At 56.7% G+C, this 57,671-nt stretch carries 49 protein-coding genes and 1 tRNA gene (2 of these 50 only partly in view); 26 read left to right on the plus strand and 24 right to left on the minus strand.

Annotated elements, in window-relative coordinates; genetic code table 11:
* Window positions 1-322 carry the 5' portion of a hypothetical protein gene (locus GGR91_RS03290; RefSeq protein ID WP_183940013.1) on the minus strand. The gene continues 254 nt to the left of window position 1, outside the view, so 322 of the gene's 576 nt are visible here — the first part of the coding sequence; its start codon is at window positions 320-322; the stop codon falls past the left edge of the window.
* Window positions 322-1,257, minus strand: coding sequence for a sterol desaturase family protein (locus GGR91_RS03295; protein WP_221204210.1), 936 nt, complete (start codon window positions 1,255-1,257; stop codon window positions 322-324). The genes GGR91_RS03290 and GGR91_RS03295 overlap by 1 nt, the downstream gene beginning before the upstream one ends.
* Window positions 1,258-1,347: 90 nt before the next feature.
* Here GGR91_RS03295 and GGR91_RS03300 point away from each other — a divergent pair, with 90 nt between their 5' ends.
* Window positions 1,348-2,250, plus strand: coding sequence for a LysR family transcriptional regulator (locus GGR91_RS03300; protein ID WP_183940015.1), 903 nt, complete (start codon window positions 1,348-1,350; stop codon window positions 2,248-2,250).
* Between the two features lie 24 nt (window positions 2,251-2,274).
* Here GGR91_RS03300 and GGR91_RS03305 read toward each other — a convergent pair whose 3' ends face one another.
* Genes GGR91_RS03305 through GGR91_RS03320 form a run of 4 tightly spaced genes read right to left on the minus strand, consistent with a single transcriptional unit; the run spans window position 2,275 to window position 5,242 of the window.
* Window positions 2,275-3,903, minus strand: coding sequence for a sulfatase-like hydrolase/transferase (locus tag GGR91_RS03305; protein ID WP_183940017.1), 1,629 nt, complete (start codon window positions 3,901-3,903; stop codon window positions 2,275-2,277).
* Entirely contained in the window at window positions 3,900-4,358 is a 459-nt protein-coding gene (locus tag GGR91_RS03310) for a hypothetical protein (protein WP_183940019.1), read from the minus strand. Before GGR91_RS03310 ends, GGR91_RS03305 begins: the two co-directional genes overlap by 4 nt.
* Entirely contained in the window at window positions 4,355-4,987 is a 633-nt protein-coding gene (locus tag GGR91_RS03315; protein WP_183940021.1) for a hypothetical protein, read from the minus strand. Before GGR91_RS03315 ends, GGR91_RS03310 begins: the two co-directional genes overlap by 4 nt.
* Window positions 4,988-4,990: 3 nt before the next feature.
* A complete protein-coding gene (locus GGR91_RS03320) occupies window positions 4,991-5,242 on the minus strand; it encodes a hypothetical protein (protein WP_183940023.1) in 252 nt (83 codons plus the stop codon).
* 141 nt (window positions 5,243-5,383) lie between these two features.
* Here GGR91_RS03320 and GGR91_RS03325 point away from each other — a divergent pair, with 141 nt between their 5' ends.
* From GGR91_RS03325 to GGR91_RS03340, 4 genes are read left to right on the plus strand one after another with little or no spacing between them, the layout of a single operon-like run.
* Entirely contained in the window at window positions 5,384-6,004 is a 621-nt protein-coding gene (locus tag GGR91_RS03325) for a TetR/AcrR family transcriptional regulator (RefSeq protein ID WP_246337034.1), read from the plus strand.
* Entirely contained in the window at window positions 6,001-6,918 is a 918-nt protein-coding gene (locus tag GGR91_RS03330) for a formylglycine-generating enzyme family protein (protein WP_221204211.1), read from the plus strand. Before GGR91_RS03325 ends, GGR91_RS03330 begins: the two co-directional genes overlap by 4 nt.
* Before the next feature lie 59 nt (window positions 6,919-6,977).
* Window positions 6,978-7,868: a haloalkane dehalogenase gene (locus GGR91_RS03335; protein WP_183940025.1), complete on the plus strand. Its 891-nt coding sequence runs from the start codon at window positions 6,978-6,980 to the stop codon at window positions 7,866-7,868.
* 2 nt (window positions 7,869-7,870) lie between these two features.
* Window positions 7,871-8,767 (plus strand): haloalkane dehalogenase, encoded by an 897-nt coding sequence (locus GGR91_RS03340; RefSeq protein WP_183940027.1) that lies wholly within the window; start codon window positions 7,871-7,873, stop codon window positions 8,765-8,767.
* 15 nt (window positions 8,768-8,782) lie between these two features.
* On the opposite strand, the gene GGR91_RS03345 is transcribed toward GGR91_RS03340, so the two are convergent.
* From GGR91_RS03345 to GGR91_RS03365, 5 genes are all read right to left on the minus strand, one after another.
* Window positions 8,783-10,576: an arylsulfatase gene (locus tag GGR91_RS03345; RefSeq protein WP_183940029.1), complete on the minus strand. Its 1,794-nt coding sequence runs from the start codon at window positions 10,574-10,576 to the stop codon at window positions 8,783-8,785.
* Window positions 10,573-11,568, minus strand: a complete 996-nt coding sequence (locus GGR91_RS03350) for a glutathione S-transferase N-terminal domain-containing protein (RefSeq protein WP_183940031.1) — start codon at window positions 11,566-11,568, stop codon at window positions 10,573-10,575. The genes GGR91_RS03345 and GGR91_RS03350 overlap by 4 nt, the downstream gene beginning before the upstream one ends.
* A 167-nt stretch (window positions 11,569-11,735) precedes the next feature.
* Window positions 11,736-12,449: a sulfotransferase-like domain-containing protein gene (locus GGR91_RS03355; RefSeq protein WP_183940033.1), complete on the minus strand. Its 714-nt coding sequence runs from the start codon at window positions 12,447-12,449 to the stop codon at window positions 11,736-11,738.
* Window positions 12,450-12,463: 14 nt separating this feature from the next.
* On the minus strand, window positions 12,464-13,384 hold the full coding sequence (locus tag GGR91_RS03360) for an aminotransferase class IV (protein WP_183940035.1): 921 nt from the start codon (window positions 13,382-13,384) through the stop codon (window positions 12,464-12,466).
* 154 nt (window positions 13,385-13,538) lie between these two features.
* A tRNA-Gln gene (locus GGR91_RS03365) sits at window positions 13,539-13,612 on the minus strand.
* Window positions 13,613-13,780: 168 nt separating this feature from the next.
* On the opposite strand from GGR91_RS03365, the gene GGR91_RS03370 reads away from it, so the two are divergent.
* Both GGR91_RS03370 and GGR91_RS03375 read left to right on the plus strand, forming a co-directional pair.
* Window positions 13,781-14,965: a Ppx/GppA phosphatase family protein gene (locus GGR91_RS03370; protein ID WP_183940037.1), complete on the plus strand. Its 1,185-nt coding sequence runs from the start codon at window positions 13,781-13,783 to the stop codon at window positions 14,963-14,965.
* Between the two features lie 2 nt (window positions 14,966-14,967).
* Entirely contained in the window at window positions 14,968-15,654 is a 687-nt protein-coding gene (locus GGR91_RS03375) for an RlmE family RNA methyltransferase (protein ID WP_183940039.1), read from the plus strand.
* On the opposite strand, the gene GGR91_RS03380 is transcribed toward GGR91_RS03375, so the two are convergent.
* From GGR91_RS03380 to GGR91_RS03390, 3 genes are all read right to left on the minus strand, one after another.
* Entirely contained in the window at window positions 15,651-16,460 is an 810-nt protein-coding gene (locus GGR91_RS03380) for a DsbA family protein (RefSeq protein ID WP_183940041.1), read from the minus strand. The genes GGR91_RS03375 and GGR91_RS03380 overlap by 4 nt on opposite strands.
* Before the next feature lie 42 nt (window positions 16,461-16,502).
* Window positions 16,503-17,870 carry a M48 family metalloprotease gene (locus GGR91_RS03385; RefSeq protein WP_183940043.1) on the minus strand — a complete coding sequence of 456 codons (1,368 nt, stop codon included), beginning with the start codon at window positions 17,868-17,870 and terminating at the stop codon, window positions 16,503-16,505.
* Window positions 17,871-17,977: 107 nt separating this feature from the next.
* Complete coding sequence (locus GGR91_RS03390) at window positions 17,978-20,617, minus strand: Rne/Rng family ribonuclease (RefSeq protein WP_183940045.1); 2,640 nt, start codon at window positions 20,615-20,617, stop codon at window positions 17,978-17,980.
* Between the two features lie 483 nt (window positions 20,618-21,100).
* On the opposite strand from GGR91_RS03390, the gene GGR91_RS03395 reads away from it, so the two are divergent.
* The 3 genes from GGR91_RS03395 (at window position 21,101) to prfB (ending at window position 25,951) form a co-directional block, all read left to right on the plus strand.
* Window positions 21,101-22,075: an N-acetylmuramoyl-L-alanine amidase family protein gene (locus GGR91_RS03395; protein ID WP_407698386.1), complete on the plus strand. Its 975-nt coding sequence runs from the start codon at window positions 21,101-21,103 to the stop codon at window positions 22,073-22,075.
* Window positions 22,076-22,157: 82 nt separating this feature from the next.
* The gene (locus tag GGR91_RS03400) at window positions 22,158-24,674 is read left to right on the plus strand and encodes a penicillin-binding protein 1A (protein ID WP_183940047.1); all 2,517 of its coding nucleotides are present in this window, start codon (window positions 22,158-22,160) and stop codon (window positions 24,672-24,674) included.
* A gap of 149 nt (window positions 24,675-24,823) precedes the next feature.
* Entirely contained in the window at window positions 24,824-25,951 is a 1,128-nt protein-coding gene (gene prfB / locus GGR91_RS03405) for a peptide chain release factor 2 (RefSeq protein ID WP_183940049.1), read from the plus strand.
* Between the two features lie 3 nt (window positions 25,952-25,954).
* Here prfB and GGR91_RS03410 read toward each other — a convergent pair whose 3' ends face one another.
* Window positions 25,955-26,737 carry an SDR family oxidoreductase gene (locus GGR91_RS03410; protein ID WP_183940051.1) on the minus strand — a complete coding sequence of 261 codons (783 nt, stop codon included), beginning with the start codon at window positions 26,735-26,737 and terminating at the stop codon, window positions 25,955-25,957.
* Between the two features lie 157 nt (window positions 26,738-26,894).
* On the opposite strand from GGR91_RS03410, the gene acs reads away from it, so the two are divergent.
* From acs to GGR91_RS03430, 4 genes are all read left to right on the plus strand, one after another.
* Window positions 26,895-28,847 carry an acetate--CoA ligase gene (acs, locus tag GGR91_RS03415; protein WP_183940053.1) on the plus strand — a complete coding sequence of 651 codons (1,953 nt, stop codon included), beginning with the start codon at window positions 26,895-26,897 and terminating at the stop codon, window positions 28,845-28,847.
* A 121-nt stretch (window positions 28,848-28,968) separates the two neighbouring features.
* Complete coding sequence (locus tag GGR91_RS03420) at window positions 28,969-30,126, plus strand: CaiB/BaiF CoA transferase family protein (protein WP_183940055.1); 1,158 nt, start codon at window positions 28,969-28,971, stop codon at window positions 30,124-30,126.
* A 2-nt stretch (window positions 30,127-30,128) separates the two neighbouring features.
* Window positions 30,129-31,343, plus strand: coding sequence for an acetyl-CoA C-acetyltransferase (locus GGR91_RS03425; protein ID WP_183940057.1), 1,215 nt, complete (start codon window positions 30,129-30,131; stop codon window positions 31,341-31,343).
* A gap of 14 nt (window positions 31,344-31,357) precedes the next feature.
* Window positions 31,358-33,553, plus strand: coding sequence for a 3-hydroxyacyl-CoA dehydrogenase NAD-binding domain-containing protein (locus GGR91_RS03430; protein ID WP_183940059.1), 2,196 nt, complete (start codon window positions 31,358-31,360; stop codon window positions 33,551-33,553).
* Window positions 33,554-33,621: 68 nt separating this feature from the next.
* Here GGR91_RS03430 and GGR91_RS03435 read toward each other — a convergent pair whose 3' ends face one another.
* The gene (locus GGR91_RS03435) at window positions 33,622-36,231 is read right to left on the minus strand and encodes a TonB-dependent receptor (RefSeq protein ID WP_183940061.1); all 2,610 of its coding nucleotides are present in this window, start codon (window positions 36,229-36,231) and stop codon (window positions 33,622-33,624) included.
* 221 nt (window positions 36,232-36,452) lie between these two features.
* Here GGR91_RS03435 and GGR91_RS03440 point away from each other — a divergent pair, with 221 nt between their 5' ends.
* The 7 genes from GGR91_RS03440 (at window position 36,453) to pgl (ending at window position 45,357) form a co-directional block, all read left to right on the plus strand.
* Window positions 36,453-38,645, plus strand: a complete 2,193-nt coding sequence (locus GGR91_RS03440; RefSeq protein WP_183940063.1) for a thiamine pyrophosphate-dependent enzyme — start codon at window positions 36,453-36,455, stop codon at window positions 38,643-38,645.
* Complete coding sequence (locus tag GGR91_RS03445; RefSeq protein ID WP_183940065.1) at window positions 38,642-39,676, plus strand: ACP S-malonyltransferase; 1,035 nt, start codon at window positions 38,642-38,644, stop codon at window positions 39,674-39,676. Before GGR91_RS03440 ends, GGR91_RS03445 begins: the two co-directional genes overlap by 4 nt.
* Before the next feature lie 100 nt (window positions 39,677-39,776).
* Entirely contained in the window at window positions 39,777-41,222 is a 1,446-nt protein-coding gene (gene zwf, locus GGR91_RS03450) for a glucose-6-phosphate dehydrogenase (protein ID WP_183940068.1), read from the plus strand.
* Window positions 41,215-43,038: a phosphogluconate dehydratase gene (edd, locus tag GGR91_RS03455; protein WP_183940070.1), complete on the plus strand. Its 1,824-nt coding sequence runs from the start codon at window positions 41,215-41,217 to the stop codon at window positions 43,036-43,038. Before zwf ends, edd begins: the two co-directional genes overlap by 8 nt.
* Window positions 43,035-44,015 (plus strand): glucokinase, encoded by a 981-nt coding sequence (gene glk / locus GGR91_RS03460; RefSeq protein WP_183940072.1) that lies wholly within the window; start codon window positions 43,035-43,037, stop codon window positions 44,013-44,015. Before edd ends, glk begins: the two co-directional genes overlap by 4 nt.
* A gap of 3 nt (window positions 44,016-44,018) precedes the next feature.
* The gene (eda, locus tag GGR91_RS03465) at window positions 44,019-44,633 is read left to right on the plus strand and encodes a bifunctional 4-hydroxy-2-oxoglutarate aldolase/2-dehydro-3-deoxy-phosphogluconate aldolase (RefSeq protein ID WP_183940074.1); all 615 of its coding nucleotides are present in this window, start codon (window positions 44,019-44,021) and stop codon (window positions 44,631-44,633) included.
* Between the two features lie 16 nt (window positions 44,634-44,649).
* The gene (gene pgl / locus GGR91_RS03470; protein WP_183940076.1) at window positions 44,650-45,357 is read left to right on the plus strand and encodes a 6-phosphogluconolactonase; all 708 of its coding nucleotides are present in this window, start codon (window positions 44,650-44,652) and stop codon (window positions 45,355-45,357) included.
* A gap of 1 nt (window position 45,358) precedes the next feature.
* Here pgl and GGR91_RS03475 read toward each other — a convergent pair whose 3' ends face one another.
* Together GGR91_RS03475 and dksA are read right to left on the minus strand one after the other, a co-directional pair.
* On the minus strand, window positions 45,359-45,748 hold the full coding sequence (locus tag GGR91_RS03475) for a PilZ domain-containing protein (RefSeq protein ID WP_183940078.1): 390 nt from the start codon (window positions 45,746-45,748) through the stop codon (window positions 45,359-45,361).
* Window positions 45,749-45,886: 138 nt separating this feature from the next.
* Window positions 45,887-46,351 carry an RNA polymerase-binding protein DksA gene (dksA, locus tag GGR91_RS03480; RefSeq protein WP_183940080.1) on the minus strand — a complete coding sequence of 155 codons (465 nt, stop codon included), beginning with the start codon at window positions 46,349-46,351 and terminating at the stop codon, window positions 45,887-45,889.
* Window positions 46,352-46,642: 291 nt separating this feature from the next.
* On the opposite strand from dksA, the gene serS reads away from it, so the two are divergent.
* Both serS and surE read left to right on the plus strand, forming a co-directional pair.
* Complete coding sequence (gene serS / locus GGR91_RS03485) at window positions 46,643-47,923, plus strand: serine--tRNA ligase (protein WP_183940082.1); 1,281 nt, start codon at window positions 46,643-46,645, stop codon at window positions 47,921-47,923.
* On the plus strand, window positions 47,923-48,690 hold the full coding sequence (surE, locus tag GGR91_RS03490) for a 5'/3'-nucleotidase SurE (protein WP_183940085.1): 768 nt from the start codon (window positions 47,923-47,925) through the stop codon (window positions 48,688-48,690). The genes serS and surE overlap by 1 nt, the downstream gene beginning before the upstream one ends.
* Before the next feature lie 53 nt (window positions 48,691-48,743).
* On the opposite strand, the gene GGR91_RS03495 is transcribed toward surE, so the two are convergent.
* Window positions 48,744-49,250 (minus strand): type 2 periplasmic-binding domain-containing protein, encoded by a 507-nt coding sequence (locus GGR91_RS03495; RefSeq protein WP_183940087.1) that lies wholly within the window; start codon window positions 49,248-49,250, stop codon window positions 48,744-48,746.
* 83 nt (window positions 49,251-49,333) lie between these two features.
* Here GGR91_RS03495 and rimO point away from each other — a divergent pair, with 83 nt between their 5' ends.
* Complete coding sequence (gene rimO, locus GGR91_RS03500) at window positions 49,334-50,698, plus strand: 30S ribosomal protein S12 methylthiotransferase RimO (RefSeq protein ID WP_183940089.1); 1,365 nt, start codon at window positions 49,334-49,336, stop codon at window positions 50,696-50,698.
* 45 nt (window positions 50,699-50,743) lie between these two features.
* Here rimO and GGR91_RS03505 read toward each other — a convergent pair whose 3' ends face one another.
* Entirely contained in the window at window positions 50,744-51,553 is an 810-nt protein-coding gene (locus GGR91_RS03505) for a DUF1295 domain-containing protein (RefSeq protein ID WP_183940091.1), read from the minus strand.
* Entirely contained in the window at window positions 51,550-52,155 is a 606-nt protein-coding gene (locus GGR91_RS03510) for a lysophospholipid acyltransferase family protein (protein ID WP_183940093.1), read from the minus strand. The genes GGR91_RS03505 and GGR91_RS03510 overlap by 4 nt, the downstream gene beginning before the upstream one ends.
* A gap of 121 nt (window positions 52,156-52,276) precedes the next feature.
* Here GGR91_RS03510 and GGR91_RS03515 point away from each other — a divergent pair, with 121 nt between their 5' ends.
* A complete protein-coding gene (locus GGR91_RS03515) occupies window positions 52,277-53,416 on the plus strand; it encodes a beta-ketoacyl-ACP synthase III (RefSeq protein WP_183940095.1) in 1,140 nt (379 codons plus the stop codon).
* Window positions 53,417-53,456: 40 nt separating this feature from the next.
* On the opposite strand, the gene GGR91_RS03520 is transcribed toward GGR91_RS03515, so the two are convergent.
* Both GGR91_RS03520 and GGR91_RS03525 read right to left on the minus strand, forming a co-directional pair.
* Window positions 53,457-53,789, minus strand: a complete 333-nt coding sequence (locus GGR91_RS03520) for a PilZ domain-containing protein (protein WP_183940097.1) — start codon at window positions 53,787-53,789, stop codon at window positions 53,457-53,459.
* Between the two features lie 53 nt (window positions 53,790-53,842).
* Window positions 53,843-54,019 (minus strand): PspC domain-containing protein, encoded by a 177-nt coding sequence (locus tag GGR91_RS03525; RefSeq protein ID WP_183940099.1) that lies wholly within the window; start codon window positions 54,017-54,019, stop codon window positions 53,843-53,845.
* 380 nt (window positions 54,020-54,399) lie between these two features.
* Between GGR91_RS03525 and recF the strand changes: the two genes are divergently transcribed.
* A complete protein-coding gene (gene recF / locus GGR91_RS03530; protein WP_183940101.1) occupies window positions 54,400-55,458 on the plus strand; it encodes a DNA replication/repair protein RecF in 1,059 nt (352 codons plus the stop codon).
* 5 nt (window positions 55,459-55,463) lie between these two features.
* On the opposite strand, the gene clpA is transcribed toward recF, so the two are convergent.
* Window positions 55,464-57,671, minus strand: the 3' portion of a protein-coding gene (gene clpA, locus GGR91_RS03535; RefSeq protein WP_183940103.1) for an ATP-dependent Clp protease ATP-binding subunit ClpA. 135 nt of this gene lie beyond the right edge of the window; 2,208 of the gene's 2,343 nt are visible here — the last part of the coding sequence; its start codon lies off the right edge, out of view — the gene reads right to left on this strand; it ends in the stop codon at window positions 55,464-55,466.

Raw genomic sequence — 57,671 nt, forward strand, 5'->3', positions numbered from 1 at the left:
GCGCGAACAAAAAGATCGCGGTCGCGGCGCACAGGATGAGTGCGATTATCCATATCGTGTGTCTATCCGCGGGGCGTAACAGATAACCGGATAATATGGCCACGGCGCCAGCAAGGCCAAACAATTGAGACGCACCGGCATGTACAGCCGCGAGCTGATCTTGCAAACCAGCCCCAAAACGCACCACGCCGATGAAGGCTGCTACGCCAAAACAGGCCATCGCAAATGCCGGCAAATGCCGACCGCTTCGCCAAAGCGCATTTCCGGCAATAATCGTGACCAACACAATGGCGGCGTCGGATAAAGCGTAATGGGCGGGCATCAGGCGTTCGTAAGCGTTATTGCCGCGGTGGTTTCAGGGAGCAAACCAGCCTCCCGTTTAATGTCTTCGGACGTCAACCGTGACCCATCATGACTCCAGCCTGGCGGCGCAAAAATGTAACAAAAGCGCTGCCACAGGCTCAGCCCGCGCTGCGACGCATCTTGCACTATCCCGACATATTCGTGCGTTAAGATCGTGAATGGATTAAACGTCTCAAGGTTTTTGACCAAGCCATAGTCAACCGGCACGGCGCGGTCTTCCTCGACGAATGTGCCAAACATGCGATCCCAGATGATCAAAGTACCGGCAAAATTGGCATCCAGATATTCTGGGTTGCGGCCATGGTGCACCCGGTGATGGCTCGGCGTGTTGAAAATATATTCAAACCACCGTGGCAAACGGTCGATCGTTTCGGTGTGGAGGAAAAATTGGTAGGTTGCGTTAAGGATCCCGCAAAAAACAACCAATGCCGGATCAAAGCCGATTAAAATCAGCGGAATTTTGAGCATCATCGTTCCGGTAAAGTGCTTCATCCAACTTTGGCGGAGCGCAATGGGCATGTTGAAATTGGTGGATGAATGATGGACCACATGCATGGCCCAGCCCCAACGGACGCGGTGGCATATGCGATGGTGCACGTAAAATCGCAGATCATCGAGCACGAAGCACAATAAGAACGATCCCCATGTGATCGGTATTTCACCAAGCGCAAAGGGCGCTGTCGCAAATAAAGCGGCGGTGGTGATGAACGCAAATATTGCATTTACAGGATCACTTGCAAGCCCAAGAAATATGGACAGCAACGAGTCTTTTGCCGGGACGTTGCCCTTCCGTTTGAGGAAGCGAATGGCACCCAGTTCAAACAAAATGCCCAGCCCAAAAGCAGCAAGCGATATGACGACCCAATTTTGGTTGATGAGCTGCGTAACTGTCACAAAATTCTCCCCCGCGATTAATACAAGGAATAGTCTGGTTGGCGATATAAAAAATTGAATAATAAATGCATATTATGTAATTATTGGAACATGAATATTAATCTGAACAGACTGTCCCGGTTCGTCGCGGTTTATCGGCACAAGAGTTTCAGTCGCGCCGCCAGCGAGCTTGGCATGACGCATTCGGCACTGACAAAATCGGTGCAGCTGCTTGAACAAGAACTGGGCGCAGAATTGTTCAACCGGACCACGCGCAGTGTCGTCCCCACCGATGCCGGCAACCGTCTTGCGCAAAGGGCGGAGGAGCTTTTGGCTCTGGCTGATCAAATCGGCGATGAGGTCTTAACGGGTAGCCGGCATCTGCGGCTGATTGCGGGCCCTGCGGTCATCGAAGCATCATTGGCGCCAGCACTTGCTGCATTTTACAAGTCGCATCCGAACATCCGCGTGACGGCGGAAACCCTGCCTCTCGACATAGCCGCAGCACGGTTGCGCCAGCGGGAAGCGGACTTAATACTTTTCCACTCAACGACCGTCAGCGCCATTCCCGAAAAGCGGTTGTTTCAGATAAGTCGGATAATCGATGAGGCCTATGTCGCGGTTATGCGTCAGGACCATCCCGCGTTGCACCGCGACTTCAGCATTGATGAGATGCTGCGATATAAATGGGCCATTCCCGGCTATGGGAAAATCTACCGCTCTGCCATTCCAACCGACATAGAAGAAAAATATCGCAACGCAGGTTTCCCGCATTACCGCGTTCTCAGTCTTGTCTCGTGCTTGGCCTTGGTCGCCGACAGCGACATGATTACATTATTGCCAGCCTCGTTCGCCCATAGGGACGCGCGTGCGCTCGGCCTGACGGTCGTGCCGATGCACCCAAGCTATGCTGCACGCTATGACGTAAGTGCAATCACGCTCAAAAATGGCGGGGCTGACCCTGTGTTGGATGCATTGAAAAACGCTTTTGCGACACAGGCTGGCATAGGCTGAATTTCTGCAAACATCGCCGTGCGATCAGTTGGCCCAATAGACATATTCCTGATCTTTTTTCCATGCCGCGTTGAGCGGAACATCGATCCGGATCGGGGCTTCGAGCAAGCCGGGCCAAAGGGGCTTGGGCAAACCGGCGTTTTGCGCTTCAATCAACTTGCGCAGTTCCGCAACGCGCGCCGGATCCTTGGCCGCCAAGTTGACTTGCTCGGTGGGATCGGTGGCGAGGTTGAACAGCCACACCTTGTTGGGACGTTCGGAAACCTGCAATTTCCAGTCGCCTGCGCGCACAACGCGGTAATGCCCCGAACGCCAGAAGGTCACTTCGCGTTTCGGTCCGGCGCCAAACAGGTTGAAGCTGTCCATCTTGCGATCGGTAGGGATGCGCGCACCGGTTGCCGCGGCAATGGTTGCAAACATATCAAGATGCTGCGCGACATCGCTGCGAACCGTCCCCGGCGCAATCTTGCCGGGCCAGCGCATCATCATCGGCACATGAATGCCACCTTCGAAGAAGGTGCCTTTATACCCACGATAGGGCGTGTTGTGATCCTTGATACCGGTATACCAAGCCCCGCCATTGTCGCTGGTAAAAATAACAAGCGTATTGTTGTCGAGCCCGGTGTCCTTCAATTTTTGCAGCACGTCGCCAATCCGCCGGTCAAGCTGACGTATCATTGCGCCATAGACGCGCTGGGTATGGTCCTTAATCTGCGGTAACGCGTCATAGTCCGATTTCAGCGCCTGCAGCGGGGTATGGGGCGCATTATAGGCCAGATACATGAAGAAGGGCCGGTTCTTGTTCGCGTCAATTGCGGCCAGCGCATTGTCGGTGAAATAGTCGGTCAGGTGGCCTTTGGGGCGGAAGCGCGCACTGTCCCCCCAATAGACGGCATGCGGCAGGTTTGCCCATAAAAAGCGGTCGATCGGGTCCCATGGCAGCTTTGCATTGACGACCTGCGGGTCATCTTCGGCCATAAACAAATCGCCGCCCGCGCGCATGCCCAGGCTTTCGTCAAAGCCCTGTGACGTTGGCCGCAATGGCTTTGCTTCACCCAGATGCCATTTGCCGATGTGGATATTGTGATAGCCTCTTGCTTTCAATATCTCGGGCAACATGATTTCCGCATTGGGCACACCCATATCGGCATAAGCCGGCAGGTCGCGGTTTAGCTCTTCATGATAGATGGTCGGATAGGGTGAATTCCCATCATTGTGCGCCAGATTTGAGGCAAATGCGGCTGGAATAGACGTAAATTCAAAACCGAACCGTGTCGGATAACGCCCCGTCATCAATGCTGCGCGCGAAGGGGAGCAGGTGGCATTGGCGGCATAGCCATTGGCAAAGCTGACGCCCTGTTTGGCAATGGAATCGATATTGGGCGTCGGCACCGCGCCACCGGCAACCCCGCCACCGTACAGAGAAATGTCGTTCATGCCCAAATCGTCGGCAACAATCAGGATGACGTTGGGCGGACGTTTGCCAGAGGGCGCGACCGCAGGGCCCTGCGCCCATGCAATGGGACGGTTTTCGCCAATCGGTTCGCGCCATTCGCTGATGATACCGGGAATATAGATTTTATATTGTTGAAAACCCAAATAGCCCGCGCCGATCAACAGCGCCAATGCTCCGATCCATGTCCATTTTTTCATTCTGGGCTCTCCGGTTGGGTTTGACGTGATCGCCGCACAGATAGCCACAGAAACAGCAGAATTACGGGCAGCGAAATCAGGCTGGCATAATGTTCGGGCGGGTGATGGCCGCTGACGGGCACATGCTTTACCCAGCCCGACCAGCTCAGCAACAGGCGCTCGATCAGAGACACCAAAAGGAACAGCGGCACGAGCGCGCGGTAGCGTAATGCGACCAAGAGGGTGACGATGCCGTGCGCAATCTGCGTCGCGCCCGCCCAGGCAAACATGCCGAAAATCATCGTTGGATTATGGCTGAGATCAAGCCCTGCAATGACGCCTGCGCCACCATCAGGCAGGAAACTGTGGATCATCCCCGGCACGATCCAGCCAATGCCATAAAATGCCAAAAACCACGCAGAGTAACGGGATCCACGATAGTGGATATTCGTACTGGGTGGAACGAAAGCGTTCATCCGGTAACTGTCAGGACGGCCAGATGCGCAAGTGCCGCCGCAAGCGCCAAGATGAGCGCAACCGTCACGCGCGGGCTGGCGTAGAACGACACGACCCGCTGTGTCGGGAATGAAAATGTCGCAAGCGTACCCAGCAGCTTGTCGGGATGGCCCTCCATAAAAGCGGGGTCCTTAACCAGCTTTATCATGTCGCGGCGGCTTCGGTAACGCATAAGGCCAAAGATCGTCCAGTCGGGGTCCGCCTCGGTGTTCCAAGCATCAATATATCCGCCAACCTTGCGTCCGACCATGCCGGGATGGCCGCCATTGCGGAACAGAACTGGCATGAAGCGTTTCGAATAGCGTTTGAGCAGATCGAAGCCTTGGACCATTTGCCCGGTTTTGGGGTCCTCAACTTGCTCCATCTGCGCCTTCACCAGATTGAGCATGACAAACTCGCGGCCGTCATCAGCTTCAAGGAATGCGCGCATTACCTGTTGGCTATTTCCAGTGCCCTCGAAACGCCCCGCCATTTGCGCAAGAAACGCATCAATTTCCACAGGTTTCAGCGGGCCTGACCAATTGTCATACCAGAGCCGAAATAGCCCATAGGCAATCAACGCCGTTCCCCAGATTATCCATGCTGTCATGGCCTAATTACCCTTTTTCTTGGCGCGCTCGGCATCGCGCCGCGCTTTTGCGGCCTCTTGACAGGCGGGTGATGTTTTCTTGATATTCTTGATAAGGCAGGCGCGGACATTGTCGCGGCTGAAAGTCGCCAATTCTGCAGAGCAGTATTTACGGATATCGGGCATGCACGCTTGGCGCACATTGTCTTGCGCCGCCAGCGGTGCAGTTGACAGCAGCAGGGCCGACGCCGCCAAAATGAAAACGGTTTTTGACATCTTTGCCTTCTTCCTCACCCAGCGATATTTTTCGTCGCCCAACAAAGCGGCGGAATATTATTGGCATTAATTGTGCCAAAATACATTTGCAATCGCTTTTGTCGCTTGCGCCAGCGGCCGTTTGCCGCAAAACATGCTCGCATGACCAACGCATCGCACAAAATGACATCACGCGCAGAAGCGCCACTGGCCGATGGTCGGCGGGAACGCAGCCGGTCGAGCCGCTCAAAGATCGTTGCAGCCATGCTTGATCTGGTCGGTGAGGGCGATGTCGCACCTAGCGCCGCGCGTGTTGCGGAGGTCGCGGGCGTCGGGCTCCGCTCGGTTTTCCGACATTTTGACGATATGGACGAGCTGTATCGCGAAATGGGGGAGGTGATTGCGGCGCAGGTGATGCCGATCATCCTCGAACCGCCCAGCGGCGCAAGCTGGAAAGAAAAGCTGTTCGACATTGCGGACCGGCGGGCAGTGGTTTTCGAAACCATCCTGCCTTACCGGATTTCGGCCAGTCTCAAACGCTTCCAATCGCCCTATTTGATGCAGGATTATCGCCGGATGCTGCGGCTCGAATCCGACACGACCGAGGCGCATTTGCCGGTGTCGGTGAAGGCCGATGTGGCGGGTACCCGCAGCCTCAATGTGATATTGAGTTTCCAGACATGGCGACTGTTAAGGCATGATCAGGAATTGCCTATTGAGGACGCCAAGGCCGTTGTGCGGCGTTTGCTCAGCGATGCCATGTCGGGCATGCCGGAGGAATGATGCAACGCGTCGCGTTCGCTCTCGGTATAGCGCTGCTGCTGTCTGGCTGCGGCGATGCATCTGGGCCGCCCGAAACAATGTGCACCGGCTTGCCAGACAATGAAATGGTCTGGGTTCCGGGCGGTAGCTTTGTGATGGGGGACGATCCGCATTACGCCGAGGAAGGTCCGCCGCAGACTGTGGCTGTTGAGGGGTTCTGGATTGACGCTTATGAAGTGACCAACGCCCAATTCGCGGCCTTTGTAAAAGCGACCGGCTACAAGACCATGTCCGAGCGCGATCCGCCCAAGCTGCCCGGTGCGCCGCCCGAAATGCTGGTCCCGGGTTCTGCTGTGTTCAATATCCCGTCGGACGACGACCCGCGTTGGTGGCGCTGGGTTGTGGGGGCGCAATGGCGCCATCCTTCCGGCCCGAAAGAGACCATCGTTGGTCGCGACAATGAACCCGTTGTCCAGATCGCCTATCAAGATGCAGAGGCCTATGCACAATGGGCGGGCAAGGAATTGCCGAGCGAGGCGCAGTGGGAATATGCTGCGCGCGGCGGTGCGGTGGCCTTGCCGGAGCCGGTCGATGCAAAGGGCCAGCCGCAAGCGAATTATTATCAAGGCGTCTTCCCGGTCAAAAACCTGAATACCGACGGCTATATCGGTCGCGCGCCGGTGGGCTGTTTCAAACCGAACGGATACGGTCTGTATGATATGATCGGCAATGTTTGGGAATGGACGCGCAGCAGCGGTTCGCGCGCCGATGCCAGCGAACCTGTTAACATCATAAAAGGCGGATCCTATCTCTGCGCCGCCAATTATTGCGCGCGCTATCGCCCTGCGGCGCGTCAGTTTCAGGAACGCGGATTAGGCACCGACCATATCGGGTTTCGGCTGGTTGATACGAAGAAGGCTGGGCCAGCGTCTTGACCCGCCATTGATAATATGACACTTTAAGTGCCAATATCACCAATTTTAGGGATTAATGCATGAAAGTCCTACGCACACCCGACAGCGCCTTTGCCGCAATCGACGATTTCCCTTTTGCGCCAAATTATGTGGAGATTGCCGATCCCTCGGACGGCACGCCATTGCGTGTGCATTATGTCGACGAAGGCCCCCGCGATGCGCCGGTGGTGCTGATGATGCATGGTGAACCAAGCTGGAGCTATCTGTACCGTCACATGATCGGTCCGGTCGTCGCGGCCGGCTTTCGCGTTGTCGCGCCTGATCTGATTGGCTTTGGTAAATCGGACAAGCCCACGAAAAAAACCGACTATAGCTATGCACGCCATGTTGGCTGGATGCGCCAGTGGATTGAGGCGGTTGGTCTGAGCAATATGACGCTCGTCTGTCAGGATTGGGGATCGCTGATCGGGCTACGCCTTGTCGCGGAAATGCCGGATCGCTTTGCCAGCGTCGTGCTGTCGAATGGCGGCTTGCCCGAAGGCGGCCCGCCACCGCGCGCTTTTGCTATCTGGCGCGCTTTTTCCAAATGGAGTCCGTTTTTCCCCATCGGCAGAATCGTCAACGCCGGGGCAAAGCGTGCGCTCAGCGCGGCTGAGATCGCCGCTTATGACGCGCCGTTCCCCGACAGCAGCTACAAGGCCGGCGCGCGGATATTCCCGAGCTTCGTTCCGTTCGAGAATAATGTCGCGATCCCCGATCAGAAACGTGCGTGGGCAGTGTTTGAGAAATGGGACAAGCCATTCCTGTGCTGTTTCAGCGACGGCGATCCCGTCACGCGCGGTGGCGAGAGCCGGTTCATCGGCCGCGTTCCCGGTACAGCGGGTCAGCCGCATTGCACGTTGAAGGGCGGTCATTTCATTCAGGAAAATGACCCGCAGGGCTTCGTCGACTGCATCCTAAAAGTGCGATAGTCATGCAGGTCTTGCGCACCCCTGACAACGCTTTCGCCGACCTTCGGGACTATCCCTTCGCGGCACATTATGTTGAGGTTGAAACGCAGGGCACGCCAGCCTTGCGGTTGCATTATGTCGATGAAGGCCCCCGCGACGCTGCGCCGATCCTGCTGCTGCATGGAGAGCCGACCTGGTCCTATCTCTACCGCAAATTTATACCACCGCTCGCCGCCGCCGGGCACCGCGTGCTGGCACCCGATTTGATTGGCTTTGGCAAGTCTGACAAGCCGGCCAGCCGCGACGATTATAGCTATGAACGCCATGTTGCGTGGATGAGCGACTGGCTGACGCAGCTTGATCTCAACAACATCACGTTGTTCTGTCAGGATTGGGGCGGGTTGATCGGACTGCGGCTGGTTGCGGCTTTTCCGGATCGTTTTGCGCGGCTGGTGATTTCAAACACTTATTTGCCCGTTGGCGAGAATATTGGTCCCGGTTTCGATGGCTGGCGCGCCTTCAGCCAGGCCACGCCCGAATTCAAAAGCGGCCGGATCGTTGATGGCGGCTGTAACCGCGCACTGACGAGCGCCGAGATCGCCGCATATGATGCGCCGTTCCCTGATGAGAATTTCAAGGCCGGCGCGCGCCAGTTTCCTGTGCTCGTGCCTGTGACCCCTGACCATCTGTCGGTTGCGGAAAATTCTGCCGCTTGGGCACAGCTGGAACGTTTCGACAAACCGGTGCTCACCTGCTTTGGTCATCAGGACAAGGTGCTCGGTCATCTCGATACGGAAATTCAGCGCCGTATTCCGGGTGCGAAGGGGCAACCGCATTGCCGGATCGACGCCAGCCATTTCTGTCAGGAAGATCAGCCGGAACAGCTGGTCGCGTTGATCCGCAATTTCATCCCGGCCTAGGCGAAGGTCCGGCGGTTAAGCTGCCCTTCGCCGCCGTCTGCGCCACCAGACTAAAGTCGCTGTTGCTATCAATAGTAGCGCACCCACCGGCCACAACGCGATAAGCCGCGGTATCAGCAAGGTGCGGAGCGCATTTGCGAATATCTGTTTGGGCGCGGTGTAACCATCCGGCATGGGCAGCACGTTGTTTGCCTTGGCAAAGGCGGCGTAATCGGATTGCATATCCGCAAAACGTTGCGGGTCTGAACCGGACATATCGTTGGTCTCACCGGGGTCGGTGGTAATGTTGTAAAGCCGCCAGCGGCCATCGCCATAAGGCGGCAGGTTTTTGACGAGCTTGTAATCGCCTTTGAACAGCACCGCATTGCCCGACAATTCATAGCCCAAAGGCGTGTCCGCCGAATGCACGGACGATGCAGCCCCTGTGAGCATGGGTGTCAGGTCCATCCCAATCATGGGCTCGACGCGGCGTCCCGAAAAACTGCCTTGCTGCGGCGCGACGCCTGCGAGCTTCAGCAACGTCAGCGGCATGTCAGTCACGTGCGCAAAACCGGACGTAATGGTGCCGCCCTTAATCGCCCGGTTGCCGGGCCAGGCGATGATCATCGGAACACGCAAGCCTCCTTCGTTCGCGGTAAACTTGTAACCACGCAGCGGCGATACCGATGCGCTGGCAAATCCCGCACCTTGTGCGGTCAGCGAACCCGGGCGCCCTTGTTGGGCGATGCTTTGATCATAAAGGTGATTGGCGTTCCAGCGCGTAAATGCGCCCATGGTCATTGGGTCAGTCGCTTCCGCGCCATTGTCCGACAGAAACACGAAGATGGTGTTTTCATATGCACCGATGGCCTTCAGATGCGCAACTAATCGGCCGATTTCGCGGTCCATCGCCGTGCCCATGGCAGCATAAGCGGCCATTGCACCCGCACGTTGCCGCTTTTGCTCTGCCGATAATTTCGACCAATCACCACTGGTGTCCATGGTCACCATCGCAACGTCCGCGGGCATCACGCCTTTGGCAATCGCTGCGGCGCGGCGCTCTTTGCGTAGCGTGGTCCAGCCAGCATTATAGCGCCCGGCATAAGCCGCAATGTCCGCATCGCGTGCCTGCACCGGAATATGGTTCGCGATAAAATTGACGGATGCCAGAAACGGTTTTCCGCTCGCCCTGCCGCGGTCGATATAGCCGATCATTCTGTCGACAATCAGCGTTGAGGAGTAAAAGCGTTTCGGCAGTTTGGCCGGCTTTCCATCGTCGCTCCACTCGGTCTTGTCATAAATCAGCAGATTGGGCTTATCTTCAAAATTGTCGGCGCCCGATTGCGCCAGCGCGAGCGCGTGGTCATAGCCGCGTGCCGTCGGCAAAGTATCGGGCGTGTGGCCCAGATGCCATTTTCCGGTCAGATAGGTGCGATAGCCCCCCGCGCGCAGCTGGTCCGCAATGGTCACGACGCGGTTGTTCAGATGCGCCTCATAACCCGGTTTGCCGAGATGTTCCGGCGGAATTGTCTCTGGCATATTGCCCAGACCCGCGCGGTGGTTGATCACGCCGGTTTGCAGCATCGCGCGCGTTGGGGAGCAGGACCCTGCCACATGGAAGTTCGAAAAACGCACGCCCTTGGCGGCAAGCGCGTCGATATTGGGCGTCGCAATCTCTCCGCCGAAGGCCCCGACATCACTAAAGCCCCAATCATCGGCTAATAGGATGACGATATTGGGGGCTTTTGCGGGCGCAGACTGTGCGCCAAGCGTGGCCGGGCTAAGCAACGCCAGCGCCGTCAATAGGGTTGCCGGTCCTTTCAGCTTCATTGGCTTAGCAAAGCCTCAAGGCAGCCCGTCTGCGCGAGCAGCGGATCAATGCGCGCCCGCGCATGTGCATCCAACGCGGCATAACGCGCGCGCAAATCGGCGAGGCACTTCACCTGATATTTGAAAACACCCTGCGTATAGGGCAGGCCCATTGCGGTGATGTGGAAACTATCTTCGCCTGCCGCAATTGCCGCGGCGTTGGCGAGCAGGAAGGGCATGTAGATTTCGCCCACCTGTTGCAACCAAGCGGTGATAATTGGCGCAAAGGGCGCATCCGCCGTATCCCATTTGCCCGTTATTCCCGACATATCGTCAATATGGAGCAGCCAGCGGAAGCTGTAAGGGAAATCTTTGCGCATCATCGCCTGCGCCGTGGGGTCAACGCCAAGCTGTGACAATTGGCCGTACATCCCGAACTCCGCCATGCTTGGACGCGTACCGAACAGGCAATGTTGATCCACCACATGCGTTTCCAGCGCACCCAGAATCGCGCGGGTTGACGCCTCGATCAACGGGAAGTTTTCGGCGGCGCAGCCGACAATCGCCATGCGGCCGACCTGGCGCGCGCGGAACTGTTCGGCATAGCCCTGACTCGTCGCCAGCCCGCCGCCCTTCATCGCGTCAAACGCGAGCCAGCGGCTCATCTGGATCTGGTCGACCTCCTCCAGCCAGCGATACCCGAACATCGCCTTTGTTACCCACTCATCGGCGAAATCCTCAATCAAATGCGCGATAAAGGCGTGCGCTGGATCGGGCGGGATGACCGAACGTTCGGAATGCCGCGCCTCCAGATCATAGATCAACGGCGTTGAATCATTGTGAAATGTCCCATCGGGATATTCCATCACGGGAATGACAGGGGCCTTGACCTTGCTGAGTGCATCGCGCGAATCTGCGCCGTGTACCCACAGATGCGGGATGCGCCGATACCGCATAAGCGCGCGCATCTTCATCGAATAGGGCGACCCGAGTGCGCCGTTGATTATATACATGGCAGTCGTTCCTTCCGTCATCGTCCGGCATTATGTGTAATGGGCTATATTGACATTATCAATGTCAATATATGGGCCGAGACGCTGACAGCATGTGGATGAATGATCAGATTGTTCCGCCGCTGCGTGCGCTGCTGTTGCCGTTGCAAGACGCGCGCGGTCAAAAATCAAGGTGCAACAATGCGGTGTTGGGCCAGATGTTCATAGTCGGCCATGCAGGCATCCGCGACGGCGCGGGCTTCATCATCGAGGTTGAGCGGCCGTATATCTGGTTTTTGGAATCCCGTGCTGGCCGCAACCGCGTCATACCAATGGCTTGCCCAAATGCCGTCATCTGGATGGATACCAGCGGGCCATGACAACATGGCGGGATCCCATGCGATGTTGAGCGCATCACATAGCAAAGCTAGCGTCTTTGCGGGATTTTTAAGAATGTCCGCGCTGTCGACGACCGGTGGGGCATGGCCGGTCCGGTCGGCGATACGATCAAAGAACGCACGCTGGGTTGCGTAACCAAGATCTTCGACGTTCACGCTTTCTCGCTTAACGCGGTAGCTGGCCACCATATACGCAGGCTCGCGAACCAGAAAGGCGTGGCGGCAGTTGGTCAAATCATCGGGTTGGATTGGGCCGACCATATGGTGGGTCATCTGCTTTTGATACCATAAGGGCGCACCCCCCGGTGCGGGGCCGGAAAGGCGGGCGGCTACGCTGGACCAGTCGCAATCCATATCTGCGATGACTTCTGCTGCCATGGGGTGCGGCTCCCCGCTATGTGCAAGGAAACAGCCGTAAAAGGGTTCGTCACTGACCGCGCAATCCGCGCGCGACGAAAAGCTGCGCATCATCGCCGTCGAGATATTTCGTGGTCCCGACCACATGCATATCCGCTGCGTCAAGGTCGGCTCTGGCCCGCAATATCGCGTTCGATGAAGGCGCGGTAGAGATTTTGCAGACGCTCAACGACTGGCCCCTTTCCATCGGTCAAGACACGCCCATCGATGGTGTGCGCGGGAACAACCCCGGCAAAGGTTCCGGTGACAAAAGCTTCATCGGCACCATAGACATCGGTCATTGAGAAGTTGCGTTCGAACACAGGAATATCATTCTCCCGGCACAGGCGAATGACGTTGGCGCGCGTGATTCCGGCGAGGCAATAATCACCGGTTGAGGTCCACACCTCGCCCTTTCGGACGATAAAGAAATGCGTGGAATTGCATGTGGCGACAAAGCCGTGCGGGTCGAGCATCAAGGCTTCATCTGCGCCCGCTTGCGCCGCCTGAATACACGCGGTGATGCAATTGAGCTTGCTATGCGAATTAAGCTTGGGATCCTGCACCGCCGGATCACCGCGACGGACGTGGACGGTAAACAGTGACAGGCCGCGATCAACCGTTGCGGGAAGCGGGTCTTTATATTCGGCAATAATGACAATGGTCGCGGGTGAGACGACCACACGTGGATCTTGGTACGGCGTTGAACGGATGCCACGTGTGACCATCAGCCGGATATGGCATTTGTCCATCTGGTTCGCGTCGATGGTCGCATAGAGGCGTTCCTTCATTTCCGCGCGGGAAATACCGATGTCCATGGCAATTGCCTTTGCGCCTTCCCACAAACGGTCAAGATGCTGGTCCAAAAAGGCCATGCGCCCTGCGTGAACGCGGATTCCCTCCCACACCCCGTCACCCAGCATGAAGCCGCTGTCAAAGACAGAGACCATAGCCTGCGCACGGGGCGTAAGCTGACCATTAACGTTGATGAGGATCGCGTCATTGCGCGAATCAGAGACGAAATCATGAGTTCCAAGTGCCATGTTGTTGACCGTAACGTTGGCCGGGCGCGCGCGTCAAATAGGAACGCGCAACGTCCATCTCGTAAAGCTTCGCAGAGAACCGCAGCTTCAACATGCGTTTGACATTTGGCGGAAACGAAACGGAACCAAGGGACATCTTGATTACGCGTGCGGTTGGTTCCCCGGTAAGGATTCGAACCTCAATAGACGGAGTCAGAGTCCGTAGTCTTACCGTTAGACGACCGGGGAACAGAAGGCGCGCCTATATGCTGGTGCCCGAGCAGGGTCAAGCCGCTGAATTTCGCCGGTTGCGCCGATATTCAAAAATGTTGAATTTTTAACGTGCAGCGCCTATCGAGGCGTCAGGTACCGGCAGCACATCTGCCCGGATAGAAAATAAGAAGTGAGTGTACGGCTATGGGCGAGAATGTCGCGCCATCGCCGCAACAGGGACGCGGGCGTAAACGTAAAAAACCGCCCCGTCGCAAGAATGCGGCACCCAAGGCTGCAAAACTGCAGCAAGCTTCGGCTGAGGGCGCAGCGCGTGCACACACATCCAGCCCGTCTCCGAAACCCGCTAAGGGCTTTGTTCCTGCCGATAACGCGGCTTTGCGGCGTAACTGGCTTGATCGGACAGCATATGCTGCGCTTGATCTTGGAACAAACAACTGTCGTTTGTTAATCGCGCGGGCTGGCGGAGATGATTTCACCGTCGTCGATGCATTTTCGCGGGTCGTCCGGCTGGGCGAGGGGCTTACTGCGACGGGCCGGATGAGCGATGAGGCCATGGACCGCGCGGTTGAGGCACTTTCGGTATGCGCCGAGAAGTTGAAAAAACGTAATGTCGTTCTGGCGAGGTCGGTTGCGACCGAGGCATGCCGTCAGGCCGTCAATGGCGCGCAGTTCATTGAGCGCGTCAAGCGCGAGACAGGTATTCATCTCGACATCATCAGCCCAAAGGAAGAGGCGCGCCTTGCCGTCATGGGATGCCATGCCTTGCTTGAACAGGGGGACGGCCCAGCGCTGATATTCGATATTGGCGGCGGATCAACTGAGCTTGTGCTGGTGTCGACAAGTGGCCTTGTGCCCGAAATATTGGACTGGGTGAGCGTTCCATGGGGCGTGGTTTCGTTGACGGAAAGTGAACGGGCCGAGGCGGAGACGCCTGAGCAGCTAAACGCTATTTACGCATCGATGCGCGCAAAGGTGATGGCAAGCTTTGCCGAGTTCGCGGCACGTTTGCCGGAGGATGGCGGGGACCGCAGGCTTTTAGGGACGTCGGGAACAGTGACCACGCTTGCCAGCGTCTATCTGAAACTGAACAGCTATGACCGCCGCGCTGTCGATGGGCTGCATTTGCCGACCGCCGCGATGCGCGAGATTAGCCGCGAGCTTGCCGGCCGCACTATAGAGGGGCGTGCTGAATTCCCGACCATTGGGCATGAGCGCGCTGACTTGGTCGTTGCCGGCTGCGCCATCCTTGAGGCTATTTTTGATATATGGCCCGGTGAGCGGCTGGGCGTTGCGGATCGCGGAATTCGCGAGGGCATTTTGCGTGCGCTGATGGCCAGCGACGCCAAGCGTAGAAATCGACGGAACTGAAAATGGCAGACAATTTATTTGGTGGTAAAGATTCCGGCCGGACACTGGCTGGTAAACAGAAGGTCAAGACGGCCAAGCGGCGCACCGCTGGCTCAACCCGCTGGCTTGAGCGGCAGTTGAACGACCCATATGTAAAGCGCGCGCATGGCGAGGGCTATCGCAGCCGCGCGGCGTATAAGCTGGTCGAGTTGGACGAGAAGTTTCACATATTGCGCGGCAAGAAAGCCGTGGTGGATTTGGGCGTCGCGCCGGGCGGTTGGGCACAAGTGGTGCGCAGGCAACAGCCAAAGGCAGCCATTGTGGGTATCGATCTGTTGCCGGTCGACCCGCTCGAAGGCGTGGTGCTGCTCGAAATGGATTTCATGCACGACAGCGCGCCGGATAGGCTGATTGCCGAACTCGGCTGCGCGCCGGACCTCATCTTGTCAGATATGGCGGCCAACACCGTCGGTCATAAACAGACCGACCATTTACGCACAATGGGTCTGGTCGAAGCGGCCGTCGATTTTGCTATTCAGGTCCTGCAGCCCGGCGGTGATTTTGTCGCGAAAGTGTTTGCCGGGGGAACCGACCCGGTGATGCTAAGCATATTGAAAAACAACTTCACCACGGTCAAACATGCCAAGCCGCCGGCAAGCCGCAAAGGATCGGTGGAATGGTATGTGATCGCGCAGGGAAAGAAAGCTTAAGCGGCTTTACGCGCTTTCGCGACCGCGGCTTTCAGGGCATCTAGGCCAACCGCGCCTTCCAATATCTGGTCGCCGATAATGAAGGTCGGGGTGCCGCCAAAGCCGACTTGCTGCATGATCGCAATGTTGCTTTCGACCTCGGCAATCGCTTCACGCGAGCGCGCAAATTTTTCGGCAGCGGCCAGGTTCATCCCTGCTTTTGAAGCGGCCGCACGGATGCTTTGGGCATCAGGGCGTCCACCGCTGAACATCGCGTCATGAAATGCCTTATGCTTGCCTTGCTTGGCGGCTGCGAGTGCCCATAAGGCCGCATCGCGGCTGGTCGCGCTGAGGATCGGTACCTCGCGGATGACAACACGGATATTGCTGTCGCTATCGATAAGCTTCTGCACATCTGCAACGCTGGAGCGGCAAAATCCGCAATTATAATCGGTGAACTCGACGAGCGTGACATCACCATTGGGGTTTCCGAACTCCGCCCCGGGGAAGGGCTCGGTCAGCTTGCCGCCCGCGGCGGTGAGGCGCTTGGTTGCCTCACGCTTTTGCAATACGCCAATGGCTTCTGTAATAATCTCCGGATTTTCCAATATATATGCGCGTACAATCGCCTCGGTCGCTTTGCGGTCGTCGGCGTTCATGCCCGCGGCTGCGGCAGCCTTGGCGGCCTCCTCTGATGCAATGCCTGCTGGTTCTTGCACGGACATGCTATCTTTTGGCCAAAACAGATAAGCGCTGATGGCTGCTAGCAAAAGTGTAGCGGACAGAATGAGGATAAGCGGCGTGCGCGTCTTTATTTGGTTGTTCATAGCGGCCCGATTAGCCCCCGCCGCACCCAGTGGCCAGCCAATTCAGCGCTTCCGCTTTTTCATCTGCGCAAGCTTTGCTTCGGCAACCATGTTGATGTCCTGAGCGCGTATCCAATCGGGTGAATATTCGGGTAGGCCAGCCATTGCGGTCTGTGCGTTAGGCAACGCCAATTGCGGCGCGCCTTCCATCAAGTAACGCTCCGCACTGGCGAGGGCCGCGCGCGCGCTATCGCCCTTTTGTTCGTAAACGACGCCCAATTGGTACCAGGCAAAAGGATTTTGATTATCTTTGGTGACTGCGGCCTTCAGTACCTGAGCCGCCTCATCGAGCTTTGTCTTGTCCTCGGTGGCAATCAACGCATGCCCGAATATGGCGGCGATCAGCGGCTGATTGCCCGTCAGGTTTACCGCTTTGCGTAACGGTATGATTGCGTCGGCTGGACGGCCGGATTCGAGCAAAATTTGCCCATGCAATTCAAGGAAATAGGGATCGTCGGGCGCCGATGCGACGAGTGATGAAGATTCATCCAGCGCCTTTTGCGGATAGGCAGACTTATGCCACGCATAGGCACGCGCATAGCGGGCAGGAACGCTTTGGTCGTTTTCGGGATAATCGCGCATCGTTGCCGTCGGGTCAGACAGATAACCCGTCAGCTTTGCCTTGATCCGTTTGAAATCACTCTCCCACTTTGGATTTAGCGGTGCATCCCAAGCCGGATCGGCGGAATATTTGTCCTGCAGCACCGAAATACGTTCGCCCGACAAGGGGTGGGTGCGACCATAGCTATCCTCTTGCGGGATGCCGAGGCGGAATTCGAAATTCTGCAGCTTTTTGAAGAAGCTGATGGAGCCACGGCCCGAAATGCCTGCGGTGGAAAGATATTGCGCGCCCGACGCATCGGCTGTGCCTTCTTGCCCACGGCTATAGGCAAGGAACTTGCCCATCGCGGCTTGCTGGCCCGCGGATAATATACCCATGCCAGCTTCGCCCGCGCCAGCCGCCATGGCCGCAGCGGCAAGGATGAGGCTGGCAATGCTGATGCCGCTTGCGACCGAAGTACCTTCGTCATAGCGCACGGCGTGGCCGCCGGCGACGTGGCCAAGCTCATGCGCAATCACGCCTTGTACTTCATTTGCGGTCGTTGCGGCGTCAATCAATCCGCTATGCAGATAGACCGCTTGGCCGCCCGCGACGAATGCGTTGATAGATTTGTCATTGATCAGGATGATGTCGACATTGTTCGGGTCAAGCCCGGCCGCGGTAATCAACGGCGCGGAAATTTCTTTGAAAAAAGCTTCGGTTTCGGCATCGCGCAAAATGGACTGCGCCATAACCGGGCGCGCCGATATCCATATGGCAAGAAACAGCACCAATGCTGTTCGCAGGGCACGAAATACAGAATTGTTCATATGCAGTGAATGGCGCGAACTGGATGAACGCGCAATGAAGAAGTTGGGCAAAACAAAACCCCGCCAGTCAATGACCAGCGGGGCTTTGTGTACACAATGAATCGGGTTTAACCGAACGTGCGTTGCCACCAACCTGAACGTGGCGGGCCATCGTCGGTTCCACCAGCTTCGGTTGTTGATGTTACATCCTGTGCAACATCTTTGGCAGCTGCTTTCTTGCGCGGCGCCTTGGCTTTGGCCTTTGGTGCCTCCGCCGTTTCGTCGGCTACGGCTTCAGCTACCGGTGCTTTTGCACGGCTGCGTGGCTTTGCGGGTGCCTTCGCTTTGGCAGCAGGGGCTTCTTCGGCCGCGCTTGGGACTTCAGTTGCTTTCGCTTCCGATGCATCGGCTTCAACAACAACTTTTTCAGCCTTTGGCTTCGCTCGGCTTGCGCGCTTTGGCTTTGCCGGTGCTTCGACAGGCGCTTCAGCAACTTCCGCTTCAGCTACAACTGGTGCTTCGGCTGTTGCCTCGCCTACAGCCGTTTCACGGTCGCGATCACGGCCTCTGCCGCCACGACGACCACGACGGGCCTTTGGCTTGGTTTCGCCTTCGACGTCGCCGTCCGCCTGGACTGTTTCAGCGTTGCTTTCGCCTTCTGGACGATCTGCAGCGTCGTTTTCACCAGCAACAGCATCTTCGCCTTCCGGACGGCCATCGCGATCACGGCCCTTGCCACCACGACGTCCACGACGACGTTTACGCTTGCGGCCTTCACCACCTTCGCCTTCTTCGCGTGGACGCTCTTCACGCGCACGGCGTGGTTCGCGCTCAACCTCTTCCGCTTCGACTTCATCGTCGAAATCGTCGATTTCGTCTTCGATATCATCTTCTTCGATGTCGATAATCGGTGGCAACGTGGCTGGGCGCTCTGGACGTGGTCCTGAGCTTGATACGGCAAGCTTTGCACCCTCGGTTTCGCCATTGGGCACAATCAACACGCGGACGTGATAGCGCTCTTCAATCGCGGCCAGTTCGGCACGCTTGTTGTTGAGGCAGTAGATTGTGGCTTCCTGGCTCGCCTGCAGAACGATCTGGCTGCCATGACCCTTGGCTGCTTCATCTTCGATGAGGCGCAGGGCTGACAACGCAGCAGACGATGCCGTGCGGACAAGGCCAGTGCCTTCACAATGCGGACATTCGCGGGTGGACGCTTCGAGCACGCCGGTACGCAAACGCTGACGGCTCATTTCCATCAAGCCAAAGCTGGAAATACGGCCAACCTGAATACGGGCCCGGTCGTGTTTCAATGCTTCCTTCATCGCGCGCTCGACTTTGCGGGCGTTCGAATGATGCTCCATGTCGATGAAGTCGATGACGACAAGGCCAGCCATGTCGCGCAGGCGCAATTGACGGGCAATCTCGCGTGCAGCTTCCAAATTGGTGGAAAGCGCGGTTTGCTCAATGCCATGTTCTTTGGTTGAACGGCCTGAGTTGATGTCGATCGATACCAATGCTTCGGTCGGGTTGATGACGATATAGCCACCTGACTTCAACTGCACGATGGGCTGATACATTGCGTTCAGCTGGTCTTCGACATGGTAACGCTGGAACAGCGGAACCGGGTCTGCATAATGCTGCACGCGTTTCGCGTGGCTTGGCATCAGCAGCTTCATGAAGTCCTTGGCGGCTTTATATCCGTCAGGCCCCTCGACGAAGACTTCGTCAATGTCCTTATTGTATATGTCACGGATGGCACGCTTGATGAGGTCGCTGTCGGTGTGGATCAGCATCGGTGCTGCACCACCAAGCGTACGCTCACGAATTTCGTCCCAAAGGCGGGCGAGATAATCAAAGTCGCGCTTGATTTCAGGCTTCGTGCGGGCAAGACCAGCGGTGCGGATGATGCACCCCATGGTGGATGGCAACGTCAGGTCCGAAATAATCGACTTCAAACGCTTACGGTCAGCCGCGCTGTGGATTTTACGGCTAATGCCGCCGCCATGCGACGTATTTGGCATCAGAACGCAATAACGGCCGGCAAGGCTGAGATAGGTGGTAAGAGCAGCGCCCTTGTTGCCGCGCTCTTCCTTCACAACCTGAACCAGCAAAACCTGACGGCGATGAATGACGTCCTGAATTTTGTAGCGGCGACGCAGGTTCATGCGCTTTGCACGGACTTCGTCGCTGGCCTTTGGTGCGCGGGTTTCGCCATTGCGTCCACCACGTCCACGGCGACGGCGGTTGTTACGGCCATTTTCGCCGCGTTCGCCTTCGCCTTCGTCTGACGCATCGTCGCCATTGCTGCCAAGGTCGGGCTCTTCGCCCTCGGTCATGTCGATGGTGTCGACGCTGTCGTCGCTATCGACTTCAATTAAGTCAGTGACGTCGTCTTCGCGCTCTGCAGAACCCTGCATAATGTCCGAAGGCTCGTCGCTTTCTTCCTCTTCCTGCTCACGCAGCGCCGCTTCTTCAGCGGCGGCTTCGGCTTCTTCAGCCAACAAACGCTCGCGGTCTTCGCGCGGAATTTGGTAATAATCAGGGTGGATTTCGGCAAACGCCAAAAAGCCGTGGCGGTTGCCACCATAGTCTACGAACGCCGCCTGAAGCGAAGGTTCAACTCTTGTTACTTTTGCGAGGTAGATATTGCCTTTGAGCTGCTTGTGCTCGGCCGATTCAAAATCGAATTCCTCAATCTGGTTTCCTGTGACGACGGCGACCCGGGTTTCCTCCCGGTGCCGCGCATCGATTAGCATACGCGTTGTCATTGATATTACTCCAGCGAGCATGGCGCCCGGTTGTCAGCCAAAGGCCGCTCGCTTTATTGTTGATGCATTGCCAGACCGAACGCACAGCGTTCCTGTCGGCAAAGCGATATGGTGGGAATGTAAGAATTGCGTCTGCTGCTTGTGCATGGCGGGCGTGTATCGCGCGCGCTTGATTTCCAGCCCATGCGCCAGTCCCTGTGCGGGCGGCGTTGGTGGAAATATCATGCCTCATGCAGCGTCAACCTGTTAATGTGCCGAGCGGAAAAGAACCGAAGGCGGATTGGCGGGAAGATCAGATGAAATTCCCTGTAGCTATTCGCTAGCACTCCAGCAGGTTGTCGGCAAGGGCATCGCGCGAAATAGCTTGCTATTATGGATGGAAAAGCGGGTTTTTAGCCTTAATGCGCCATTAACCCCTTCTGGACACCAGCGTTTACGCGCCCGCGGCTTACAATCCACTAATCAGGTAGGCGGAGCTGGGGCGTGGACGAAAAAATTTTCTGGACGAAGACAACGGCTCGAACCCATAAGCACTATATGTTCGCTGCTGCGCTTTTCGCCGCCTTACCGGTTTTCGCGTCACCCGCGATTGGCGCAGCCATTGAGCACATTTCGGTGCAGGGGGCAGTAGGGCATCGAAAAACCCAAATCCTGCGGCCATTGGCATTTCGTTCTGAGCCACCACAGCGGCGCTATGAAGTTACCGCACCCATTCGCACCAACGTCGGCAAAGGCTTGCCGAAAATAAGCGGCCCTGCGGATGCAAGCTTACCACTTGTTGTCATTGACGCAGGGCATGGGGGGCATGACCCGGGCGCGATCAGTCCACATGGTGGGCAGCGGGAAAAAGAGGTCACATTGGCGATTGCCAAGGCGGTGCGTGATGAAATGCTCAAAAGCGGCCGTGTCCGCGTCGCGTTAACGCGGGACGCCGATAAATTTATCGTGCTGCAGGACAGGTACCAGATCGCACGCAAGCTGAATGCCGACCTGTTCATTTCTATTCACGCGGACAGCGCCGAAAATCCGCAAGCCCGCGGCGGCACCGTCTATACGCTGTCCGAAATTGCGTCCGATCGCGAGGCACAACGGCTTGCTGCACGTGAAAACAAGGCGAACATCCTCAATGGCGTTAATCTGGGCGGCGCTGATGCCAATGTATCGTCAATCCTCATCGACCTGACGCAGCGCGAAACCATGAATGTGTCTGCCGATTTCGCAAAGCTGTTGCTGCGTGAGGCAACGCCAAACATGCGTATACGTGGAAATTCGCACCGCTTTGCGTCGTTTATTGTGCTCAATGCACCAGATACGCCGTCGGTTTTGTTCGAAACAGGTTATCTGAGCAATGCATCCGATGTCAGCTTTTTGGCATCATCAACCGGACGTCAAAAAGTTGCCCGGGCAGTGGCAAATGCCATTCAGGTCCACTTTGCACGCAGGATCGCGACCCGATAACCTGCCAGTGCGGTAAAAATCGTGTCATGATGCAGAACAAGATTCTGGACCTGTCCGGCAAATCGGCTAGAGAGGGCCGATAATGGATAACTCGTCTCCGACCACTGAAGAGCCAACTGCGATCAGTTACAGACTGAAACGCGAAGCCGAAGGTTTTATCGGCAAGTGGCAGGTCTGGTGGCAAAGCAAACGGTTTCGGCGCGCGACCTACGGGGTGGGCGCGTTTGTTCTGTTTCTCATGCTCTTTTGGGTGCTTTTTGCGCGCAATCTTCCCGATGCCGAAGCGCTGATCGAATATGAATCGCCGCTGCCAACGGTGGTGCGCGACGTTAACGGCGAACCATTTCACAGCTACGCGCGCGAACGCCGCGTTCAGCTGGAATATGCTGACTTCCCCAAATTACTGGTCCGGGCCTATCTGGCCGCGGAAGATAAGACATTCTTCAGCCATGGCGGTATTGATTATCCCGGTATCGTTTCGGCGATTTTTGACAATATCTTCAGCAGCAAGCGCTCGCGCGGTGCGTCGACCATCACGCAACAGGTCGCCAAAAACCTGTTGCTGACGAACGAGTATAGTTACACCCGTAAGGTCAAAGAAGCGATTTTGGCCAAGCGCATTGAAAGTGCGCTGACCAAGCAGCAGATCCTGTCGCTGTACCTCAACGAAATTGCGCTCGGTCGGCAGGCGTTTGGCGTGGAAGCCGCAGCGCAGGCCTATTTCGCCAAAAGCGTGGATCAGCTTCAGCTGCATGAAATGGCCTTTCTCGCGATCTTGCCCAAGGCACCAGAACGTTATGGTCGCGCAAAGAATGCGAAGCTTGCCATTGCCCGACGCAACTGGGTGCTGGGCGAAATGCGCAAGAATGAATGGATCACCGACGCACAATTAGCTTCTGCCCGTGCCAAACCCCTTGGCCTGGTTGCACAGCGCGGTACCGGATATAAAAATGTCGGCGGATATTTCGCGGAAGAAGTGCGCCGCCAACTGATTGAGCGCTTTGGTGAAACCGATGCCGACGGACCCTATAGCGTCTATTCGGGCGGTCTTTGGGTACGTTCATCGATGAACGCCGATTATCAGATACTCGCGACCCAGGCACTGCGCGACGGTTTGCTGCGCTATAACGCCGGCAAAGCGTGGAAAGCCAATATGGGCACGATCGACGTGTCGGACGACAAATGGGCGTCACGATTTGCAGCGACCAATATTGCCATTGATTACGCCAATTGGCGCGCTGGTGTGGCTTTGGGCAAAGGCAAAGTGGGTTTTGCCGATGGCAGCATTGCGCAGTTAGATGGCGCGCCATCCGCGATGAAAGCTGGCGATGTTATTGCTGTCGCACCCAATGGTACGAATAGCTACGCGGTGCGCAGCGTTCCAGAAGTCGGCGGCGGCATGGTGGTGCAAAACCCAATGAATGGCCGCGTTTTGGCGATCCAAGGCGGTTTTGATAACCGCATTTCCAGCTTCAATCGCGCAACACAGGCGCAACGTCAGCCAGGTTCGACGATCAAGCCATTCGTCTATGCGACGGCGCTGGATAACGGCATGACGCCGACATCGATCATCGTCGATGGGCCATATTGCGTGTGGCAAGGGGCATCGCTTGGCCAAAAATGCTTCCGAAACTTCACCGGTAATGGCGCAGGGCCGCAAACAATGCGTTGGGGGTTGGAGCAATCGCGCAACCTGATGACGGTGCGTGCGGCGGCGGAATCGGGTATGGACAATGTGACCGATACCTTCCGCGCTATGGGCATCGGCGATTATCCGGAATATCTTTCTTATGCCTTGGGCGCGGGTGACACGACCGTGCTGAAGATGGTCAATGCCTATTCGATGCTGGTCAATCACGGCCGCGAATTGAAACCGACGCTCATCGATTTCGCGCAGAACCGTAAAGGTAAAGTCATTTTCCCTGCCAAGTGGAAACCGTGCAAGGGCTGCCTTGCCAAGGATTGGGACGGCAAGCCAATGCCGCGCTTCGCTGCCGCGGGTAAACAGGTCATGGACCCAATTACCGCTTATCAAGTCGTCCACATGCTTGAAGGCGTCATTGAACGCGGCACGGCGGTCACATTGCGCGAACTGGATCGCCCGTTGTTTGGGAAGACCGGCACGACAACCGGTCCCACCAACGTATGGTTCATTGGCGGATCGCCACATCTGGTTGCAGGGCTCTATTTGGGCTTTGATCAACCGCGGAATATGGGTGGCTATGCGCAGGGTAGTTCACTTGCGGCCCCCATCTTCAAACAATTCGCGCGGTCCGCGATGGCCGGCATGCCAAAGACACCGTTTATCGCGCCCGCGGGAACCCGGTTGGTGCGTATCGATCGCAAGACCGGCAAGCGCGTCTATGGCGCTTGGCCGGGCAGAGACCCCATGAGCGCGGTGATTTGGGAAGCATTCAAGGCTGAGACCGAACCGAAACGCTCCATTCGCCAAGAGGAGCTAGCTGCGCGCGAAGACAAGCCCAAGGAAGCATCCGAGGTGCAGTCCAATAGCGCAACGCGATCGTCGGCATCGGCGAGCACCAGCGTCGGGACAAAACGCGATCAGGAGTTTATCCAGCAAGAGGGCGGAATATACTGATTATTCGGCTGATGTAGGGCGCGTCGTCCTAAATTGGGGCCCTCATGTTGGTAGGTGTAACCACGTTTGCGCAATTAGCTGGCTTTGACTTCGCGGGCGTTTCGGTTAAAGGCCGCGCCTGACATTTTTCATTCCCTTGGAGTTTCCCCATGCGCGCCGACGCAGAAGGCTATGTTGCCCGCATTGATGCTGCCCTTAACCTGGTCAAGATGTCGCTTGATTGGGACCGCGCATTGCGCCGCCTTGATGAGTTGAACGCAAAGGTGGAAGACCCGACCCTGTGGGACAATCCCAAGGCCGCTGAAGAGGTTATGCGCGAGCGCCGCCGCCTTGATGCCGCCATCAGCACCGTGCGCGAAATTGATGCCGACAAGAGCGGAACGGTCGAACTGATTGAGCTTGCCGAAATGGAAGGCGATGCAGAGCTTGGCGACGAAGGTGCGGCCGCGCTTAAGGCGTTGGCGGATCGTGCGGACAAGGACAAGGTCATGGCGCTGCTGTCGGGCGAAGCCGATGGCAATGATACCTTTATCGAAATTCACGCTGGCGCAGGCGGCACGGAAAGCCAGGATTGGGCCGAAATGCTACAGCGCATGTATTATCGCTGGGCCGAGCAGCGCGGTTATAAAGTCGAAATGGTGGATTATCAGGCGGGTGATCAGGCGGGCATCAAGTCGGCGACGTTGCTGGTCAAAGGCGAAAATGCCTATGGCTATGCCAAGACCGAAAGCGGCGTCCATCGCCTCGTCCGCATCTCGCCTTATGACAGCGCCGCCAAGCGCCACACCAGCTTCTCCAGCGTTTGGGTCTATCCTGTCATTGATGACAATATCGACATTGAAATCAACGAAGGCGATTTGAAGATCGACACCTACCGCGCATCAGGCGCAGGTGGGCAGCACGTTAATACGACCGACTCCGCCGTGCGTATCACCCACAAACCGTCCGGCATCGTCGTGGCCAGCCAAAATGACCGCAGCCAGCACAAGAACCGCGCCACCGCGATGGGCATGTTGAAGGCGCGCTTGTACGAAGCCGAACTTCGCAAACGTGAAGAAGTCGCATCGGGCGAATATGCGGCAAAGACCGAAATCGGCTGGGGCCACCAAATCCGTTCTTATGTGCTGCAGCCCTATCAGATGGTGAAAGACCTGCGCACGGGCGTGACGTCGCCAACACCCAGCGATGTGCTGGACGGTGACCTCGACAATTTCATCGCCGCAGCATTGGCCCAGCGCGTGACAGGCGAGGCTGTTTCCGTTGACGATGTTGATTGACGCTTAATCGCCCGGAGACGCTGAAGACCCTGCCAATAGGCCGCCGTCCAGATGCACTTCGCTTCCGGTCATATAGGTGGCGTCATCCGATGCCAGCATCAGGGCAATTGCCGCGACTTCTTCGACCGTGCCGAACCGCTTGAGCGGTGTGTCTGCGACCATTGCGGCCATGCGCGCCGCACGATCTGGTCCATCGCCAATTAACGCTTCCCACATCGGTGTCATGATCGCGGCGGGATGGATGGAATTGCAGCGAATCTTCAACCCTTGCCCCGCGCAATATAGCGCCACGGATTTGGTGTGGTTTCGGATCGCGGCTTTGGACGAAGCGTAGGCCGCAGCACCGGGAATACCCACCAAGCCAGAGCGCGAGGACATGTTGATGATGGAGCCCGCTTTCTTGGCGCGCATCGCCTTGATCGCATAGCGGCAGCCCAAGAACGTTCCGTCCAGATTGATGGCGTGGACGCGGTGCCATTCGGCCAGCGTGGCGTTTTCAGGGTCATGCGGGCCGGGGCTGTCTTCGAACCCGGTTATACCGGCATTATTCACGACGATGTCGATGCCTGGCTGCTGTTTGGCCAAATTGTTCCAATCCTCTTCGGACGAGACATCAAGCGCAACGAAAGTGCCGCCGATTTCTGATGCGACGCGCGTACCGTTTTCGGCATCAACGTCGCCGATGACGACCATCGCACCTTCTTTCGCGAAGCAGCGGGCAATCGCCTCGCCAATCCCGCGGGCACCGCCAGTCACGAGCGCGGATTTATTCTGTAATTTCGGCATGTGCGTTTCCTGTATTCAAAGGATATTTGACCACCGCAACGCTGTGCGGCGGCTATCTGAGCCGTGTGAAGAGCGTTTGCACTCTTTAGCCTTGAATCACTGGACCTACTCCACTTAAGCAGGCCATAAAGATTAACACGGTTACGGGAGAGAGCAAGTGAGTGAGCATCAGGACTGGTTTCCAATTCCCGAGACGGCTGCCCGTAACACGCAATGTAGCGCTGCGGATTATGACCTTATGTATGCGCAAAGCATCAGCGCGCCCGATGCATTTTGGGCCGAGCAAGCCAAGCGGATCGATTGGTTCACGCCGCCAACGAAAATTGGCAACTGGTCGTTCGACCCCGTGTCGATCAAATGGTATGAAGACGGTGTTTTAAACCTCTGCCACAACGCCGTTGACCGCCATGTTGCCGCGGGCAAGGGCGACGCGATTGCGTTTATCTTTGAGCCTGATGACCCGGCCAATGATGCGCGCCGGGTTTCCTATTCCGAGCTGCTGGCAGAGGTTAAGCGCATGGCTGGCGCGCTCAAGACCCTTGGCGTTGGCAAAGGGGACCGCGTCACAATCTATATGCCCATGTGCGTTGAGGGCGCGGTTGCGATGCTCGCCTGCGCACGGATCGGCGCGGTGCACAGCGTTGTTTTTGGCGGCTTCTCGCCGGAGGCGATCGCTGGGCGTATTCAGGATTGCGGGAGCCGGTTTGTGGTCTGCGCAGACACGGCGTTGCGCGGTGGCAAGTCGGTGCCGTTAAAGGCGAATATCGATGCGGCGCTGACGAAAGTGGACGGCGTCGATGCCGTTTTGGTTGTGCAGCACACAAGCGAACCCGTTGCGATGCAGGCTGGCCGCGACCATTGGTATCACGACTTTGGCGCGTCGGACGATTGCCCCTGCGAACCCATGAACGCCGAAGACCCTTTGTTCATATTATACACTTCAGGATCAACGGGCAGCCCAAAGGGTGTGTTGCACACCGTCGGTGGCTATTCGGTCTGGACCGCGAGCACATTCCATTATGTCTTCGACTATCGCCCCGGCGAAGTCTTCTTTTGCTCGGCGGATATTGGTTGGGTCACGGGGCACAGCTATGTCGTGTACGGGCCGCTACAAAATGGCGGCACCAGCCTGATATTCGAAGGCATCCCAAGCTACCCCGATAGCGGGCGTTTCTGGGACATTATTGACCGGCATCAGGTGAACATATTTTACACTGCGCCAACGGCCCTGCGCGCGTTGATGCGCGATGGCGATGCGCCGGTTTTGGCGCGCTCGCGCAAGTCGCTGCGCTTGCTGGGCACGGTGGGTGAGCCCATCAATCCCGAGGCTTGGCGCTGGTATCACGCGACGGTGGGCGAGGGGAAATTGCCCATTGTCGACACATGGTGGCAAACTGAGACTGGCGGCGTGATGATTACAACCTTGCCCGGTGCGCATGGCATGAAACCGGGCAGCGCAGGGCGGCCTTTCTTTGGCATCCAGCCGCAGCTCGTGGATAATGAAGGCGTCGTACTTGCCGATGAACATATTGGCGGCGCAACGTCGGGCAATCTGTGCATTACGCACAGCTGGCCGGGCCAGGCACGCACCGTCTATGGCGATCATAACCGTTTCGTGCAGACCTATTTTTCGACCTATAAGGGGAAATATTTTACAGGCGATGGCTGCCGCAGGGATGAAGATGGCTATTACTGGATTACGGGCCGTGTCGACGACGTTATCAACGTATCGGGCCACCGCATGGGCACTGCCGAGGTGGAAAGCGCGCTCGTGCTCCATGACAAGGTCGCAGAGGCAGCGGTGGTTGGATTTCCGCACGATATAAAAGGGCAGGGCATATATTGCTATGTGACCCTGAATGTCGGGGAAGAGCCGTCGGACGAACTCCACGCGGAACTTCGGCAGCAGGTGCGCGTTGAAATCGGACCCATTGCGTCGCCCGATCATATCCATTTCACGACTGCACTGCCCAAAACGCGATCGGGCAAAATCATGCGGCGCATATTGCGGAAGATTGCCGAAAATGACTTCGGCGCTTTGGGGGATACCTCAACACTTGCTGACCCAAATGTTGTCGATGCGCTTATTGAGGGACGTCAGAACCGGTGACGTCAGCACAGCGTTAGAATTCCGAGGTTCAGCTTTACTTGACGCTTGCGTCAAGTGCCACGACACCTTAACAGATGCGCCTTAATCGCGCGATTAAATGCGCCATATTGGGAAAAGCTTCATGACCGATTCTCCAGCAAAAACGGGTCCCTTAAAAGGCATTAAGGTCGTTGAACTCGCTGGAATTGGGCCGGGGCCATATGCTGGCCAGCTGCTGTCCGACATGGGCGCTGATGTCATTGTGATTGACCGGCCCGGCGGCTCGCTGGTTCCCAAGGCGATTGATGCGCGGGGCAAAAGGTCGATGGTGCTGGACCTGAAAAAACCGGAAGCGGTCGCGGCTTTGTTAAAGATTGTCGCAACTGCCGACGTCCTGATCGAAGGCCTGCGGCCCGGCGTGACCGAGCGCATGGGTGTTGGCCCCGATGTCTGTCACGCCATTAACCCGCGTTTGATCTATGGCCGCATGACCGGCTGGGGACAAACTGGCCCATGGAGCCAGATGGCGGGCCATGATATCAACTATATCGGTATGACCGGCGTATTGAACGCGATTGGCAAAGATGGGCAGCCGCCCGTTCCGCCGCTCAATATGATCGGTGATTTCGGCGGCGGTTCCATGTTCCTCGTCAACGGCATCCTTGCCGCAATCATCGAGCGTGCGCAGACGGGCCGTGGCAATATCGTCGATGCCGCGATTGTGGATGGCACGCATAGCCTGATGAGCTTTGTCCACGGCATGGCCGGCCTTGGCCAATGGCGGACGAAGCGTGAGGCGAATTTGCTCGACGGCGCTGCGCCATTTTATCGTTGTTACATGACGGCCGATGGCAAGTTCATGGCGGTTGGCTGTATCGAGCCGCAATTTTTTGCCGCGATGATGGAACGTTTGCCCATCGATCGTGAGGCCTATGGCGCGCAGCATGACCACGCCGCATTCGCGAAGCAGCATGAAATGCTGGAGGATGTGTTTGCCACCAAAACGCGCGACGCTTGGGAGGCTGTTTTTGCCGGTACCGACGCATGCGTAACGCCCGTGCTCGACTATGTTGAGGCGGCGTCACATCCGGTAAATGCCGAACGCCACGCGGTTGTCACCGACGGTCGTTGGCTGCACCCTCAAGTCGCGCCGCGTCTTGCAACGCAGGCTTTGCCAACCCATTTTGATATCGCAACAAAAGGTGCAGATTACGCTGCCATATTGGCCGAAGCGGGACTCGGCACTGATGACATCTCCCAACTGATCGCGGCAGGCGCCGTGGTCGCAAATAAGGACTGAATATGACCGAAGCCTATATCTATGATGCGGTGCGTAGCCCGCGTGGCAAGGGGCGGCCCGATGGCGCGCTGCATGAAATAACGCCCATCGACCTCGCGGCGCAGGTTCTGGCGGCTATTCGCGACCGCAATGGCCTGTCGGGTGAAGAGATCGAAGATGTGGCCTTTGGTTGCGTATCGCCAGTGGGCGAGCAGGGCGCAGTTATAACGCGCACCGCCGTTTTGGCTGCTGGCTATCCGCACACAACGTCGGGTATTCAGGTGAACCGTTTCTGCGGATCGGGCTTGGAAGCGTCGAACATCGCTGCGGCCAAAGTGAAGTCGGGCGAATGCGATCTGGCTGTTGGCGGCGGCATTGAATCAATGAGCCGCGTGCCCATGGGTTCGGACGGCGGCGCGTGGCCCATCGACCCGCGCTCGGCGATTGCAAATTACTTCATCCCGCAGGGCATTTCTGCAGACCTTATCGCCACCAGATATGGCTATAGCCGTGATGATGTCGACGCTTATGCGGTCGAGAGCCAAAAGCGGGCTGGCCGGGCATGGGCTGAAAAGCGTTTTGCGCGTTCCATCCTGCCGATCCGGGATGTCATTGGTGAAGTCGTCCTTGACCATGATGAATTGATGCGTCCGGAAACGGATATGCAGTCCTTGGGCGCATTGGCCCCTGCATTCCAGATGATGGGCACCATGATGCCGGGTTTTGATGACATTGCCATCATGCGCTATCCTGATGTCGAAAAGATCAACCATGTCCACCATGCCGGCAACAGTTCGGGCATCGTCGACGGTTCGGCCGCTGTGCTGATCGGCACCAAAGAAGCTGGCGAGAAATATGGCCTGAAGGCGCGTGCACGTATCGTATCGATGGCATCCATCGGTTCCGAACCCGCCATCATGCTCACTGGCCCCGAATTCGCCGCGCAAAAGGCGCTGGCGCGCGCCGGAATGGACAAGAGCGACATTGATGTGTGGGAATTGAACGAAGCCTTTGCCTCGGTCGTTCTGCGCTTCATGGAAGCGATGAATGTCGACCATAGCGACATCAACGTCAACGGTGGTGCCATTGCCATGGGACATCCGCTTGGCGCGACAGGTGCGATGATCCTTGGCACCGTGCTGGATGAGCTGGAGCGTTCCGGCAAGTCGACTGCGCTCACCACGCTGTGCATTGGTGCCGGAATGGGCACTGCAACCATCATCGAACGCGTGAATTGATCGGGAACGAAAACATGACTTACACAACTTTCTCCGTCGATATCGACGCCGATGGCATTGCGCTTCTGACGATCGACCTTCCGGATGCATCCATGAACGTGTGGAATGGCGCGTTGATCGAAGAATTCGGCAAATGGGTCGACGATTTCACCACGAACGAAGCCGTAAAGGGCGCGGTCATTACATCGGGTAAGAAATCCGGTTTCCTCGCCGGTGCTGACTTGACCATGCTGGGCGGCGCAAAGGCGAGCAGCACCAAAGAAGCGTTCGACCAGGCTTTCGCTTTGAACGCATTGCTGCGCAAAATGGAATCCGGCGGTCATTCCGCCAAGGACCTGAGCAGCGGTAAGGCGTCGGCAAAGCCGGTTGCTTGTGCGCTGAACGGTCTTGCTTTGGGCGGCGGTTTGGAACTCGCGCTTGCGTGCCATTACCGCGTCGTTGCGGACAATCCAAAAATCCAACTCGGCATGCCCGAAGTGATGGTTGGCCTGTTGCCCGGTGGCGGCGGAACGCAGCGGACGCCGCGCCTCATTGGCCTGCAGAACGCGGCGATGATGATTATTCAAGGCAAGTCGCTCGACCCGGCAACAGCAAAGGCGCAGGGACTGGTGCACGACGTCGCGCCGGCTGCGGATGTGATCGCCAATGCCAAAGCATGGGTAAAGGCCAATCCGAAGGCGACGGCGCCGTGGGACAAGAAGGATTTCAAATTCCCCGGCGGTGCAGGCGCGATGGACCCACGTGCGGTTCAGCTGTTCGTTGGCCTGAACGCGATGGCGCATAAGGAGAGCAAAGGCAATTTTGACGCCATTAAGGCCATTTTGTCCTGTCTGTATGAAGGTTCCATCCTGCCGTTCGACACTGCGCTGCGTGTTGAATCCAAATATTTCACCAAACTGCTTTCGGGCAGCCAAGCGAAGAATATGATCCGCACCTTGTTCATCAACAAACAGGCCGCTGAAAAGGGCGCTGGCCGCCCCGCAGGTGTCCCTGCGGTTGAGATTAAAAAGGTTGGCGTACTGGGCGGTGGCCTGATGGGATCGGGTATCACGCACGTTACCGTTAAGGGCGGCATGGACGTTGTCGTTCTCGACCGCAGCCTTGAAGATGCCAATAAGGCGGTCGATTACAGCCGCAAGATCATCGACAAGGCCGTCAGCCGTGGCAAGATGACCAAGGAAGCGGGCGACGCGTTCATGGCGCGGATTACACCCACGGACAATTATGACGATCTGAAAGATGTCGACCTTATCATTGAAGCCGTGTTTGAACGGCCCGATGTGAAGGCAGACGTCATTAAGAAGGCAGAGGCGGTCATCGGACCCGATGTCGTGTTCGCGTCGAATACGTCGACATTGCCGATTACGGGGCTTGCGAAGAATTCCTCACGTCCGGAATTGTTTGTCGGACTGCACTTTTTCTCGCCGGTTGAAAAAATGCCGTTGCTGGAGATCATTCCCGGTGAACTGACGGGCGAGCGGGCTATGGCTGCGGCGTTTGATTATAACGCAAAGATTAAGAAGACGCCGATCGTCGTAAAGGACGTTCGCGGCTTCTTCACCAACCGCGTATTCCCGCCTTATATGGGTGAGGCGATGAAGCTGGTAACCGAAGGCGTAAAACCTGCGCTCATCGAAAATGCCGCCAAGTCGCTTGGCATGCCAATTGGCCCGCTGGCGTTGCTGGATGAAACCACATTGCAGCTTGGCTATGATGTTATGCAGTCGACCAAGAAAGAATTGGGCGACGCGTATCAACCAAGCGGCACCGAAGACTTCATGGAATTGATGGTCGTCAAATTGGGCCGTAAGGGCCGTCGTTTCGGCTCTGGCTTCTATGACTATGATGACAAGGGCGAACGTCTTGGCCTTTGGCAGGGCATGGCGGAGCATTATCCGCTCGCTGAAAACCAGCCGTCAGTCGAAGAAGTGAAGCAGCGCCTGCTGTACATCCAGTTGATTGCCACAGCGCAATGCTTTGAAGAAGAGGTCGTGCGCGATCCACAGAGTGCTGATCTGGGTGCTATCTTCGGTTGGGGCTTTGCGCCGTACACCGGCGGCCCGATGAGCTATATCGACACGGTTGGCCTCGAGAACTTCGTCCGCACCGCCGACAATTTGGCGCAGCGATTTGGCAATCGTTTTGCCCCACCCAAAAGCTTCCGCGACATGGCGGACAAGGGCGAGACTTTGTATAAAGCTGCTGCATAAAACCAGCAAGCAAGGCACAAAAAAGGGCGACCTCCGCGGAGGCCGCCCTTTTTGTTTGTGTCGTTGGTTTAGAACTTGGCGCGGACGGTCATGCCGTACATGCGTGGCTCTTCAACGAAACCGATACGCGAACGGGTGCCTGCACCACCGCGAAGCGGGGTGTTGGCGGTAACGCCGCGCGTGATTTCGTTGTTCAGGTTCGTACCCCAAATCTCGAACGTGTAACGCTCATCCGGCGTTGTTAGGCCGATGCGCGCATTCATCTTGAAGTAGGCGTCCTGATAATCCAGAGGGATTGGCAGGTTATTGGTATCCAAAGGAATGGTGCTTGTGCGGCGGCGATCCGAATAGTTGATGTTACCATTTACAAGCAAGCCCCAGCCAGCGTCATTGACCTGTCCTTCATAGGTAAGCCCAACAACACCTGCGAACTTTGGCGCGTTGGTCAGCGTAGAGCCACACAGCCTCTGCGTTGACGCCAATGCCGCCGCCGCTACACCGTCGGCACAATCGCCAGGATAGCGAGAGTTTGCATATGTTGCTGACACATTCGCCGAGATATTGTCGCTCAGCTTGCCAAACAACTCCAGCTCAGCACCTGTTGACCGCGCCGAATGGACGTTGAAGGTCAGGAACTGGACGCCGGTGAATTCAAGCACCTGGAAGTCGCTCATTTTCATGTCGAACAGAGCCAGGTTGGCTTTGATCGATCCGAACAAAGTTGCCTTAACGCCAACTTCGATCTGGTTAACCTTTTCGGACTTAAAGTCTGGTTCGGCATAGACCGGCGCAACAATCACCGGACCACCCGGTGTTGCCAAACCGGCAAGAATGGCTGCCGAGTTCTGCAAGGTTGCTGATTGTGGATCGAGGTTGAAACCACCTGATTTGAACCCATGGCTGTAACCAGCATAGAACAACAGATCTTCAGTCGCCTTATACCCAAGCTGTGCGGTATAGGTAATCTCGTCATCCTTGAACGTGTCCGACCATGCGCGTGGCAAAGGCAGCAATCGGCTGGCCAAACCACCGCCCAATGCGGTTGGTGCGGTCAGATTGACCGACGTTGCAAATGGGAAGCAGTTGAGACCAATCAGACCTGCACGAAGTGGGGCAGGTACGGTACCGGCCAACACACCATTCACGCTGGCTTGGCACGCGCTGGCACCTGCACCGGTCGTTGCAGCAAGCTGGTTGAACGATGCGTCCTTGGTTTCATTTACGTAACGGGCACCGAGCGTCAAGCTAAGCTTATCGGTGAAATTGACAACATTGTGCGTAAATACCGACCAACTTTTTGCATCCTGCAGGAACCGGTTTTCGGCATAGTTACCATCGGCATTGACTGGAACGCCGGCATTGCCGAGCGCGGTCAGTGCGAACAACGGGTTGACCCCTGCCGCATTGGCAAAGTTGAATGCACCACCCGTCCGCTGGAAATCGGCATTGAGCGTCATCGTCTGGTCAGCGCGGATTTTCTCGCTCGAGTAGAAACCACCAATCAACCAGTCGAGACTGTCGTTGAGAGCGGTGCCCTGCAAGCGCAGTTCTTGGGTAAAGGTCTTGATATGGTCACCCGATGGCAAAATGCCGGTGCGTGATGTCGGTGCGCCATTACCCACTGTGTAGGTGTTGTTGGAGGTGAAGCCGCCGACCGTGGTCGAGCTTGAATCGAACTTACGATATGCAGTAACCGAGGTCAGCTTTGCCGCACCCAGGTCCCATTTCAGTTCGGCTGAAGTACCCCATTGCTTGGAGCCGTTCAGATAAGGTCCGCCGTTGATCGATAGATTCTTCAGCGCGCTCATTCCGGACTGGTCTACGCCATCGCTGGCCAAACCATGGAAAGCGGAGAAAGGTGCAAGTTCGGTTTCACGAACGATAACCGCTTCGCAGCATTGTTCGTCGGTCTTGGCATAATCGGCCAACAGACGGATGCTGACATCGGCATTTGGTTCGACGTACAATTGTCCGCGCAGCATGTAACGATCACGGTTGTTGCTCTCTACGCCCGATGGGGTTTTGAGATAGCCGTCGCGTTTGCGCCATGTGCCGGACACCCGGAGGCCCGCAACATCAGTGGTAATTGGCACGCTAACGCCGGCTTGAAGGTTCATGAAATTGTAATTGCCATAGCTCGCATTTGCGAAGCCTTCGACTTCAGAAAGGCTCGGACGCTTTGTCGAGACGTTCAGCGCGCCAGCCGAAGTGTTGCGGCCAAACAAAGTGCCCTGAGGTCCGCGCAGGATTTCAAGCCGCTCAAGGTCGACAAGGTCACCCAAAGCAACGCCTGGGCGTGACTGATATACGCCATCGATGAAAACACCGACCGAGCTTTCAAGACCGGTGTTGTTCCCGGTCGTGCCGACGCCGCGAATTTTGATCGAGGTACCCTGTGTTTCGGTCTGCGATGATTGAATGTTAAAGCTTGGCGAAATGGACGCCAGATTCTTAATATCATTGATTCCCTGACGCTCCAGCGCCTCTGGTGCGACCGCGGTCACGGCAAGCGGAATGTCTTGCACATCCATCGCGCGCAACGTTGCGGTAACGATAATGGGTTCATCACCACTATCTTCTTCGGCTTGGGCTGTTTGGGCGTAAGCCGCAGGCACGAACATCGCGCTGCAGATGGTACTGCACAGGGCAGCCGTGATTACACGGTTAAATCGACGCATTATACTCTCTCCTCCTATTCAACCGACACCCTTGCGGCATTTGCTGCTCACTTCGGGCTGCCAGTTTTGACACGCTCACCGGCTGAAATGGTCCGGTGGGCAAGCTCTCTCTCAATCACCATCCTATCGCCGAATTTTAACAAATCCAGCGATTTAATCGTGCAGTTGAAATTTATACTTTCCAGTGGCTTTTGTGCCCTTTGGCGCTAATTATGCGGTCTATGTTTGACCGTCCTACGATATTAGACGCGGCTTTTCTGCGGCGTGTTGCTGCCCATGACTTTCCCGCGCCGCGTGCGAACGGTGCTGCCGAAGGAGCAGCGTCCCATCTGCTGGTCGATTTGTTTGATACGCAAATCATGAACCGCCACCTCGATCTTTGGGCGCGTCGGTCAAAGGGTAAGACCTTTTATTCCATCGGCAGTTCGGGGCATGAAGGGACTGCAGCGATGGCGGCGGCGACGCGCGCGACCGACATGGCATTTTTGCATTATCGCGATGGCGCGTTTCTGATTCAGCGCAAAAAGCAGGCGGGCGGCCTGACGCCATTATATGACATGGCTTTGTCCTTTGCCGCTTCGGCAGATGATCCGATTTCCGGCGGGCGGCACAAGGTTCTGGGATGCGCACACACTTTTGTCCCTCCGCAGACCAGCACCATTGCCTCGCATTTGCCAAAGGCCGTCGGCGCCGCGCATTCCTTGGGGCTGGCGCGGCGTCTGCAACTCGATGATGCGGTACTCCCCCACGATTCTGTCATTTTATGTTCCTTCGGCGATGCATCGGCCAACCACTCGACATCGCAAGGCGCGTTCAACGCCGCCTGCTGGGCTGCGTATCAGCATTTGCCTATGCCGATTGTCTTCCTGTGTGAGGATAATGGCATTGGTATTTCGGTGCGGACGCCCGGTGGATGGATAGCGGCGAACTTCGCGCATCGACCGGCGTTGCATTACATTGCCTGCGACGGGGCGGACCTGAATGATGCTCTGCGTGGTTGCCACGAAGCCGTCGCCTATGCGCGTGCGCGACGCAGGCCCGTATTTCTGCATATGCAGACAGTGCGCCTCATGGGACATGCGGGGGCAGATGTTGAATTAAGCTACGCACCGATTGCGCAGATTGAAGCCGCCGAAGCGCAAGATCCATTGTTGCACAGCGCGCGGATTTTGCATGAACAAGCGGGCATGTCGGGCGCGGAGATTGTTGCGCGCTACGAAGATATGCGCGCGCGGGTGGACCGCGTTGCCTTGGACGCGCTCGCCAAGCCACGGCTCGTCACCGCGCAAGAGGTGATGGCCTCCATCCTGCCAGAGGAAGGCGCCAAGCCGTCGCGGCCATTGCCCGATGCGGCCGCACGCGACGCGCTTTTCACCAAAGACGCACGCAACTTGGCTAAACCTGTCACTTTGGCCAAGAGCATCAATTTTGCTTTGGCGGATATCATGCTGCAATATCCCAATGTCGCGGTGTTCGGCGAAGATGTTGCGCGCAAAGGCGGCGTTTATGGCGTGACACAGGGGCTGCAGGAAAAATTCGGCGCAGCGCGTGTGTTTGATACGTTGTTGGACGAACAGACCATTCTTGGGCTGGCCATCGGCATGGGGCATAATGGCTTTGTTCCTATCCCCGAAATCCAGTTTTTGGCCTATCTGCATAATGCCGAGGACCAAATCCGGGGCGAAGCGGCGACCTTGTCCTTCTTTTCAAACCGTCAATATCGCAACCCTATGGTCGTGCGTATCGCTGGCTTGCCCTATCAAAAGGGCTTTGGCGGGCATTTCCACAATGACAACAGCATCGCTGTCCTTACCGACATTCCCGGTATCATTGTCGCATGTCCGTCCAATGCCGCTGATGCGCCTGCTATGCTGCGTGAATGCGTCCGGCTTGCGCATGAGGATGGCCGTGTTGTGATCTTCCTTGAACCCATCGCACTGTATCACACAACGGACCTTCATGGTGCGGAGGATGGGGCGTGGTCTGCGGAATATACAGCGCCGACGGACGCGCGTGAAATCGTCTTTGGTGCGCTTGGGCAATTTGGCAACGGCACTGAACTTGCGATTATAACATATGGAAATGGTTATTATTTATCGCGTCAGGCTGCGCCCGAATTGGAAGCGTTGGGCATCACATTACGCATCATTGACCTGCGTTGGTTACATCCGTTGAATGCGGACGCAATTGTGGCTGCGGTGGCGGATTGTTCGAATATCCTGATTGTTGACGAAAGCCGCCGATCGGGAAGCTTGAGTGAAAAGCTGATGACCATATTGACGGAGGCTGGTCGTGGTAACGCCGTTAGCCGAATTACGGCGGAAGATTGCTTCATCCCGCTTGGGCCCGCGGCTGAGCTGGTATTGCCAAGCAAGCAATCGATCGTGGAAGCCGCCAAGGCAGCGGTCGCATGAAGAAGCGCGCATTGGTCGTTTGCCCGGGACGCGGCACCTACAACGCGTCCGAGCTTGGATATGTGCAGAAGCACCATGCGGCGCGCGCTGACGTGGTCGGCATTGTTGATGCGGTGCGTGCGGAAAAGGGCCAAGTGCCGGTATCGACGCTCGATAAAGCCGAGAAATACGCGCCATCGGTACATATGACCGGCGATAACGCATCCCCGCTGATTTACGCATCTGCCCTCGCGGATTTCGCTGCGATTGATCGTGATAAATTTGATGTCGTTGCGGTGACGGGCAATTCAATGGGCTGGTATCTCGCGCTGGCCTGTGCGGGTATCGTCGATCTGGCGGCGGGTGCGCGGCTTGTGAACAATATGGGCCTGTTAATGCATGAACATGGCACCGGCGGGCAGATCGTATGGCCGATTGTCGATGCCGACTGGAACATTGACCAAGAAAAAATGCATTTTATCAATACTTTACTAGATGAAGCAAAGAATATTTCTGATATTTTCATATCGGTGTCGATACGCCTCGGCGGGATGGTGGTGTTCGCAGGAGACGAAGCCGGACTGAAATGGCTCGCCGAAAAACTGCCGAAGGACGACCGCTTCCCATTGCGGCTGATGCACCATGCGGCATTCCATAGCCCGTTGCTGCAGCATATCGTGCCGATGGCGCGCGCGCAGAATCCCGTGGCGGATTTCGGCCCGGGCAACATTCCGGCAATTGACGGGCAGGGCAAGATTTGGTCGCCGCATGCCTTTAGCCAAGACGCGATCTACGCCTACACGCTTGGCGCGCAATTGACCGAGACATATGATTTTAGCCGTGCGGTGCAGGTTGCTGCGGCAGAATTCGCGCCGGACGTTGTGATCGTGCTTGGGCCCGGAACCACCTTGGGCGCGCCAACGGCACAAGCGCTGATTGCATCGGGTTGGCGTGGCCTTTCGGGCAAAGCAGACTTTCAGGCACGGCAGCAGGACGAACCCATATTGATTTCCATGGGTATGGACGAACAGCGCGCCTGGGCATCACGTTAAACGTTGCATACGAATAAGCGCTAGACGCTTGTGCCCTGCAGGATAAAGGGGGCACAATTGGTAAGGCGACCGACCGGTGCCTTGCATGGAGACGAACAGAATGAGCATGCACAGTTCCACCTTGCTGTTGTTTGGGGCCACGGGTGACCTTTCACGGCGCATGCTGCTGCCGTCCTTATATGCGCTGCATGCCGATGGCCTGATTAATCCTGACCTGCGTATTTTCGGCACCGCACGCAGCGCGCTTACCGATGATGCCTTTCGCGACATGGCACGCGCGGCATTGTGTGAATTTCTGCCCGATGACCGCAAGGCAGAGGGCCTGATTGACGCATTTCTGCAAAGGCTGTCCTACGTCGCGCTGGATGCGTCCGATCCGCAAGGCTTTGCCGCATTGGCGGACAAGATTGGCGACATATCAGGCGGATTGTCGATTTTCCTGTCCACCGCGCCATCTTTGTTTGAGCCAACAATCAAGGGCCTCCACAATGCTGGCCTGTCTGGTGAAAATGTACGCATTGGTTTGGAAAAGCCATTGGGCAATGATTTGGCGTCATCGCAGCATATCAATGACGCCGTGAACGCGGTTTTCCCGGAAACGCGGACGTTCCGCATCGACCATTATCTGGGCAAGGAAACGGTCCAGAACCTGATGGCGCTTCGTTTTGCCAATATGTTGTTTGAGCCGCTGTGGAATGCCAATGCCATTGAGCATGTGCAGATTACGGTGAGCGAGACCGTCGGGCTGGAGGGGCGGGCCGGATTTTATGACGATACCGGCGCGCTGCGCGACATGGTGCAAAACCATATGCTGCAATTGCTGGCGCTGACAGCCATGGAGCCACCGGCAAGTCTGGATGCGACGGCCATCCGAGATGAAAAGGTAAAGGTCCTGCGCGCGCTGCGTCCGGTGGTGGAAGGTGACGTCGTGACCGGGCAATATAATGACGGTGCGGTCAACGGCGAAGCGGTCAAAGGCTATGACAGCGACCTCGGCAAACCATCCGACACCGAAACCTTTGTCGCGATCAAAGCCTATGTCGACAATTGGCGGTGGCAGGGCGTGCCGTTTTTCCTGCGCACCGGGAAACGTTTGCCCGAACGCCGCAGTGAAATCGTCATCCAGTTCAAACCCGTCCCGCACAATGTGTTCAAGGACCGTGGTGGTCGGCTGGAGGCAAATACGCTGGTTATCCGGTTACAGCCGGAGGAATATGTGCGGCTGTTGGTGATGGCCAAAGAACCCGGGCTGGATCGCGGCGGGGTCACCTTGCGTGAAGTGCCGCTTGATCTGTCACTCACCGCCGCCTTTGCCGGATCGCGGCGGCGGATTGCATATGAACGCCTGCTTCTCGACCTCATAGAAGGCGACCAGACGCTATTTGTCCGCCGTGACGAGGTCGAGGCCCAGTGGAAGTGGATCGATGCCATACGGGCGCTGTGGGACGCGACAGCGTTGAAGCCAAAGGGCTATGGTGCCGGTAGCTGGGGCCCCAGTGCCGCGATTGCCCTCACCGAACGAGATGGAGTGAGCTGGCATGAGTAAAATGCACGCAACCGTTGAAGCCGTCACCGCGCGCATCATCGAACGGTCCAAGCCCGGGCGTCAGGCCTATCTCGATCTGATCGCCAAGCAGCGCGATGCAGGCGTAAACCGGCCCACGTTAAGCTGCGGCAATCTGGCGCATGGCTTTGCCGCGAGCGGTGAGGATAAGCCTGCCATTCGTGGCGGCAAAGCGATGAACATCGGCATTGTCAGTGCCTATAACGACATGCTGTCGGCGCATCAGCCATATGGCCGCTACCCCGAGCAGATGAAAATATTCGCGCGCGAGGTCGGCGCGACGGCGCAGGTCGCAGGCGCGGTGCCCGCGATGTGCGATGGGGTGACGCAGGGGCAGGATTCGATGGAGCTGTCGTTGTTCAGCCGCGATGTCATTGCCATGGCAACCGCGGTTGGCCTGAGCCACGGGATGTTTGAAAGCGTCGCGATGTTGGGCATTTGTGACAAGATTGTCCCGGGCCTGCTGATCGGCGCGTTGCGCTTTGGCCATTTGCCGACCGTCCTCGTGCCCGCAGGCCCAATGCCGTCGGGCCTTGCCAACAAAGAAAAACAGCGTGTCCGTCAGCTATATGCAGAGGGCAAAGTAGGCCGCGCCGAATTGCTGGAGGCGGAAGCCGCGTCCTATCACAGCGCTGGCACATGTACTTTTTACGGCACCGCCAATTCCAACCAGATGATGATGGAGGTCATGGGGCTGCATATCCCAGGCGCCGCATTCATCAATCCGGGGAACAAGCTACGTACCGAATTGACACGCGCTGCGGTCCATCGGTTGAGCGAAATTGGCTGGGACGGCGATGATTACCGGCCCTTAGGGCTGTGCGTCGACGAAAAAGCAATCGTCAACGCTTGTGTCGGCTTGCTGGCAACAGGCGGATCGACGAACCATGCGCTGCACATTCCGGCCATCGCACGCGCCGCCGGTATCGTCATCGATTGGGAAGATTTGGATCAGCTGTCCGCAGTGGTGCCGTTGATCGCCCGCGTGTATCCGAACGGCTCTGGGGATGTGAACCATTTCCACGCCGCAGGCGGAATAGGCTATGTCATCCGCGAACTGATAGACGCAGGGCTTCTCCACCGCGATATCATGACGGTCGCGGGACAGGATTTGGCCGATTATGGGCGTGAGCCCATGTTGGAAGACGACAAGCTTGTGTGGCGCGACGCACCTGCGGTGACCGCCGATGACACGATGCTGCGCCCGCCGTCCGCGCCGTTCAGCCCCGATGGTGGCATGCGTTTGGTGACAGGTAATTTGGGCCGTGCGACGTTCAAGACCAGTGCGGTTGATCCAGCCCGCTGGACCATCGAAGCACCGGTGCGCGTATTTCACGAACAAAATGATGTACTTGCAGCCTTTAAGGCGGGCGAGCTTGATCGCGATGTCATTGTCGTCATCCGTTTTCAGGGGCCTGCCGCCAACGGCATGCCTGAACTGCACAAGCTGACGCCGCCATTGGGTGTGTTGCAGGATAAGGGCTTTAACGTCGCGCTCGTGACCGACGGGCGCATGTCCGGTGCATCCGGCAAAGTGCCAGCCGCGATCCATTTAAGTCCGGAAGCTGCACGTGGCGGGGCAATTGCGAAGCTTCAGGATGGCGACGTCGTGCGCCTGTGCGCCACCAGCGGCACTTTGTCCGTGCTGGTCGATGACAGCGAATGGACCGGTCGCGCACCCGCCCCGACGCCCGTGGCGCATGTCGGCACCGGACGCGAGCTGTTTGCACTGATGCGCGCTACGGCCGATGAAGCGGAAAAGGGCGGGTCAGCCATGCTCGCGGCGGCAGGGCTATGACCGCGATTGTCGCCGTCGATATCGGCGGAACCCACGCGCGCTTTACGCTTGCTGAAGTGGATGCGGGCAAGGTCATCAACCTTGGCGAGGCGGTAACGCTGAAAACAGCAGAGCATGCCAGTTTCCAAACCGCGTGGCAGGAATTTCAACGGATGAACGGAGCGCCGCTTCCGCGCGCAACCGCCATTGCTATTGCAGGGCCCGTTGATGTTGACGTGATTAAGCTCACCAACAATCCGTGGATCATTCGCCGGTCGATGGTGTGTGAAAAGCTGAATGTCGACAGGTTCGTTATCGTCAATGATTTCGGGGCCGTGGGCCATGCGGTTGCGCAAGCGGGGCCAGAACATTTCCACCATTTGACGGGACCTGATCAGGCGTTTGCGCCCGAAGGCACGCTGAGCATCATTGGCCCGGGAACCGGTCTTGGCGTCGCACACGTCGCGCGCAGCGGCGGTGCCTATCATGTGCAAGCGACCGAAGGCGGGCATATCGATTTTGCACCGCTCGATGCCATTGAAGATGCCGTGTTGGCGCGCTTGCGTAAACGCTACCGCAGGGTGTCGATTGAACGCGTCGTGTCGGGGCCGGGCTTGGTTGATCTTTACGAAACGCTGGCCGCTATCGAAGGCCGCGCGGTTCAGCAATATGATGACAAGACGCTCTGGCAAATGGGTATGTCCGGTGAGGATAGCCTTGCCGCGGCGGCTGTTGACCGTTTTTGCCTGTCGCTGGGCAGCGTTGCCGGTGACATCACGCTAGCTCAGGGCGGCTTTGCAGGGGTCGTCATCGCAGGCGGCCTAGGGCTACGTATCAAGGACAGTCTTGTCCGTTCGGGCTTTGCCGAACGTTTCCGCGCCAAAGGCCGCTTTGAAGGGTTAATGGCCTCCATCCCTGTGAAACTCATTACCCATCCGCAGCCCGGCCTTTTTGGGGCAGCGGCGGCCTATGCCCAGCAATATATTGAGAAAGAATAGCCGATGTCGCCCGTTGAAAAAATCATGCGTACTGCGCCCGTTATCCCCGTTCTGGTGATTGAAGATGCGGCGTATGCACGCGCGATAGCGGAGGCATTGGTTGCGGGTGGTTTGCCAGTGTTAGAGGTCACGTTGCGCACAGCCGCGGCATTGGACGCCATTGCCGAAATGAAGAAAGTGCCGGGCGCAATTGTTGGTGCAGGCACCGTTGTTGATGTGGCAGGCCTGGACAGCGCAATCGCGGCTGGGGCGGAGTTTATCGTTTCGCCCGGCCTGACCGACAATTTGGGCAAAGCCGCCATCGCCAAGAATATTCCGTTCCTGCCCGGCGTCGCGAGCGCGGGCGATATCATGCGCGGACTTGATCTGGGCCTGACGCATTTCAAATTCTTTCCGGCGGAAGCAAATGGCGGTCTTCCTGCGCTGAAATCGCTTATCGGCCCCTTTGGTCAGTGCAAATTCTGCCCGACCGGCGGTATCAAACAGGAAACGGCGGCAGACTGGCTCGCGGTTCCCGAAATTTTATGTGTTGGTGGAAGCTGGCTTGTTGGTAAAGGCGTTCCTGATGTTGCCGCGATAGAATCTGCAGCGCGGGCAGCATCGGCATTACGCAACTAACGGAGACGCAAGGCACATGGCCGAAGAAATTGAATGGTGGGACTTTGACGCAGCAGAAGATTTGATCGACGCTGTTGTCGGCGACGTCAGCTTCATCATCGAAAGTGCACTTGATGCCCGTGGCCAAGCGTTGGTTGCGTTTCCGGGCGGTTCGACACCAAAGCCTATTTTGGAAAAGCTGGCGCAAGCCAATATCCGCTGGAAAAGTGTGACGATCATTCCGACCGATGACCGGTTGGTTCCAGTCGACAATGCGCTTTCGAATGTTGCGATGATTGCAAAGATATTCATTCCGAAAGGCGCGCGCGTGTTGCCGATCACCAGCGATGCTGCGGACTATAAATTGGCCGGAGGGGCAGCAAATGCCCGTCTTGCGGACTTGCATTGGCCACCCGATCTCGTCTGGCTGGGTATGGGCGCTGATGGGCATACTGCGTCGATATTCCCGGGACCTGATCTCGAAACTGCGCTCGAAGGCGGCAAGGATGTGCGCGCCGTCGGTGTTGCACCAGACCCGCTCCCGCCCGAAGCTCCGGTCAACCGGGTTACCTTGACCGCATCTGCAATCGGTACCGCGCGTACGGCGATATTGGTTATCAATGGTGCCGAGAAGCGTGCCGTGCTTGAGGCCGCGATTGAGCAGGGAGGTAAGTCAGCTTACCCGGTTGGCCGCGTGCTCGACAAAATTGCCGTCCCTGTCGACATATATTGCTTGGATGATTGATTTAAACGCGGCGTAGCTTGCCATGTGCGGGCGGCGTCGTATTCAGCTTTTGAAGATATAGGGGCAGGTCGAGCGCGCCAGTGCTAACAGGCTTGCGCGCATCTTTCGGATTGATGTGGTGATCAAACGCAATGCCCGCACGGCCCTCGGTCACCCATGCAATGTGACCGCTGACCCAACCGATGCTGCGCAGGTTTATCTCCACCGGTTCACCGCGCGGTGCATTTGTTGGGATTTCAGCCATCAGCCCGCCTGCTGACAGGTTGCGAATGCGTACTTCGTGCTCACCTTTTGTGTTGGGAAAGCGCAGAACGGCCTTCAGAAACAGGCTGTCGCGATCCATGCTCCGCTTTGCAGCCGACATGTTAATTTCGCCGAATGAGTCATTCATAATGCAGCACCAAGCACAGAATTGGGAATAATTCAGGCTCGGACAATGCCAGCTAAGTGTAGCCAAAAGGTTAATTTGCGGATCAACCTGATGGACTTCACATGGTTGCATCAACCATGATCATTGAACATCGCGGCGTTAATCGTCGCGCGAAACGCGTTCCTGCCGTTCGTGTCGTTCCTGCGCCTCAAGCGTCATTGTCGCGATTGGGCGGGCGCGCAGTCGGGCAAGTGAAATCGGCTCGCCTGTTACCTGACAATAACCATATTCGCCTTCGGTAATGCGGCGAAGCGCAGATTCGATTTTGGAGATCAGTTTGCGTTGACGGTCGCGGGTTCGTAATTCGATACCCCAATCCGTTTCACTCGATGCGCGGTCGTTCAGATCAGGTTCGCGCATAGGGCCATCCTGAAGCTGATTCAGCGTGCCTTGCGATTCCGCCAAGATACTGTTTTTCCAGTCAATCAGCTGCTTCTCAAAATATTTCAGCTGACGATCGTTCATGAAAGGCTCGTCGTCGCTGGGGATATATGAAGGGTCAATATCGTAACCGGAATTGTTCAATTCTCCGGTATTCTTTTGAGGCTCGGCGCTTGCGCCCATGTTAGATTCTCCACCTCTGGCGGGCCCCGCAAAACCAAGGTTGCCGCGTCCAAATCCACTCTCGTCGGCGCTATAGACTCACGCCAAAACCCGCACAAGCAGCAAATGTTACAGAAAGTCATACTATCCATAAAAGCTGTGGAAACGGCGCGCCTTCACACATTCGATTGCTCCAAACAGCGCCAAGAATGAAAAAGGTCCGTATTATGTCCGTACGCATGGCTTTCGCGAAATTATGTGCCTGCCCTTTTTCATTGCGAAACCGATGCGCGAACGGCATAGCCAGCCACCATGCATGACCTAAAATATATCCGCGAAAATCCGCAAGCCTTTGACGCAGCACTTGTCCGCAGGGGCGCTGCACCCGTTGCTGAATCGGTTCTGGCGCTGGATGAAAATCGCCGCGCCTTGTTGACCGAAATGCAAAATGCGCAAGCACGCCGCAACGAAGCGTCCAAAGCAATCGGCGCTGCCATGGGCAAGGGCGATACCGCGACCGCAGAGGCGCTGAAAGCCGAAGTTGCCGCGTTGAAGGACACCTTGCCAGCATTGGAAGAGCAGGAACGCGCTGCAGGCGAAGAATTGGATACGCTGCTCGCCGGATTACCCAATTTGCCTGCCGACGACACACCCGACGGCGCAGACGAGACAGAAAATGTTGAAGTCGCGCGGTGGGGAACCCCGCGTAGTTTTGAATTTGAACCGCGCGATCATGCCGATTTGGGGCCAGTGCTTGGCCTCGACTTTGAAACGGGCGTTGCGATTTCAGGCGCACGCTTTACCTTCATGCGCGGACAAATGGCGCGGCTTAATCGCGCGCTTGGTCAGTTCATGTTGGATTACCAGACCGGACAGCGCGGGTACACAGAATGCGCCACGCCCTATCTGGTGCGTCAGGAATCGCTGTTTGGTACCGGACAGCTTCCAAAGTTTGCCGAAGACAATTTCCAGACGACAGATGGCCGTTGGCTGATTCCAACCGCCGAAGTGTCGTTGACCAATAGCGTGCGCGAACAGATTCTGGACGAGAGCGCGTTGCCGATCCGTATGACCGCGTTAACGCCGTGTTTCCGTTCCGAAGCAGGCGCGGCGGGACGCGATACGAAAGGCCTGATCCGCCAACACCAGTTTGAAAAGGTGGAGCTGGTTTCCATCGTTCGCCCCGAAGACAGCGCTGCCGAACATGAACGTATGGTCGAAAGTGCCGAGGGTATCTTGCAAGCACTTGAGTTGCCGTATCGCAAGATGCTGCTGTGCACGGGTGACATGGGTGCCAGTGCGCGCAAGACATATGACCTTGAGGTCTGGTTGCCGGGGCAGGGGCTATACCGTGAAATTTCGAGCTGTTCGAACTGCGGTGACTGGCAGGCGCGCCGTATGAACACGCGTTACCGCCCTGCGGAAAGCAAAGGCAATGTGTTCGTACACACGTTGAATGGTTCTGGCTTGGCCGTTGGCCGTACGCTGGTTGCCGTCCTTGAAAATCATCAGCAAGCGGACGGCAGCGTGACCGTTCCAGCCGCGCTGCTGCCATATATGGGCGGCTTGACAAAGCTAGAGATTACAGCCTGATGCGCATTTTATTGACCAATGATGATGGTGTGAATGCGCCGGGTCTTAAGGTGTTGGAAGCGATCGCCCGTACCCTGAGCGATGACATCTGGATTGTCGCACCGGCGGAGGAAAATTCCGGCGCAGGCCATTCGCTTACGCTGACCAAGCCTGTCCGCATCCGCCAACATGGCGAAAAACATTACTCGGTTGCAGGAACGCCGACGGATTCTGTGATGCTCGGCATTGGTGTCATCATGAAAGACGCCAAACCCGACCTGATTTTGTCCGGCGTCAACCGTGGTGCCAATCTTGGCGATGATATCACTTATTCGGGCACGGTCGCTGCGGCGATGGAAGGCGCGTTGGCGGGGATCCGATCCATTGCGTTGAGCCAAGTATATAGCAAAGAAGGCATGGCGGATGCCGTACCTTTTTCAGCCGCCGAAGCATGGGGCGAGCGCGTGCTGCGTCCGTTATTGGACACGCCGCATACGCCGCGCACGTTAACCAACATCAACTTCCCGCCGCTTTTGCCGCAGGATGTTAAAGGCATCAAAGTCGCGCGGCAGGGGTTCCATGACTATAGCCGCGGTTCAATCGTCAAGGGCACGGATCCGCGCGGCTACGACTATTATTGGTTCGGGCTTCATGGAATGGTGCACACGCCCGGCCATGATACCGACCTTGAGGTGATTGAGGATGGCTATATCGCCGTGACCCCGCTGCAACTTGACTTAACCCATAGCGAGTCCCTCGCCAATCTGCGGAGCGCTTACAGCGGATAAGGGAAAACCATTCGCTGCAGCGACCCAAATTACCCGTTAATTTGCGTTCGGGATCATCGTTCATCCCACTGAAATTCGGCGACATGCCCAGCCTTCGCAACCAACCAGATGGATTGAAACGCGGCAATCCGCGTGCGTACGGCCTCAATGGATTGGGGCGTCAGCGCAGGCATTGCTACAAATGAAGCCTCGCAGGCGGTTGCCGCAATAGCAATAAAGGTTTCGGCATCTGCCGGGGCACCCCAGGCATCGGATTCGAAACATTCCACCAAGCGTTCTGCCTGAAGCAACTGCACAATATGTTCGTCGGGCGTCTGCGCCCGTGACGCGCTGGCGTGACCCGCCTGTTTTGCAATTTCCTGAATATCTTCGGGGCTATGTCCTTTTGCCACCATTCCCCAAAATGCCATTGGCAAGTTCAACTCGGTTTCGACGAAATAATGGATCGCATCATGCGGCGTGACGCCTTTTTTCGGGAAGGTTGCGGTCTCCGTCGAGCCGTCGTTCCTAACAATAGCGAGAAAATCGCGATCCGTGCCTTTGGTGATTTTTATGATCATTGTTGGATTGTTATCCTGATGCGCACCGCAAATCTATACTGCCCGTGACAAGCCTGCCGAAACCCGCTATGCGGCCCGCCATCATGGCAACTCAAATCAAAGCAGCGCCGAAGGTCGGCATGGTATCACTTGGCTGTCCCAAGGCGCTGGTCGATAGCGAACGGATTCTCACAAAGCTGCGTGCCGATGGCTATGGCTTGTCGCCCGATTATGCGGGTGCCGACGTTGTGCTGGTCAATACCTGTGGCTTTCTGGACTCCGCAAAGGAAGAGAGCCTTGAGGCTATTGGAGAGGCCATCGCAGAAAATGGCCGCGTGATTGTCACAGGCTGCATGGGTAATGAAGCCGACGTGATCCGCGCGCGCTTCCCTGATGTGCTCGCGATTACCGGCGCGCATCAATATGAAGCCGTCGTTTCGGCGGTTCATGAAGCGGCGCCGCCGACACGCGGTGCATTCGTGGATCTGGTGCCCGAAGGCGGCTTGAAGCTGACCCCGCGCCATTACAGCTATTTAAAGATTTCCGAAGGGTGCAACCACAGCTGCGCCTTCTGCATCATTCCGTCGTTGCGCGGAAAGCTTGCAAGCCGACGGATTGACGCCGTGTTGCGTGAGGCGGAGAAACTGGTCGCTGCGGGCACCAAAGAGCTTTTGGTTATTTCGCAAGATACCTCCGCCTATGGCGTTGATACGCGGCACGAGCCACGCGCGTGGCAGGGGCGTCAGGTGCGCGCACATATGACTGACCTCGCCCGCGAATTGGGCAGCTTGCGGACTAGCGAAGGCATCGCGCCGTGGGTGCGGCTGCATTATGTCTATCCTTACCCCCATGTTGATGACGTTATTCCCTTGATGGCGGAAGGCTATCTGACGCCATATCTCGACATTCCGTTTCAACATGCCGCGCCGAATGTCCTAAAGGCAATGAAGCGCCCCGCCAATGAAGCGAAGGTGCTGGAGCGCATTCGTAATTGGCGCAGCATCGCGCCCGATATCGCTATCCGGTCAAGCTTTGTGGTCGGATTTCCGGGCGAAACCGATGCGGATTTTCAATATCTGCTTGATTGGTTGGACGAAGCGCAGTTGGACCGCGTCGGCGCTTTCCGTTTTGAACCGGTGGAAGGTGCGCAAGCGAACGATCTGCCAAACCCTGTTCCTGAAGAGGTGAAGGAAGAGCGGTTCCAGCGTATCATGGAAAAGACGGCGGCGATTAGCGCGGCCAAGCTTGCCGCAAAGGTTGGACGCAATATCCCCGTCATTATCGACGAAATCGGCGATGCCGATGAAGATGGCAGCGTTGGCGCCACCGGACGGTCGCAAGCCGATGCGCCGGAGATCGATGGCCACGTCTATTTGCGTGACGTTGCACCTAGCTTAAAAGCGGGGGACATTGTGCAGGTCGACATCGAGGATGCGGACGAGCACGACCTGTTTGGCGTTGTTGCCTGATTTAGGGCACCTAAATGGGCGTAACGGGCGTCCGCCTTTAACGGCTTAGCGCGACTTTGGCGGCAGCGGGAAGAAGCCTGAGGTGCGCGCGACATATTCCGCATAGCCGGGCCGCGTTTTCTTCATGCCATATTCTAGCATTGGCTTGCCCGACCAGCGCGTGAGCGTGAAGGTCAGGAATATCGGGCCAATGATGCTGATCCAACCTGGCAGGCCAGTCTCACACGCGACGAGCCAGATGCCCCACCATGTGCAGGCATCGCCAAAGTAATTGGGGTGGCGGGTATAGCGCCATAGGCCCGTGTCGAGCACCTTGCCTTTGTTGGCAGGGTCGGCCCGGAAGGCGTTTAGCTGCGCATCACCAATGGTTTCAAACAATATGCCGATGATCGCAATAATCGCGCCGGCAAATGCAAGCGGACCTAATGCTGTATTCGTGCCATCACTGTACGCAATGCCGAGCTGGGCGGGTAGGCAGGTGATGAACAGCAATGGGGCTTGGGTCAGAAAAACTGACAGCAGCGACGTTTTGCTCCAGCTCCAGCCCTTTTTCTCCATCACACTGCGCATGATTTTTTCATAACGCGGATCTTCGCCATGCGCGCGCCAGCGTGTCCACAAATGCAGCGAAAGCCGAAGCCCCCACAATGTTGTCAGGCCAAGCAGCACATGCGAAAGCGCGCCCGGTGCATCGGATTGCGTCCAGCTTGCCCACGCAAGCAGCACCATTCCGAACGCCCAAAACGCATCAATGAACGAAACATCGCGGATCTTGACCGAATACGCCCAGAGCAGGAGTATGACTGCAAGAAGGGCAGTCGCGTTGATTGCAAGTGTTTGACCGATAGCTGTCATGTTTCATCCTTTGCAAAAATGCCGGTCATCCCTTTCGCAGGGTATTTCGGCACGACAGTAGAATAGATTTCGGCGACCTTTTTCATGTCAGCCTTATAATCGCCCGTGGGCCAAATTTCCGGCCCTAAACCACCGGTTTTCGACTGATAATCCATCATGCCAACGACCAGCGGCACGCCGGCACCCATGGCGATATGGTAAAAACCCGTTTTCCACGCTTTGACGTTGCCCCGTGTGCCCTCAGGCGCGATGGTGAGCATGAATTCTTTTCGCCGTTTGAATTCGTCAATCATCTGCTGAACATAATTTTTGTTCGACGAGCGGTCCACTGGCACGCCGCCCATGTCGAGCATGAAGTTGGTAAATGGCCAACGGAAGAGAGAAGATTTTCCCATGAAATGCGGCATAATTCCAAGGTCATCTGTTAACCCCAGAAAATACACAAAATCCCAGTTGCTGGTGTGTGGCGCCGCAATCAACACGAATTTACGCGATTCGGGCACGACGCCATGGGCATGCCATCCGCCGCGTTTGTATATTCCGACCAATACCCGCCTGACCAGCCGGGACAGCCAGCTAGGCTGACGTTCCTTCAAAGACATATTTTGTCTTCCTCCCCCGTTGCTTCCATAACTGCGTTACAAACCTTTTCAAACGTCTTGTTTCATAAATACGCAAGCGCTAGGCACGCGGACGCAATCACAAAAACAAGCGGGAAAAAACATGTCGCATTCAGCGCACGGCGCCATACCGGTCATTTCAGCTACTGGCTTATTCACGCCAACCGATACCATCAGCAATGCGGAGCTTGTTGCCAGCTTTAACGCTTATGCCGATCGGTATAACGCAGCGCATCCCGATGCAGAGCCATTGACGCACAGCTCGGTTGAATTTGTCGAAAAGGCGAGCGGTATAAAGTCGCGCCATGTTATGGACAAAACCGCGATATTAGATCCGGACATTATGGAACCACGGTACGCAGAGCGTCCGAATGACGAGATTTCGCTTATGGCGGAAATCGGTGTTGCTGCGTGCCGGGACGCATTGGCTAAGGCTGGGCGAGACATTGCCGACGTCGATGCAGTTTTGTGCGCCGCGTCCAATATGCAGCGTGCCTATCCTGCTATGGCGGTCGAAATTCAGCATGAATTGGGTATGCAGCGCGGCTTCGCCTTTGATATGAATGTGGCGTGCTCGTCGGCCACCTTTGGTATCCAGACGGCTGCCGACTATATCCGCAGCGGCAACGCACGTTCAGTTTTGGTCGTAAATCCCGAAATTACGTCCGGCCATCTGAACTGGCGCGATCGTGATAGCCACTTTATCTTTGGTGACGTGGCAACCGCCATTTTGGTCGAAGCAAAGGACTTGGCGCCCGCGCAGCATTGGGAAATTTTGGGGACCCGTTTGAAAACCCAGTTTTCAAACAACATCCGCAACAACTTCGGATTTCTGAACCGTGCGCATGGCAATGGCCCTGTCGACCAGAGCGGACCGCGCAATGACAAATTGTTCGTCCAAGAAGGCCGTAAGGTTTTCAAGGAAGTCGTGCCTATGGTTGGGCAAATGATCCTTGAGCACGCAGAAAGCCTTGGCCTGTCGGGGTCAGATTTGCGTCGCTTGTGGCTGCATCAGGCCAATACCGGAATGAACCGGCTTATCGCGCAAAAGGTGCTCGGGCATGAAGCCGTTGAGGACGAGAGCCCAACGGTTCTCGACACATATGCCAACACCTCAAGCGCCGGTTCCATAATCGCCTTCCACAAGCATAATCAGGATCTGAAAGCAGGTGACCTTGGTCTCATCTGCTCCTTTGGGGCGGGCTATTCGGCCGGGTCGGTTTTTGTGCGCAAGGTTGGCTAGGTCCGGTAACGCTCGCAATTAGGCGGCAACGAACTGCCGCTTAATTGCGGACTTTGAATAACGGATATCTGCGGACAATGTCGTCGTACACGGCCGCATGCAGCCGTTGGACAAATTCACAGCCATAATATTCAATTTCGTGCCATGCGATGCGCGCTTCGAGCGGGTTATATCCTGGCAATGTCAGGAATATTATCCGGTCAGGTGCTATGAAAGATGCCGTTCGCATGCGAAACCCGGCTTGCGACAGGTCGACAATTTCAACCTGTTGCCGACCCCCGCCTTGTTCGCGGACGCTTGCCGTGATGGAGACCCCGCTACGCGTAAATGCGCGGTGTTCATGTCCACGGCTGTCAAAAACGTCCCCGGCCATCGGTGGCTCCTGATCCCTTGATCCTCCAACAGACGGTAGCGAAATAATCAGATTTAGTCGAGTATCATCGCCAGCAGGATGTAGATCAGGACGGGTGAGCCAAAGCCAACCACGGTGGCGACCGCAAAAATCAGGCGAATGATCATCGCGTCTATGCCAGACCAGTTGGCCAATCCGGCACATACGCCGAGAATTTTCTTATTGGTTTTGTCCAATGTTAAACGTGTCATTTCTTCACTCCCTTGTTTTGAACTGCATTAATATGTTTAGGCCACGATAGCTGCAGCAGGCGCTACGGCTGGTGCAATGCTGATACCGATGGTGATGACCGCGCAAAGTACAGCGGCAAAGGCTGAAACGATTTGGGTGCGTGCATAATGTGTCATGTGACGTTCCTGTAAATTCTACCGGACTATTCCGGCCATGCGGGATAGTTTGCACAGGCCGTGCCAAATTGGATATATTTTATAAAATCATATAGTTAGGTGTATTCTCGGTATCGGACGGGCGTAAAACAATTTCATATATTGGGAAAAAATACCAATATTTGGTTTGGCGATTTTCCGACAAGCAGCTTGACCGGAACATGCCACTATAGCAGGCAGTTTATATGGTCCTGTCCCGCCTGTCCTTGAATGATTTTCGCAACCATGCCGCGCTTGAGATCCGTCCCAATGCGCAGTTCATTGCGCTTCATGGGTCAAATGGTGCCGGCAAGACGAACATTCTGGAGGCCGTTTCGCTGTTGGTTCCGGGGCGCGGCCTTCGCCGCGCTGCCATGTCGGATATGGTCCGCGCTGGCGGTGGTGGTGGATTTGCCATCGTTGCTGAAGTGTCGGGGAATGTGATCGGAACGGGAGTGAGCGCGCAGCAGCCCGAGCGCCGCAAAGTCCGCGTGAACGAAAGCAATGCGTCCATTAACAGCCTTGCTGAATGGCTTTCGGTTATTTGGCTTACGCCGGCGATGGACCGCCTGTTTGCAGATGGCTCAGCCGCGCGTCGCCGGTTTCTGGACCGCCTCGTGCTGGCACTCAGTCCTCAGCATGCCCGTCACAGCAGCCGCTATGAAAAGGCAATGCAGCAACGCAACAAGCTGTTGTCAGGGACGGTGCCCGCCGACCCGCTTTGGTTGGATGCTCTTGAACAACAGATGGCCGACAGCGCCCACGCCATTCAGGCTGCGCGTACCGGCTTGGTTGATGCCCTGCGCGATCAATTGCAAAGCGCGCCTTCGGGGCCGTTCGCGGTTCCGCTGATCAGCCTTGTCGATAAGGCTGGTCCAGCAGAGGGCGATCTGGCCATGATCTGGCGCAAGGGCCGCAACCGTGATGCCGCCGCCGGGCGCACATTATGTGGTCCACATCGCGCCGACCTTGACGTCATACATAAGGATTCTGGCCAAATGGCGGAGCAGTGTTCGACCGGCGAACAAAAAGCGCTGCTGCTATCGCTCATCCTCGCGCACGCCGCACTGGTGTCCGCGCAGCGTCAGGCACCGCCAATCCTGCTTCTGGATGAAGTTGCAGCGCATCTCGATCCGTCAAGACGCGCTGCATTGTTTGCGTTACTTGCGGAAACCGGCGCGCAGGTCTGGATGACCGGAACCGAGCCCGAATTATTTAACGGTATAGGGCCTTCTGCCCAACTGCTGCCAGTCGGGCAGAATTAGACGCATCAATCAGCCTTGCTTGCCTTTTTCACGACCTTTTTCTTGGGTGCCTTAGGCTTTGTAGCCTTCGGTGCAGCGGGCGTTACTTCAAAACTTGGTGCGCCGTCCTTCATGTGCACAGCCACTTCGCCGCCATGCACGAGTTTTCCAAACAGAAGCTCTTCAGCAAGCGGCTGTTTGATCTTCTCTTGGATCAGCCGTCCCATGGGCCGTGCGCCATATAGCTTGTCATAGCCACGTTCGGTGAGCCATGCGCGCGCTTCGTCATCCAGTTTGATGTGCACATTTTGGTCGGCGAGTTGCAGTTCAAGCTGCAGAATGAACTTGTCGACAACGCGCGCTACAACGTCGGTTGGCAGATAACCAAATGGCACGGTTGCATCCAGACGGTTGCGGAATTCCGGCGCAAACATCTTTTTGACCGCTTCGTCGCCAGCATCTTCCTTGCTGATGTTGTTGCCGAAACCAATGCCTTCTTTTGCCATGTCGCTGGCACCCGCATTGGTTGTCATAATCAAAATGACGTTCCGGAAATCAACGGTCTTGCCATGATGGTCGGTTAGACGGCCGTTATCCATGACCTGAAGCAGGATGTTGAACAGGTCAGGATGCGCTTTTTCGATTTCGTCGAGCAACAACACGCTGTGCGGGCTTTGGTCGACGGCATCGGTCAGCAAACCGCCTTGGTCAAAACCGACATAGCCAGGAGGCGCACCGATCAGGCGGCTGACGCTGTGGCGCTCCATATATTCGGACATGTCGAAACGCTTAAGCGGAATGCCAAGGATGGAGGCGAGCTGACGCGCGACTTCGGTCTTGCCGACGCCCGTGGGGCCGCTGAACAAATAGCTGCCGATGGGCTTTTCAGTGTCACGCAAGCCAGCACGGCTGAGCTTGATGGCGCTGGCCAGCACCTCAATGGCCTTGTCCTGTCCAAACACAACGCGCTTCAGGTCGGCTTCAAGCGTGCCGAGGGCGGTCTTGTCGTCGCTGGACACCTGCTTTGGCGGAATGCGGGCGATGGTGGCGATAACAGCCTCAATCTCGCGCGCAGTGATGAGCTTCCGGCGCTTTGACGGCGCAACCAGCATTTGCATCGCGCCAACCTCGTCAATGACGTCGATGGCCTTATCGGGCTGCTTGCGGTCATTGATATAGCGCGATGACAGTTCTACCGCTGCCTTAATGGCCTCTGGCGTGTACTTCACCTTATGATGCTCTTCGAATGCAGACCGCAGGCCGGCGAGGATTTTGATGGTATCCTCAATGCTTGGTTCGTTGACGTCGATCTTTTGGAACCGGCGCAGCAACGCGCGGTCTTTTTCGAAATGGTTGCGGAATTCCTTGTACGTCGTCGAACCGATGCAGCGAATGGTGCCGCCGGATAAAGCAGGCTTCAGTAAATTGGACGCATCCATCGCGCCGCCGCTGGTTGCGCCCGCGCCGATGACCGTATGGATTTCGTCAATAAACAATATCGCGTCGGGCAGCTTTTCGAGTTCCGACACCACAGCCTTTAACCGCTCTTCGAAATCACCACGGTAGCGAGTACCGGCCAAAAGCGCGCCCATATCGAGTGAATAAATCACCGCGGGCAACAATACTTCTGGAACCTGCTTTTCAACGATACGGCGCGCCAGACCTTCGGCGATGGCCGTTTTGCCGACGCCGGGTTCACCGACATATAATGGGTTGTTCTTCGACCGGCGGCACAAAATCTGCACCGTGCGATCAACCTCAGCCGCGCGGCCGATGAGCGGATCAATGCGGCCCTGCTTAGCTTTTTCGTTCAGATTGACGGTGAACTGGTCAAGCGCGCCCTCTTTCTTGTCCTTCTTTGCCTTTGTATCCTCAGGTTCCTCGCCCTTTTGCTCAGAACCCGTGACCGGGCGCGGCTCGGCAAGTTTGCCGTCCTTGCCAATGCCATGGCTGATATATGAAACGGCGTCGAGGCGGCTCATATCCTGCTGCTGCAGGAAATAGACGGCGTAGCTTTCGCGTTCGGAGAACAGGGCCACGAGAACATTGGCGCCCGTCACGACATCTTTACCGGAGCTTTGGACGTGCAATATCGCGCGCTGAACCACGCGTTGGAAACCGCTGGTGGGGGAGGGATCTACCTTGCCTTCGACCCGCAAGCTTTCGAGTTCGGTGTCGAGATAGGTGATGATGATGTCGGACAGCTCGCCCAGGTCGACTCCGCATGCCTGCAT

It is taken from the genome of Sphingorhabdus rigui, assembly GCF_014196595.1.
Lineage (GTDB): Bacteria > Pseudomonadota > Alphaproteobacteria > Sphingomonadales > Sphingomonadaceae > Sphingorhabdus_B > Sphingorhabdus_B rigui.

Coding starts and splice junctions, on each gene's coding strand:
- GGR91_RS03360 (WP_183940035.1), bottom strand. CDS start 13,384: ATGGCACTTGGAACTCATGATTTCGTCTCTGATTCGCGCAATGACGCG.
- GGR91_RS03425 (WP_183940057.1), top strand. CDS start 30,129: ATGACCGAAGCCTATATCTATGATGCGGTGCGTAGCCCGCGTGGCAAG.
- GGR91_RS03325 (WP_246337034.1), top strand. CDS start 5,384: ATGACCAACGCATCGCACAAAATGACATCACGCGCAGAAGCGCCACTG.
- GGR91_RS03375 (WP_183940039.1), top strand. CDS start 14,968: ATGGCAGACAATTTATTTGGTGGTAAAGATTCCGGCCGGACACTGGCT.
- GGR91_RS03420 (WP_183940055.1), top strand. CDS start 28,969: ATGACCGATTCTCCAGCAAAAACGGGTCCCTTAAAAGGCATTAAGGTC.
- prfB (WP_183940049.1), top strand. CDS start 24,824: ATGCGCGCCGACGCAGAAGGCTATGTTGCCCGCATTGATGCTGCCCTT.
- GGR91_RS03390 (WP_183940045.1), bottom strand. CDS start 20,617: ATGACAACGCGTATGCTAATCGATGCGCGGCACCGGGAGGAAACCCGG.
- GGR91_RS03315 (WP_183940021.1), bottom strand. CDS start 4,987: ATGACAGCATGGATAATCTGGGGAACGGCGTTGATTGCCTATGGGCTA.
- GGR91_RS03440 (WP_183940063.1), top strand. CDS start 36,453: ATGTTTGACCGTCCTACGATATTAGACGCGGCTTTTCTGCGGCGTGTT.
- GGR91_RS03370 (WP_183940037.1), top strand. CDS start 13,781: ATGGGCGAGAATGTCGCGCCATCGCCGCAACAGGGACGCGGGCGTAAA.
- GGR91_RS03510 (WP_183940093.1), bottom strand. CDS start 52,155: ATGTCTTTGAAGGAACGTCAGCCTAGCTGGCTGTCCCGGCTGGTCAGG.
- recF (WP_183940101.1), top strand. CDS start 54,400: ATGGTCCTGTCCCGCCTGTCCTTGAATGATTTTCGCAACCATGCCGCG.
- GGR91_RS03525 (WP_183940099.1), bottom strand. CDS start 54,019: ATGACACGTTTAACATTGGACAAAACCAATAAGAAAATTCTCGGCGTA.
- GGR91_RS03310 (WP_183940019.1), bottom strand. CDS start 4,358: ATGAACGCTTTCGTTCCACCCAGTACGAATATCCACTATCGTGGATCC.
- GGR91_RS03430 (WP_183940059.1), top strand. CDS start 31,358: ATGACTTACACAACTTTCTCCGTCGATATCGACGCCGATGGCATTGCG.
- GGR91_RS03400 (WP_183940047.1), top strand. CDS start 22,158: ATGGATAACTCGTCTCCGACCACTGAAGAGCCAACTGCGATCAGTTAC.
- GGR91_RS03505 (WP_183940091.1), bottom strand. CDS start 51,553: ATGACAGCTATCGGTCAAACACTTGCAATCAACGCGACTGCCCTTCTT.
- pgl (WP_183940076.1), top strand. CDS start 44,650: ATGGCCGAAGAAATTGAATGGTGGGACTTTGACGCAGCAGAAGATTTG.
- GGR91_RS03385 (WP_183940043.1), bottom strand. CDS start 17,870: ATGAACAATTCTGTATTTCGTGCCCTGCGAACAGCATTGGTGCTGTTT.
- GGR91_RS03520 (WP_183940097.1), bottom strand. CDS start 53,789: ATGGCCGGGGACGTTTTTGACAGCCGTGGACATGAACACCGCGCATTT.
- GGR91_RS03305 (WP_183940017.1), bottom strand. CDS start 3,903: ATGAAAAAATGGACATGGATCGGAGCATTGGCGCTGTTGATCGGCGCG.
- serS (WP_183940082.1), top strand. CDS start 46,643: ATGCATGACCTAAAATATATCCGCGAAAATCCGCAAGCCTTTGACGCA.
- GGR91_RS03445 (WP_183940065.1), top strand. CDS start 38,642: ATGAAGAAGCGCGCATTGGTCGTTTGCCCGGGACGCGGCACCTACAAC.
- GGR91_RS03320 (WP_183940023.1), bottom strand. CDS start 5,242: ATGTCAAAAACCGTTTTCATTTTGGCGGCGTCGGCCCTGCTGCTGTCA.
- GGR91_RS03330 (WP_221204211.1), top strand. CDS start 6,001: ATGATGCAACGCGTCGCGTTCGCTCTCGGTATAGCGCTGCTGCTGTCT.
- dksA (WP_183940080.1), bottom strand. CDS start 46,351: ATGGGCGCAAGCGCCGAGCCTCAAAAGAATACCGGAGAATTGAACAAT.
- rimO (WP_183940089.1), top strand. CDS start 49,334: ATGGCAACTCAAATCAAAGCAGCGCCGAAGGTCGGCATGGTATCACTT.
- GGR91_RS03495 (WP_183940087.1), bottom strand. CDS start 49,250: ATGATCATAAAAATCACCAAAGGCACGGATCGCGATTTTCTCGCTATT.
- GGR91_RS03335 (WP_183940025.1), top strand. CDS start 6,978: ATGAAAGTCCTACGCACACCCGACAGCGCCTTTGCCGCAATCGACGAT.
- GGR91_RS03435 (WP_183940061.1), bottom strand. CDS start 36,231: ATGCGTCGATTTAACCGTGTAATCACGGCTGCCCTGTGCAGTACCATC.
- GGR91_RS03475 (WP_183940078.1), bottom strand. CDS start 45,748: ATGAATGACTCATTCGGCGAAATTAACATGTCGGCTGCAAAGCGGAGC.
- GGR91_RS03340 (WP_183940027.1), top strand. CDS start 7,871: ATGCAGGTCTTGCGCACCCCTGACAACGCTTTCGCCGACCTTCGGGAC.
- GGR91_RS03355 (WP_183940033.1), bottom strand. CDS start 12,449: ATGTGGTCGGGACCACGAAATATCTCGACGGCGATGATGCGCAGCTTT.
- glk (WP_183940072.1), top strand. CDS start 43,035: ATGACCGCGATTGTCGCCGTCGATATCGGCGGAACCCACGCGCGCTTT.
- eda (WP_183940074.1), top strand. CDS start 44,019: ATGTCGCCCGTTGAAAAAATCATGCGTACTGCGCCCGTTATCCCCGTT.
- edd (WP_183940070.1), top strand. CDS start 41,215: ATGAGTAAAATGCACGCAACCGTTGAAGCCGTCACCGCGCGCATCATC.
- GGR91_RS03410 (WP_183940051.1), bottom strand. CDS start 26,737: ATGCCGAAATTACAGAATAAATCCGCGCTCGTGACTGGCGGTGCCCGC.
- GGR91_RS03350 (WP_183940031.1), bottom strand. CDS start 11,568: ATGTATATAATCAACGGCGCACTCGGGTCGCCCTATTCGATGAAGATG.
- GGR91_RS03345 (WP_183940029.1), bottom strand. CDS start 10,576: ATGAAGCTGAAAGGACCGGCAACCCTATTGACGGCGCTGGCGTTGCTT.
- GGR91_RS03300 (WP_183940015.1), top strand. CDS start 1,348: ATGAATATTAATCTGAACAGACTGTCCCGGTTCGTCGCGGTTTATCGG.
- zwf (WP_183940068.1), top strand. CDS start 39,777: ATGAGCATGCACAGTTCCACCTTGCTGTTGTTTGGGGCCACGGGTGAC.
- GGR91_RS03515 (WP_183940095.1), top strand. CDS start 52,277: ATGTCGCATTCAGCGCACGGCGCCATACCGGTCATTTCAGCTACTGGC.
- GGR91_RS03380 (WP_183940041.1), bottom strand. CDS start 16,460: ATGAACAACCAAATAAAGACGCGCACGCCGCTTATCCTCATTCTGTCC.
- surE (WP_183940085.1), top strand. CDS start 47,923: ATGCGCATTTTATTGACCAATGATGATGGTGTGAATGCGCCGGGTCTT.